Below are 57,671 nucleotides of genomic sequence, written 5' to 3' on the forward strand. Positions count from 1 at the left end.
GGCGCATTATTTTATATTTACTGTGTCTTTGCGAATACTCCGAGATCTATCCAAAGGTATGGGCACTTCTGGATTTTATGCCACTCGCAAGAAAGTATAAGAATGTGTTTAAAAGCGTGTAATTCTTAAGAAATCTTAAGATTTATATGCTTTTTATTATGGTATACTACTTTCTATGGAAAAAGAAATAGTTAAGGGATACATAGATCATTTTATATATAAGAACGAGGAAAACGGCTACGGCGTAGTGAACCTCATTGTAGATGAAGAGGAGGTCACCTGTACCGGAATCTTTAAGGATGCTGACGTGGGAGATACTCTCGAGATTGAGGGAACTTATGTCAACCATCCGGTATACGGTCAGCAGTTAAAGGTGAGCTCATACAAGATCACGGTGCCTGATGATGCGGTATCAATGCAGAGGTATCTTGGCTCGGGCGCCATAAGGGGAATCGGAGAGGCGCTGGCAGCCCGGATAGTTAAAAAGTTTGGTGCTGATACCTTCAGGATTATTGAGGATGAGCCTGAGCGATTAGCTGAAATAAAGGGAATAAGTGAAAAGAAAGCCATAGATATCGCCATGCAGATGGCAGAAAAAAGAGAAATGCGCGATGCCATGATCTTTTTGCAGAAATATGGTATCAGCAACAATATGGCAGTTAAGATATTCAATAACTACGGAACCAGAGTTTATGGAATCATTCAGCAGAATCCGTATCAGCTTGCTGATGACATAAGCGGAATCGGTTTTAAAACTGCTGATGAGATAGCCGCTAAAGTTGGCATTCGTGTGGATTCTGAGTACCGCATCAGAAGCGGCATTCTTTTCACACTTCTTCAGAGTTCACTTGATGGAAACACATATCTGCCTTTGGAGGAGCTTGTTTCCAAGACGGAAGAGTTACTTGTACAGACGCCGGATCAGATGATCGATTCTGACAGCATAAGAACGCAGATTCAGAATCTGATGATGGATAAAAAGCTCATAGCCAAAAACAATGACAATATTTTTTCTGCAAATTTTTATTATGAGGAGCAGGGCTCAGCTGTAATGCTTTCTGACCTGAACATTGCAGAGAATGTAACGCCTGCTGATGAAGAGCGATACAGACAGAGAATCCTTGATATAGAGAAAAGAAAGAACCTTCAGCTGGACGATCTTCAAAGAGAGGCCGTGCTAAAGAGTATTTCTAATGGAATTGTTATTATAACAGGTGGTCCCGGTACAGGTAAGACCACTACTATCAATACAATAATTGAGTATTATGCAAGCGAAGGTCTGGATATTCTCCTTGCTGCTCCTACAGGAAGAGCTGCCAAGAGAATGACAGAAGCAACTGGGTATGAAGCCAGGACGATTCACAGACTTCTGGAAGTATCAGGTCAGGTAGGCGATGACGACACCAAGTCAGGTGTGGTCAGATTTGAAAGGAACAGGGACAATCCCCTTGAGGCAGATGCCATCATTATAGACGAGATGTCTATGGTGGATATCCATCTCTTTTACGCCTTGTTGAAGGCACTTGTGCCAGGCGTGCATCTGATCCTTGTGGGAGACAGTTCACAGCTCCCAAGTGTAGGACCGGGACAGGTTCTTGCTGACCTTATATCCAGCGGAAGATTTCCTACTATCTATCTTCAAAAGATATTCAGGCAGGCTGAAGAGAGCGATATCGTTATGAACGCCCACAGGATCCACAATGGTGAGAAGCCTGTACTTGATAATAAGAGTAAGGATTTCTTTTTTCTGGAAAGAAATGACGCAAACGTAATATACAAGCACATGATCCAGCTTATCAGAGACAAGCTTCCGGGATATGTGGGAGCGCAGCCCTATGATATTCAGGTTCTGACACCAATGAAAAAGGGCCCCCTTGGTGCGATCCAGCTCAATCTTATCCTGCAGGAGTATCTCAACCCTCCGGATAAGTCTAAAAAAGAGCATGTCTATGGGGAGCTTACTTTGAGAGAAGGCGACAAGGTCATGCAGATAAAGAACAATTACCAGGCTCAGTGGGAGGTTGTTGGAAAGCATAATATTCCGGTGGATTCCGGGCTTGGAGTATTTAACGGTGATATGGGAATTGTCAGGGAAATAAACGAATATTCCCAGGATGTGGTGGTGGAATTTGATGAGCACAGGAGAGTCAGATATCCTTTTTCGGAACTGGATGAACTTGAGCTATCCTACGCGATTACTATCCATAAGTCTCAGGGAAGTGAGTATCCTGCTGTTATTATGCCCCTTTTAGGGGGACCTAGGATGCTGCTTAACAGGAACCTGCTTTACACTGCAGTGACAAGAGCCAGGAATACTGTGTGTATTTTGGGCAGCAGCCAGACAGTCCTCAACATGACAGCCAATGAGCAGCAGCTGAAAAGATATACCGGACTTAAAGATAGAATTAGAGAAGTATTTGATGCAGGTAATTGAAAATGTTCTGAATCTCATTTATCCAAGGCACTGTCCTATCTGTGACAATGTCCTTAGGTATAAAGAGTCTGAAGACCTCGTCCATGAGGAGTGTAAAAAGAAAATAAGATATATAGGAAGTCATGTCTGCGAGAAATGTGGAAAGCCTTTAAAGTTATCTGATCAATCAGAGTATTGCGCAGACTGTATGGGTGTCAAACATAGATTTAATCGGGGATTTTCAGTTTTTAGTTACCGAAGTATCTCCGGTTCGATCTACAGATTTAAGTATATGGGACGCAGGGAATATGCTGATTTTTATGCAAAAGAGACTGCGAGAAAACTTGGGAAAAAGCTAAATTGGCTTGGTGTTGATGCAATAATACCTGTTCCTATGCATAAAGATAAGCAGTATTTGAGAGGCTACAATCAGGCAGCGGAATATGCTTCAAAGCTTTCGAAGCTGACAGGCATCCCTATGTATGACGATGTGATTGTCAGGACCAGAGCCACCAGACCTATGAAGGAACTGGACCTTCGCGGGCGCCGCAATAATTTGAAAAAGGCTTTTAATATAATAAGAAATGATGTAAAATTTAAGTGTATACTCATTATCGATGACATCTATACAACTGGAAGTACCATTGATGAGATCGCCCATGAGTTTCAGATGGCAGGAGTTAAGGAAATATATTTTCTAACGCTGGCTATCGGGCAAACTACTTAAGATAAATGGAGGTCAGATTTATGAACTTACGGAATTGTTCAAGATGCGGAAAAATGTTTAACTACATTGGTGGACAGCCAATTTGTGAGCCTTGTAAAAAGGCAATCGAAGAGGATTTTCAGAAGGTTAAGGCATACATACAGGAAAATCCTGCTGCAGATCTAAAACAGATTGCTGAAGATAATGAAGTTACCACCAAACAGATTCAGCAGTGGATCCGTGAGGAAAGACTGATGTTCTCTGAGAGTTCACCGCTTAAGATGACTTGCGAGAAGTGCGGTGATCGTATTTTAACAGGAAGATTTTGTGCTAAATGTAAGGCAAGCATGGCAAATAACCTTAACGATACATTTGCTAAGCCTAAGCCAGCTATCCAGCAGCCGGTTAAACAAGATAAGAAAGCTGGAATGCGCTTCCTGGATACATAAGGAGCAAAAATGTTAAATGAAGACAAAGTCATTTTGATGACCAAAATGGCTGCATTTATGGATCGTGAAGGCAAAAAGAACGGAGCAATCAATTCCTATTTCAGGAGTGATTACATTGGCTTTAATATACTTAAGTCAGTGATCAGCGCAACAGTTGTCTTTGCTATTTTTGTTGGGGCTTATGCTCTTTACGATTTCGAAAATGTATTATCTAATCTTTACAATACAGATAATTTATTGGCTATTGGCAGGAGGTATCTTATATACTACCTCCTGCTTGTTGGCGTGTATTCTCTTGTTTCATATATTATTTATTCCTATCGTTATTCCAAGATGCGTAAGAATATGAGACAGTATTATGGGGATCTTAAAAAGCTAGCTAGAATGTACGAGAAGGAAAAGTGATATTATGACATCATTATTGGAATTAAAGCAGTATATCAAAAGATTTTATATCAAGAACGAAACATATCTTACATATGTCTGGAAGTTCTTACTTTCACTTATTTCAGTTGCAGTTATCAACAATAAGCTTGGGTATATGAGCTCTCTGAACAATATTGCGATTGTTCTGATGGCATCACTTTTGTGCGCTATTTTACCTGCAAACTTTATCATTGTTATCTCAGCAGCATTCATTGTGGGACACCTCTTTGCTCTGGCTCCTGAGTGTGCACTGGTTACAGTGATAATCTTTGTTCTTATGTTTTTGCTATATTTTAGATTTTCACCAAAAGATACTTTGGCAGTTGTACTTACTCCACTGTTCTATTTTATGGGACTTCCTTATGTGATGCCTCTTGCAATGGGACTTTTGGGAACACCTGCTTCAATGGTATCAGTTGGATTTGGAGTAGTAGTAGCTTTCCTTATTTCATATTTTTCTTCAAATGCCGCTGCTTTTGGAAGTGATGGCGTTGAGGAAGCAGCCAATGAATTCCAGTCAATAGTGTCTGGAATCGTTGGAAACAAGTCCATGATGGTTATGATAGTTGCATTTGCAATTACAATTGTTATCGTATATTTGATCCGCAGATCTTCTGTTGATAACTCTTGGAAGATTGCTATTTCAGCAGGTGCTATTTCACTTATTATCTGTATCCTTGTTGGTAATCTTATCTTTGATACAGATATTGCTTTGGCAGGAGTGATAATCGGAACTGTTGTATCCGCACTTCTTATGCTTGTAGTTGAGTTCTTCTCATTCAGTCTTGACTATAGCAGAACTGAGAAAGTGCAGTTTGAGGATGATGAGTATTACTACTATGTAAAGGCAGTACCTAAGGTTACAGTTTCTACACCTGAAAGAAGAGTAAAGAAAATAAACCGCGCCAGAGAACAGCGCAGATAATTTATAAAGGAACACCATGGAACAAATAGATTTTTTATTTGATTTCAACAGAACAAGTTTGCACATGCCAACTGTGAGATTCTCAGATATACTGGAGATTTTTATTATCGCGTTTCTGGTATATCATATTTTGGTGTGGGCAAAAAATACGAGACTATGGTCACTTTTAAAAGGTGTCATAGTCATTGTTGTGTTCATTTTGGTTGCAGCTCTTTTCAATATGTCCACCATTTTGTGGATTGTTGAAAGAATTTTCAGTATAGCTATTATCGCAATGGTTGTTATCCTGCAGCCGGAACTTCGTAAGGCTTTGGAAGAGCTGGGCAGGAAAAATTTCTTTTCCAATGTGTTATCACTTGGTGACCCAAAGACACAGGGAAGATTTTCAGACAGAACTTTGAATGAAATAGTCAGAGCCTGCGTGGAAATGGCTAAAGTAAGGACGGGTGCTCTGATAGTTATTGAGAATAACCATCCTTTAACTGAGTTTGAACGTACAGGAATTGAGGTTGACGGAATAGTAACCAGTCAGCTTCTCATCAATATTTTTGAGCACAACACTCCACTTCATGACGGAGCGGTTGTAATCAAGGGTGACAGGGTAACAGCTGCCACATGTTATTTGCCACTTTCTGACAACATGGGGATAGGTAAGGAACTTGGAACAAGACATCGTGCCGGTGTAGGTGTTTCTGAGGCAACAGATTCTCTTACGATCATTGTTTCTGAGGAAACAGGAAAAATCAGTATCGCTTATGAGGGCGAGCTGGAAAGAGCTGTTGACAGCGACAGATTAAGGGAACGCCTGAGAATACTTCAGGATAAACACACTGAAGAGGCACCAATCAAGCACCTTGCCAGAAAGGCAAAGGCGAAAAAATGAAAAAACTCACGTCTAATTGGGGGCTTAAGCTCGCTTCACTAATATTTGCTATAATCGTCTGGTTTTTGGTTACCAACATAAACGACCCTGTAACTTCGGTCAGATATACTAATATCCCGGTAACTCTTAAGAATACAAACCTTATTACGGATCAGGGTCAGGTTTACACAGTGCTTGATAACACAGATACCATCAGTGCTGTGACAATTTATGCCCCACGATCTATAATTGATTCACTCAGCCAGAATAATATTGTAGCTACAGCTGATATTCAGGATTTATCAAGCCTTAATACGGTCAGCATAAATGTCACTACCAACAAATATAGTGACAAGATTGAGAATATATCTACTAGTAATGATGTGGTCAAGCTCAGTGTAGAGCGCAAGGCTTCAAAGTCTCTTGCAATTACACCTACTACATCGGGAACTCTTTCTGACGGATATGTGATCGGTGACGTTTCAACAGGCCAGAACATGATAAGGATCAACGGACCTGAGTCAATAGTTCAGACTGTTGAGACAGCAGAGGTTGATGTGGATGTAACCGGATTTACATCAGATATTATCACCAACGCAGATATAATTCTTTATGACGCTGATGGCAATCAGGTAGATACATCACAGATCTCCATGAATGCCAAAACAGTTAATGTTAATGTGACTATTTACGGAACCAAGTATGTTCCGCTTAAATACACAATAAAGGGTGATCCGGCAAATGGCTATGCTCTGACAGGAAAGATAGATACCAATCCGGATCAGGTACTTATCGCTGGCAAAAACAGCGCAATTGCTTCTGTAAAAGAAATTGTGATAGATGATGAACAGCTTGATGTTACCGGACTTACGGGAAATCTTGCATGTACCATAAATGTTGAGGATTATCTTCCAAGCGGCGTAGTACTTGGCGATGAGGATTATAATGGAACTGCAGCAGTTGTAGTTCACATTGAAGCTGTTTCTGAAGAGACCTTCGACGTAGATATAAAGAATGTATCTATAGCAGGTGAAGTAGATGGATACAGCGCCGAAGTTGAAGATGGCGAATATGATACGGTTTCATTGACACTAACTGGACTTGTGTCTACGATCAAGGGTGTATCTGCTTCATCTTTAACAGGAACAGTAGATATTAACAGTTTTATACAAAATAGTGACAATGGGGAGCTTGCAGATGGAACCTACAGCGTTGATGTTGACTGGAACCTTCCGGATGGTGTAAAAGCCACCAATACTGTGAGCGTATACGTAAAAATAGAAAAGAAAGAATAAAGAGGTTTTAGAAATGGGAAGATTATTTGGAACAGACGGAGTCAGAGGAGTGGCTAACGATGAACTTACTCCACTTTTAGCTATGCAGCTTGGTCAGGCAGGAGCATATGTTTTATCAAAAGAAGTTAACCACAAACCCACTATCATGGTTGGCTGCGATACCAGATTATCAGGCGATATGCTTGCAAGTGCTCTTATGGCAGGTGCCTGCTCAGTAGGTGCTGATGTAGTTAATGTTGGTGTTATCCCAACTCCAGGTGTGGCTTATCTTACAAAGAAATACAGAGTAGATGCTGGAGTTGTAATTTCTGCTTCTCACAATCCAATGGAATTTAACGGCATCAAGTTTTTTGATGGAAATGGTTATAAACTTCCTGATGCGATGGAAGATGAGATCGAAGCTCTGATCAAAAACAATATGGAAGGCGTTAAGATGCCTACAGGAGCTGGTATTGGTAAGATCAAGAACCGTACAGATGCCAGAGAAGAATACATCAATCACAATCTCAATGCTGTAGACATCAACCTTCAGGGAATGAAAGTTGTTATGGACTGTGCAGAGGGCGCATCATTCTACACATCTGTAGAGGCTATAAGACAGCTTGGTGCAGAAGTAATAGTTATCCACAATAATCCTGACGGAACAAATATCAATGCTGGTTGTGGATCTACTCATATGGAAGAGCTTATGGGCAGAGTTGTTACTGAAAAGGCAAACATTGGCCTTGCTTTTGATGGCGATGCAGACAGATTCCTCGCAGTAGATGAAAACGGAAAGATGGTAGACGGAGATGAGATCATGGCTATCATCGGAAAATACATGAAAGACAACGGCAAGCTTGCTAAGAATACAATTGTTGCAACTGTCATGAGTAATCTTGGTTTCTTTAAGATGGGCGAAAGAGAAGGAATCCAGATCGATAAGACAAAAGTCGGTGACAGATATGTTCTTGAGCACATGAAAGAAATTGGAGCAAATCTCGGTGGAGAGCAGTCAGGACATATTATTTTCCTTGATGATAACACTACAGGAGATGGACTTCTTTCAGCTCTTCATTTGTTAGAGGTTATGGTCAATACCAAGAAACCATTATCAGAGCTTGCTAAAGTCATGGAAGTTATGCCTCAGGCTCTTGTAAATGCGCATGTTCCTACACATAAGAAAGATTCTTATATGGAATATCCAGAGATTGCTGGAGCAATCGCAGATCTTGAGAAACAGTTTGCCGGAGATGGAAGAGTTCTTATCAGACCATCAGGCACAGAACCACTTGTAAGAGTAATGATAGAAGGCAAAGATCAGAGTAAGATTGAGGAGGAAGCAAGGAATCTTGCGAAGTTGATCGAGGAGGTTATGCTATAATATGGTAAGTCAGAAGGTGGTTATTACGAACCCTACTGGATTACATTTGCGACCTGCAGGTAATCTATGTAAGGTGGCAATGAACTATAAATCGCACATAACTTTTAGCTATGGGGACAATACAGCTAATGCTAAGAGCGTTCTCAGCGTTCTGGGTGCCTGCATAAAATGTGGGGATGAGCTGACTTTCAAATGTGATGGCCCCGATGAAGAAGAAGCAATGGAAGCTCTTGTTAAGGCTATCGAGACAGGTCTTGGCGAATAGAATATATATGTGATAAACTATCACATGTTAAAAACATAGAGAGGAAAATAATTATTGTTATGAGAAAAGCAAAAGCAATTATAGCTGCAGGTTTAACAGCAGCTATGTTATTTGGATGCGGTTCTGCTGGTGATGAATCAGTTTCAGGACTTAGTGTAGAAAAACTTGATGATGTTCAGAAGACAGAAGAACCTGCAGCAGAGAGCACTGTTGAAGAGGCTGTAGACGAGGATGTTCCTCCTGCAGAGGGAATGGTAAGAAGTTACTTCACAAATGAGTGGGTTGACGAATCAGTAAACACAAACAGACCACTTGCTGTAATGTTTCCTATAAACAAAGAGGCTCAGCCACAGTATGGACTTAGCAATGTTGCTGTTTTCTATGAGATCATGGAAGAAGGCAGCATGAGCCGTCAGATGGGTGTCCTTGAAAACTGGGAAGGCCTTGAGAGAATTGGTAATATTCGAAGCATCCGTGATTATTTCGTATATGCTGCACTTGAGTACGATCCTATCATTGTTCACTATGGCGGACCTGAGCTCTATGTTAAGTCTATTTTAACAAGAGATGACGTTGATAACTTAAACGGTGTTGGCGGTGTAATGGGTTCAGATTATGGTGCATTCTTCAGAGTTCCTGAAGGAAGTACATCAGAACACACTGCATTTACAGATGGCGCTCATGTATCAGAGGCTATTGAGAAAGCTAAGTTTGACAAAGAGCACAGAGAAGAATTTGAAGGCGAGTCACACTTTACATTTACAGGCTATTCCAATCCTAATACTTTAGAGGATTATGGTGAATCAGCTGTTAAGGCAACTGAGATAGATATGTCAGGATGCTTCCCTGTAACAAAGTCAGCACTTACATATGATGAGTCAAAGGGTGTATATCTTAAGACTCTTTACGGAAATCCTCAGAAGGATGCCGTGACTGGTGAGCAGCTTGCATTTGCCAATATCATTATTCAGAGAACTTATCATGAAGTTCGTGATGATAATGGATACCTTGCATATCAGATGCATGATACAACTCGTGATGGATACTTTATCACAAAGGGTAAAATGATACATGTTACCTGGGAAAAGAATGGTGACTACGCACCAACTACTTACTATGATGAAGCTGGAAACGAAGTTGTTTTCAACACAGGTAAGACAATGATATTTGTAGTTCAGGAGAAGGGCGGTTCTTTCTCTAAGTTCTCAGTTAATGGCGTAACATACGCAGATTGATAGACCTGGCATTATAGCGGACGGCAGCAATGCCGTCCGATTTTGGGTTTTACTATGAAAGGAGTAACATGGAAAAGATTATCGTTACTGGTTGCAATGGACAGCTTGGCAGAGCAATCAATAAAGAACTTGCAAGTAAATATGAGCTTGTAAATACTGATGTTTTTCAGCAGGAAGGTATTACACCTTTAGATATAACAAATGTTGATCAGGTACTTAAACTTGCCAGGGAAGTGAAGCCTGTTGCTATTGTTAACTGTGCTGCGTATACAGCTGTTGATAAGCAGGAGAGCGACGTGGATCTTTCTTACAAGATCAATGCAATTGGCCCAAGAAACCTTGCAATTGCTGCAACTGAAACAGGAGCAAAGCTTGTTCATGTTTCTACAGATTATGTATTTGAAGGCAACGGAACAAAACCATATATTGAGTTTGATAAGCCCAATCCTGTAAGTGTTTATGGAAAAACAAAGCTTGCAGGTGAGGAGTTTGTAAAGCAGTTTGCAAAAGATTTCTTTATCTTAAGAACAGCATGGCTTTATGGTGATGGAAAGAATTTTGTTAAGACAATGCTCGCATTATCTGAAAATCACGACGAAGTAAGCGTAGTTAACGATCAGCTGGGTACTCCAACAAGTACTTATGAGCTTGCAAAGGCTATAGGATATCTTCTTCCTACTGAGAATTATGGAATTTTCCACGGAACATGCGAAGGCTCAACAAACTGGGCAGACTTCACTGAAGAAATCTTCAGACTTGCCGGAAAGAGTACAAAAGTTAACCATGTTACGACTAAAGAATATCAGGAGAAGAACCCGCAGTCTGCTCCAAGACCAGCCTACAGTATTCTTGAAAACTATATGCTGAAACTTACATCTGACTTTATGTTTGCAGACTGGCATGATGCCATTGAGAGATATATCCGTGAACTGGGTTGATTAGAATAGAGGTTTAAATGCAAATATTAAATGATATATTTAGCAACACGATACTCATGGCGTCTTTTTGGGGATGGCTTGTTGCTCAGGTCCTGAAAACCATAATATATGTTATTGTTAACAAGAACTTTAATCCTGAAAGACTTATGGGAGACGGCGGAATGCCCAGTTCTCATTCAGCTACGGTAATGGCTCTTGTGACATCAACTTTTTATCATTATGGAGCAGGAACCTTTGAGTTTGCAATTTCAGGAGTTTTAGCCCTGATCGTTATGCATGATGCTATGGGCGTAAGACGTCAGGCAGGAAAACAGGCAGTTGTCATCAATAATATGATGGACTGGTTTAAAGAGCTTGATAAAGATATTCCAACAGAGCAGAGGCTTAAAGAGTTTGTTGGACATACTCCGCTTCAGGTTTTGTTTGGCGCAATTCTTGGAATCATTGTTGGCGCAGTGGTTTCCTCAATAGGATAAATAAAACACAGGAGATAACTGATAATGATAACAGTTATACTTACTTGGATCTATGTTTTAGTTACCACATATCTTACAGGATTCTTTTTTCTAAATGCTATTACATCACTTGATTGTATGGCTTTTGTGAATTCAAAAGGTGTGTCAAAAAAGTATAAGATCAGATATCAGGAAAGTTATATAGTAGCCGGAATAGTTGTGGTTACTGTATTTGCTCAGTTTTTGAGTTTGTTTTGCGGCGTTGGTCTCATGGCTAACGCCTTCTTGGTTTTGTTTGATATTGCTGTAGCCTTTTACTACAGAAACAGATTATTTGAAGAATTCTATCTGATGAGACATGTTCTTTTAGCAAAAAGAGACTGGTTGTGGTATCTTCTTGTGTTTCTTCTTATGGCTTACGGAACATCTCATGGAATCATGCACTATGACTCTGACCTGTATCATGCGCAGGCTATCCACTGGATTGAGAGCGCCGGTATAGTAAAGGGCCTTGGTAATCTCCATTTGAGACTTGCTTATAACAGCGCATCCTTTGCCCTTTCTGCTTTTTATAGCTTTGCGTTTTTGGGCAAACAGTCATTACATACGATGGCCGGTTTTTTTGCATTGCTTTTAGCGTGGCAGTGTCTTGATATAAAGACTATTGTTAGAAGAAGACAGATAGTTATTTCTGATTTCCCAAGGATTGCAGCTATGTACTACCTGTTTACTATCTTTGATGAGATGGTAGCACCTGCATCTGACTATTTTCTCTCAACACTTGTTTTTTACATTATCATCTGCTGCACTGACATGTACGTGAGACATGAAAAGGCCTTTGTGCCATACATCTTGCTTGCAATGGTGGGAATATATGCAGTTACTGTAAAGCTTTCTGCGGCGCCGATGGTTCTTTTGTCAATTATTCCAATCTATAAATTGTTCCACAGTAGGACAGCGGATAAAATCAAAGCCTTCGGTTTTTCGGTGCTTCTTGCTTTGGTGATAACCATGCCTTTCTTTTGGAGAAATATAGTGATCTCAGGATGGCTTCTCTATCCTGTCACATTCCTAGATTTCTTTGGCTTTGCATGGGAGATACCCAAGGGAGTTGCGCAGTATGATTCAATGGAGATCAGGACTTTTGGCCGTGGATATAATGATGTGGAAGCTTTTATGAATGTGCCCTTTTCAGAATGGGTACCAAACTGGTTTGGACAACTTTCACTCTTCTATAAGGCAATGGTGATACTCTCAATAATATCAATTGTTATCTATGTATGTTGCGTTATATATTTTGTTTTTGTGGCAGTAGTATATAAAAAGAAACCTGGAAAGCTCATGGGGAACAAAGTATTTGATTTAAGTCATAGGAGCATGCTTAACTTTGCAGACTTTTTGACTCTTAGCGGAACACTTATCCTTTGTCTTGTTTTTTGGTTCTTTAGTGCGCCTCTTATCAGATATGGAATCGTATATGTTCTTGCGACTATTTCTATAGTATTTGGAAGAATGATAATAATGAGCCTTCATAGATCTGAGGGAGATGGTCATGGGATAAAAGAGATATCTTATAAAGCGCTTGTGGCACTTCTTGCTATATGGATTGTCTACAAGGGGATAAATATAGTTATTGAGGAAATTCCAAGATTTAATCCAAATTATCTTCTGGTTCAGCAGGATTATGGAACCTACGATGTTGATTCCTTTAAGCTTGGGGAAACCACGATCTACTATCCCGCAGAAGGGGATCGGGCAGGATATGCGCCATTTCCGGCTGCAACTCATGATCTTACCGGTGAAGTTGAACTCTTGGGAAATACTATAACTGATGGACTGAAAAGTGTAGGACAATAAAAAGGCAGACAGTGGAGAACCGTCCCCACTGTCTGCCTTTATTTTAATTAAACTCACAAGCAATATACGTTTGCCCGTTTGAATCGCTGTAGTAAGAAACTCCAACTGAAGTGAAACAGCTTCGAAGCACATTCTCCTTGTGCTTTGGCGACAAGAGCCATGCAAGCACGACGTTCTCAGCTTTGCGCTGGTTGTCATTTTCTGCGTGAGCGAGATTTTCGCCCCGGGTGTATCCAACTGTATACCAGGCTGATCCGCAGGGCCTGATATGCGAAAAGCTGCTGGCACATTCTTCTGCCCTTATTGTTGCGGCAGCTTCAAGGTCTTCACTGTATGTGAGCGTGGGCAATCCTGCAGCTTCTCTTGCTGCATTTATCTGAGATAGAATGTCATCTTTCGAAGAAGCTTTCGAGTTTATGGGAATTATCCACATTCCCATAAAAACTATGAGCAGTAATCCATATATAATTTTTTTCATATAGTATCCCCGTTTATAAGAACTGAAAAAACATCTTTCCTATAATTGGATGATACTTTAATTAATATACGAAAAACCGATTATAAACTGTATTTAAGAGCTTTTAACAGTTTTTTAAAGTGAACGTTTTCGAGTTTTATAAAATATTAATAAAACGTTTATCATATTTTTATTTTTGCGATTAAAAATCTATACCACAAGCTCTTTTATCACTTCCACTGGGATCTGTATTCCATAGGGCTTATCCCCTCTATCTGCTTAAAAATACGAGAAAAGTAGTACAGAGGTGATATACCGCACTGATTTCCGATTTCCTCAACAGAGTCTGAAGAAAATCGAAGGAGCTGTTTGGCGTGGGTTATCCTGACAGATAAGAGGTAGTTGATGATCGATGTTCCAAATTGCTCTTTGAATCCTCTGGAAAGAGCGTATTTGTTTATCAGAAACTTATCTGCAAGATTATCCAACGTGATCTTTTCCTGATAGTGACTATCAAGGTATTCCCTGAGCATAAAAAGGGTCTTGGAATTGCTGTTTTCCGGTACTATATCAGGATTCCAGCTAAAAGACATAATGAAGGTAAGAAGGGATGAAAGACCTTCGTTGATTCTTATGTCCCTGATGTAATCATCAGAGTAGGCAATTGTCTTTATGCTATCAAAAATTCTTTCAATCTCATCGGGATCATCTGGATGAAAAATGGGCTGGCCACCTCTTTCTACGTACTTTAAATAAATAGGGAGAACTACATTTCCATTGAAATGTATCCATTCAAGAGACCACAGATCCTCAGAAGTTCTGTGGGAGTAAGGCTTTTGGCAATCAATAAAGACGCAGTCGCCTTTTTTTATCTCGTACTCCCTGCCTTCATAATCCAAATATCCACTTCCTGATCTTATGTAAAAAAATAAAAATGAGGAAAGGTTCTGCCTCTTGCTGGTATGTTTTTTCTGAGCCTTTAGAGAACCTATCTCCTGGAGGTAAAAAAGGTTACTTTTTGCGAATTCTGAAGGGGTATAAAGGAGCCTGTCAGAAGATACGTATTCACCTTGAAATAATCTGTTTTTCATAATAAAATACTCCATGACAATGATAATTGTTAGTATAAACAACTAATCAAGATAATGCAAATAAAAATCAAGAAAGTGAATTTAAAAGGAGAAAGGCACGCAATATAATAGCATAGAAAAATGCAAATAATTGTTTTGAATTGAAAGGAAAACTTATGGCAAAAAAAGCTTTAATAACAGGTATAACAGGACAGGATGGTTCATATCTTGCAGAGTTTCTTTTGGAAAAAGGATATGACGTTCACGGTATAATCAGAAGATCATCTGTAGATTACAGAGAGAGAATTGCTCACCTTGAAGGTCAGCCTCATTTCCACCTTCACTACGGCGATCTTGGCGATTCAATGAGCATTCTTGGTGTTGTAGGAAAGGTTCGTCCTGATGAGATCTACAACCTTGCTGCACAGTCACACGTTCAGGTTTCTTTTGACTCACCTGAGTTCACTGCAGATGTAGACGCAACAGGTGTCCTCAGAGTATTAGAGGCTGTTCGTCAGTGCGGTCTTGCTGATACTTGCCGTATCTACCAGGCTTCAACTTCAGAACTTTACGGAAAGGTTGAGGAAGTTCCTCAGAATGAAAAGACTCCTTTCCATCCATATAGCCCATATGCTGTAGCTAAGCTCTACGGCTACTGGATCGTAAAAGAGTACAGAGAAGCTTACAACATGTTCTGCTGCTCAGGTATTCTTTTCAACCACGAGTCAGAGAGAAGAGGAGAGACTTTCGTAACACGTAAGATCACTCTTGCTGCATCAAGAATCGCACAGGGCAAACAGGACAAACTCTATCTTGGAAACCTTTCAAGTCTTCGTGACTGGGGATATGCTAAAGATTATGTAGAGTGTATGTGGCTTATCCTTCAGAATGACAAGCCTGAAGACTTCGTTATCGCAACAGGTGTTCAGCACTCAGTTAGAGAGTTTGCGCAGCTTGCATTCCACTATGCAGGTATCGAGCTTGAATTCAAGGGCGAAGGTGCAGATGAGAAGGGTTATGACAAGGCAACAGGTAAGGTTCTCGTAGAGGTTTCACCTGATTTCTACAGACCTACAGACGTTGTAAACCTTTGGGGCGATCCTACAAAGGCAAAAGAAAAACTTCACTGGAATCCACAGTCAACATCTTTCGAAGACCTTGTAAGAATCATGGTTGAGCATGATATGGCCAAGGTTGCTGTTGAGAGAGCCAATGAGCATGTTGAATTTAACCTTGCAGAGTTCCTTGAAAAAGGTATTGATAAATAATTAAAAGAAGGTAAAAAACAATGATGGATTTTGATGCAAAGATTTATGTGGCCGGCCATAGAGGAATGGTTGGATCAGCTATTGTCAGAGAACTTAACAGACAGGGATATTTTAATATTATCACCAGAACTCACAAAGAACTTGATCTTACAAGACAGGATGCGGTTGAAAAGTTCTTTGCAGAAGAGAAGCCTGAGTATGTTTTCCTTGCAGCTGCAAAGGTTGGCGGAATCATGGGTAACTCAGAGGCTCTTGCGGATTTCATGTATGAGAACATGATCCTTGAGATGAATGTTATCCACTCAGCATGGAAGAACAATTGTAAAAAGGTTGAGTTCCTTGGATCATCATGTATTTATCCAAGAATGGCTCCACAGCCTATGAAAGAGGACTGCCTTCTTACATCAGCTCTTGAGAAGACCAATGAGGCATATGCTCTTGCAAAGATCTCTGGACTTAAGTACTGCGAGTATCTGAACAAGCAGTACGGAACTGATTATATTTCAGTTATGCCTACAAACCTCTACGGACCAAATGACAACTATCATCCGACTCACTCACATGTGCTTCCTGCACTTATTCGCCGTTTCCATGAGGCAAAAGAGCAGAATCTTCCTTATGTTACATGTTGGGGAGACGGAAGCCCATTAAGAGAGTTCCTTTATGTAGACGATCTTGCAAACCTCTGCGTATTCCTTATGAATAACTACAGTGGTGATGAGACTGTTAATGCCGGAACGGGAAAAGAGCTGACAATCAAGCAGCTTACTGAGAAAGTAGCCAAGATCATTGGTTACACAGGAGAGATAAGATGGGATCCTTCAAAGCCAAACGGCACACCAAGAAAGCTTCTTGATGTATCAAAGGCCAAGAACCTTGGATGGACCTATAAGACAGAGCTTGATGATGGTATCAGGCTTGCTTACGAGGATTTCCTTAACAATCCTATGCGCGCAGAGAGATAATAAATATTCAGATTTTCAAACCCGCCTTATTGGCGGGTTTTTTAGTCCAATAAAGGCCACAGGTTGAAAGACCATAGCTTTAAGTGTAAAATACTGAATAGAATTGCGCTTATTATGCGCTGAGAATTTATTTATAAGGTGGAAGTAAGAATGGGACTGTTAAGTGTTATAGTACCTTGCTATAACGAAGAGGAGAACATTGTAGATTTCTACAATGAGGTACTGAAGAACGAAGCTTATTTCAAAGGCCATGATGTTGACTTTGAATTTATCTATGTTAATGACGGATCAAAAGACAAGACAGTTGAAATGGTAAAAGAACTTGCAGCTAAGGATAAGAGAGTGCACCTTATTAACTTTTCAAGAAACTTTGGAAAAGAACCGGCTATGTATGCAGGACTTGAAAAATCAAAGGGCGACTATGTTGCCATCATGGACTGTGATCTTCAGGATCCACCGGCTCTTTTGCCACAGATGTACGAGGCTATTGTCAATGAGGGGTATGACAGCGTAGCCACCAGAAGAGTAGACAGAAAGGGCGAGCCGCCTATCAGATCATTCTTTGCAAGGATGTTCTACAAACTTATCAACAAGGTTTCAAAAACCGAGATCGTTGACGGAGCAAGAGATTACAGGCTCATGACCAGACAGTTTGTAGATGCCATCCTTTCTATGAAGGAATATAACAGATTCTCCAAAGGTATCTTTGGATGGGTTGGATTTAAGAATAAGTGGATAGAGTTTGAAAATATTGAGCGTATGAAGGGCGAAACAAAATGGTCCTTTTGGAAACTTTTTGTTTATGCACTTGATGGAATTGTGGCATTCTCAACAGTTCCACTTGCATTTGCATCACTTATAGGAGTTTTGTTCTGCCTTTTGGCTTTCTTCTTTATCATATTCACTATAATAAGAAAGTCACTCTATGGAGATCCAACAAGTGGATGGCCATCACTTGTTTGTATCATTTTGCTAGTAAGCGGTGTTCAGCTTTTCTGTATAGGGATAGTGGGACAGTACCTTTCAAAGACATACCTTGAAGTCAAAAAGCGTCCGCTTTATATAGTAAAAGAGGAAATTTGATGGTCAGTATTGTAGTTCCTGTTTATAACGCAAAAAAATATATAAAAGACTGTATAGACATGGTATGCGCCCAGACCTATAAGGATTGGGAACTGATACTGGTGGATGATGCGTCAAAAGATGGAAGTGCTGATTATATCGAAGAACTGATTTCTTCCATGGGCAAAAGAATCCGTCTCATCAGAAAAGAAAAAAATGAAGGCGCAGCAGCAGCAAGAAACACTGGTATCGACGCTTCAGCGGGAAGATACATTGCTTTCCTTGACGCCGACGATGTCTGGAAACCAGAGAAGCTGGAAAAAGAGATTGCATTCATGGAAGAAACCGGCGCAGCCTTTGCTTTCCATTCATACGAGTTTGGAGATGAGAATGCAAAGCCTACCGGCAAAGTAGTAAAGGTTCCAAGGGAGCTGACCTTTAGAAAGGCCCTTTCCAGAACAATCATTTTTACAACAACAGTTATGTTTGATACAGAAAAAATAGATATGGAGATAATCCATATGCCACAGGTTCCAAGTGAAGATACTGCTACCTGGTGGAGAATATTAAAGAGCGGTATTACCGCTTACGGCCTTAATGAGAACCTGGCGATTTACAGAAGGCCTTCCAAATCTCTTTCATCAAATAAGCTTGTTGCAATTGAGAGAATTTGGTTTTTGTACAGAAATATTGCTAATTTATCAGTCTTAGAATCATTATTTTATTTTGGAGGATGGGCGGTCAGAGCTACACTTAGAAGACTCTTCTGATCGCAAAAGGGGAATTTATGAAACATGTGGAATCAGTGAAGAGAATCCTTGTTTTGTTTTTGGGATTTATCGGATTAAGTATGCAGACTGCTGTGTACGCATGGTTTTGGTTTAGCACATATTATCCTATAGTTTCTTCTACTCGTATCAGTGTCGACGGATACAATTTAGGTAGTGGATTAAAACTGTATTTTCGTGGACATCTGTTGATCCTGGCAATATATTTTGTATTGCTGTTATTCTTCTCAAATACATACGGCGGTCTTAAGATTGGTTATCTTAAGCCAATGGATGTGTTCTTTTCACAGATCTTCGCGCTGTTTATGGTGAATTTCATCTCATATTTCCAGATTGCCCTTTTGAGAAACTGGCTGGTAAGAGTTGTCCCAATGGTTGAGATATTTGTAATCCAGCTCATTATTTCTTTTGCCTGGGCCTATATCACCAATGCCATATATATGGCCATATTCCCGCCAAGAGAGCTTCTTCTTATAAGCGGAGAGTACTCAGTTGATGATATTGTGACCAAGTTCAACTCCAGAAAAGATAAGTACCACATCAAAAAGAAAATGAATATTGATGAAGGTATCGACAAAATATATGCAGAGTGCCTGGGTGACTACGACGGAGTGATCATATGGGATGTGCCGAGTAAGTTCAGAAACGGTCTTGTAAAGTACTGCTATGGCAATAACATACGCATATATGTAATGCCAAAGATAACAGATGTTCTCTTAAAAGGTTCATCACAGCTTCATTTGTTTGATACACCTGTGCTGCTCCTTAGAGAATATGCCATAAAGATTGAGCAGAGAGCTATAAAGAGATTTTTTGACATTATCATTTCTCTTGTTCTCATAATACTGACATCGCCAATAATGCTGATCACAGCTATCATCATAAAGGCTTACGATGGTGGCCCAGTGCTCTATAAGCAGGTTCGCTGCACAGTTAATAGAAAAGAGTTCAGGATCATGAAGTTCAGGAGCATGAAAGTGGATGCAGAAAAAGACGGAGTTGCCCGCCTTGCTGCCAAGAACGACTCAAGAATAACTCCAATTGGTAAGTTTATCCGCTCCTGCAGAATTGATGAACTTCCTCAGCTCTTTAACATCCTCAAGGGAGAGATGTCCTTCATCGGACCAAGACCTGAGAGACCTGAGATCATCGAGCAGTATCTTAAGGAGATGCCTGAGTTTGCGTTCAGAATGAAGGTAAAAGCCGGACTTGCCGGATATGCGCAGGTTTATGGTAAATACAACACCACTCCTTATGATAAATTAAAGCTCGATCTTACTTATATTGAGAACTATTCAGTATGGCTTGATATCAAGCTGATGCTGCTTACAGTTAAGATTCTTTTCACCCCGGATTCTACTGAGGGTGTTGAATCAGGACAGACTACTGCACAGAAGAACTCTTGACATAAACATGCTTTTACAGAGGTGACAACATGGGAAGAAGCGATTATAGACATATGGATGAAACTCTTGATCTCAGGAGTTTTTACTTAAGGCTCATTAAGAAAATATGGATCATTCCCCTTGCTGCGATTATAGGAGCTATAGTTGCAGGCTGCATATACACGCTTGTTACCGTGACCTTTGGCCCTGAAAAGACCTATAGCACTGAGTCAAAGCTCTATATAAAATTTGCTTATGATGAAAATGCAAAGAGCCAGGTTGATTCCTATAACGCTTATACCTGGAGACTTTTGATGACTACTGATGACATCCTTGATGAAGTTATGAATAATCTAGGGAAGGCAGGAATTTCAGAAGATGAGATAAGCAGGCAGGATGTGGCAGAGTCTATTGCTGCCGAGATTCCTTCAGATGTACGACTCCTTCTTGTGACAGTACAAAACAATAATAAAGACCACGCGGACCTTATTACAGATGCCACAGATAAATCCCTTGAAAGCTATGGCGAAACCAATGACGCCTTCACATCAATTAAGCTCCTTAGTAAGTCAGAGGCTGCTCTTGTAACATATAGCGATAAGACCTTCACGGCAGCAGCTTTTGGGGCAGTGGCATGTTTGGCTTTGACCATATTTGTGCTTTTGCTTGTAGATGCGCTTGATGATGCGGTCTATGTTCCTGAAGATATAGAGAAAAGATTTGACGTTCCTGTGCTTGGAGTTGCAGGAAAGAATGAATTTTTTAGAAATGAACTTCAGGCTGCCTTTGAAAAAAATGTGGCAGGCGCTGAAAAGGTGATATTCATATCAACTGACAGCGTAATGGACCTTTCAGTTTCGGAAAAAGATCTTTTGACTGTTAAAGAGTCACTTGGAAGCAGGTTCAGTGCTCAGACTGAGAACATCACAGCCATGGAGACACCTGGTAAGGTTCTTGAAAACTACAGGAAGATCGGAACCTGCGACGGAGTGATCCTTGGAATCCCTGCAGGGAAAAGATGCGGCACTATGAATGACCACATAGTGGCTCAGCTCCAAAAACATGAGTGCCCTATATTGGGAGTTATCCTTGTCAGAGCAGATGAGAAGTTTTTGAAAAAATACTACAGACTATAAATAGAGGTAAGATGCATGCCAGAGAGGCTACAAATACTGGTTTCAGCTGTAAATAAAAATATAGACAGCCTTCTTGAGGATATGAACATTTCCTCAGATGCTGTGATCGTAAATCAGATAATAGGTGAAAAAGCGCCTGACACTGAGAAAAAAAGAGAGTTTAAAGGCATAGACATCCTGGTCCTTCAAAGAAATGAGAAGGGTGTTGGTCTTTCCAGAAATACAGCTCTTGAGCATTCTGACCACGAGATCATCCAGTTTGCCGATGATGACATAACCTATGATGATGGCTATGTGCAAAAAGTCCTTGATGAATTTGATGCTCATCCTGAGGCAGACGTTCTTCTTTTTAATATAAAGGCTCAGGAAGGCAGGGAAACCTACTGGAATGAGGATTTTGCAAGAGTTAACTGGAAAAACTATGGAAGATATCCCTCTTATGCAGTATTTGCCAGGAGAGATAAGATAATAGATAAAAATGTGAGATTTTCCCTGCTTTTTGGCGGTGGAGCTCCATACATGAACGGCGAGGACAGCCTTTTTTTACATGACTGCTTAAAGGCTGGGCTTCATCTCTACAGGACTACAGTGGTTGTGGGACATGAAAGACCAAATGAGTCCACCTGGTTTAAGGGCTACAACGACAAGTTCTTTTTTGACAGAGGAGTCTTATACCATTTCCTTTACGGGAAAATGGCAAAGATTCTGGGTTTTAGATATTTGTTTAAAAATAGAAATATCATGTGCAATGAAAAGGGTCTTTTTAAGAGTGTAAAGATATTGTGGGACGGAGTAGACCACGGCAAAACACTAGAGAAGGTATAAATGGCGATATATCTGACACTGACAGCAGTAGTTGTCCTTTTGGCACTACTTCTTAGGCAGACGAAACTTAATATCGGAAGTGGCGTAGTGACAAGGCAGGGAGCAGTAAACGTAATAGTTTTGCTCTTTATCTTTTCTGCGCTGTTTTGGGTTTCTGCCCTGAGAGTAAACGTTGGCAATGACTATGCCAAGTATGTAGAGTTCATGCATCTGGTTTTCAGCCACGCCTATGTTCCCACAGAGCCCGGATTTAATGCACTTACCTATGCAATTTATTACCTGTGCGGTTTTGAAAATTATATTCTGGTTTTTGCTGTTTTTACATTCTTTACAGTTTTATTTTTTATGACTGCCATGTGGCAGCAGAGCGAGTGGTTTTCCTTCAGCTTTATGATGTTCATGCTGCTTGGTTACTACTTCCAGTCCATAAGTACAGTCAGATACTATCTGGCCCTTGGAATGGCCCTGTATTCAGTGAAGTTCGTTCTGAAAAAAGACTGGCCAAGATTTATTTTGATGGTCTTGATCGGAGCACTTTTCCACAAATCCGTGTTGGTGATCCTGGTCTTATATCCCCTTGCTTCTATCAAGTGGAGAAGGTGGATGTATGGGCTTTTTGGACTTATGTGCATATCCTGCCTCTTTTTGCAGGATCTTTATCTGAAAATAGTGATATTCTTATATCCCTCTTACAAGGATACGGAATATCTTTCAGGCGGAACAAGCCCTGTTAGCATATTAAGGTGTTTTTTAATACTGGTAATATCCCTGTGGCTGTTTAAAGATGTGGTAAAAACAGACAAGCGCTATATGTTCTATTTCCACTGCAACATCATGGCCCTTGCCCTTTACGTATTTGGATCTTTTTTACCTATTATTTCTAGAATAGGATATTACTTGACAGTGACACATATACTGTTTGTACCGGCTCTTTTGCTTCATATCAGGGATGACAGGAAAAAGAAACTTCTGACGGTTTTGACAGTTCTTTTCTGCATCGGGTATTTTGCCCTTTATATGAGGGGAGCTTCAGCGGATGGAGTCAGGATCCTTCCCTATAAGACGATCCTTTTCGATGAGATGCCTCTAACATTGTCAGAGAGGGGCTACTAAGGAGTAACATATGAAAAAACCTTTTTTTACTATAATTGTAGTTTCATATAATCCCGGAAAAAGAATAATCGACACCATTGAGAGTATCAAAAAGCAGACCTATGACAGCTACAGGGTCCTTGTCAAAGACGGAATGTCAACTGATGGCTCTATAGATATGCTAAGGGAAAAGTACAGGTTCTCTGCTGATGGCAAAGATGCAGAAGGAAAAATGACTCTTGTTGAGAGCTGCGACAACGGTATCTACCATGCTATGAATATTGCAGTTTCATATCTTGAGGAAAAGATAATTGATGCCAGGGGCAAAGACCTGGATGAACAGACAGATGAAGTGAGGATCTTAAGGGCAGGAGAAGCTCCTTCCTATATCTATTTCTTGAATTGCGGCGACGAGTTCAGAGATGAAAATGTTTTACAAAACGTACATGATTTTATTGTGAGTAGGCAGGAAAAAGAGGGAACAACACTTCCTACTATTTTTTATGGAGACATTTTTGACCAGACAACAGGAAACAGGATTCCTTCCAATCCGCATATTGACGACTATGCCTGCTACAGAAATGTTCCTTCACATCAGGCCTGCTTTTATGATGAGAGGCTGATGTTTGGCAATCATTTTGACCTTAAATACAAAGTCAGAGCAGATTATGAGCAGTTTTTGAGATGCTTTTACAGAGAAAAAGCGGTGACTGACTACATGGGTATTACGATAGCAAACTATGAGGGCGGCGGATATTCAGCTCAGAATAAAAAGATATCTGAAGAAGAGAGAAAAGAAATCATAAAGCACTATCTTACAGGCTCTCAGATCAGAAAATACGACTTCCTCAGAGTTGTGACCCTGGCAAGATTCAGGACCTTCCTTGATTCCAACAAGGTGACATCTAAGGGCTACAACCTTGTAAAGAATGCCATCTACAATGTAAGAGGTAAAAGAGAGGATAAAAAGAATTGAGAGTACTGTGGCTTTGCAACATCATGCTTCCGGTATATGCCAGGGCAAAAGATCTCTCTTTTTCCGTTAGAGAGGGATGGCTGTCAGGGTGCCTTGAAAGGCTCCAAAAAGCTGATGATAATAAAATAACACTGGCTATTTGCTTTCCAAAAGAGTCTGATATAGTTCAGGATAAAGAGGAAATTGAAGGCATCACATTTTATGGATTTGATGAGGATCTTACTCACCCTGAAAACTATGATGAGTCTCTTGAAGGAAGATTCCATGACATATTAGAAGATTTCAAACCTGATATTGTCCATATATTTGGCACGGAATTTCCACATACACTTGCCATGCTCAAGGTTATGGATGATCCAAAAAAAGCGCTTGTGGGAATCCAGGGGCTTTGCTGTGAAATAGAAAAAGATTATATGGCGCAGATTCCTGAAAAGGTTCAAAGATCAGCAACTTTCAGGGACAGGCTAAAAAAAGATTCCCTCCTTGATCAGGTTGAAAAGTATAAGCTAAGAGCAGACCATGAGAAACAGGCGATTTTGCTGACAGGGAATATCACAGGCAGAACTGCTTTTGACAAAAGCGTTACATCGAAGATCAATCCAAATGCCAGATATTTTGCCATGAATGAGACCATGAGGCCTTGTTTTTACGATGGCAAATGGGATGAAAAAAATGTGGAGCCCCACAGCATCTTTTTATCTCAGGGAGATTATCCCCTTAAGGGCTTTCACTTTGTACTTCAGGCTATGCCAAAGATTTTGGAAAAATATCCGGATGCCCATCTTTACGTTGCCGGCAACAACATAATTGGCAAGGGAAAGAGTAAGTACCCATATTTTTTGAGGGCAAGTGCCTACGGCAAATACATTAAATCCCTTATTTCCGCAGGAAAGCTGAAAAATAAGGTGACTATGGTGGGACTATTATCCGACCTTGAGATGAAAGAAAGATACTTAAAGAGCAGTCTCTTTATCTGTCCGTCAATTCTGGAAAATTCTCCAAATTCAGTGGGAGAGGCTATGCTTTTGGGAGTTCCTGTTGTAGCATCAATGGCCGGTGGAATCCCAAGCCTTATAGATTCAGGCAAGGACGGTATCCTTTTTGAGAGAGGAAATGTGGACGAACTTGCAAAGGCTATACTTCAGATGTGGGATGAACCTGTCATTTCTTCTGTTTATGGAGAAAATGCAGCCAAAAAGGCAAGGATCACTCATGATCCTGATGCCAATTATAAGAGGCTTCTTGAGATATACGATGAGATCAGCAGTAAATAAGGGGAAAACATGGTAATTACTTTTGTGTCCAACTACATAAATCACCATCAGATCCCGTTTTGCAATGCTATGGAGAAGGTGGCCCAAAAAGGCTCTTTTACCTTTATCCAGACAAGTCCCATGGAAGAAGAGCGAATAGAAATGGGATGGGCTGTTGACCCAAAAGCTTATCCTTATGTTGAGCTTTTTTACGAAGACCGGGAAAAGTGTGAAAAACTAATTTCTGACAGCGACGTTGTGATCTTTGGATGGTCCAACGAACTTATTGAGAATCTTGAAAAAAAGAGACTCTCATCAGGGAAGCTCTCCTTCAGGCTCAGTGAGAGAATTTACAGGGAAGGCCAGTGGAAGGCAGTAAGTCCCAGAGGCCTTGTAAAAAAGTACCATCAGCACTTTATTTACAGGAATAAGCCGGTATATCTTTTGTGTGCCGGAGCCTATGTGGCATCGGATTTTGATCTTATTCACTGTTATCCACATAAAAAGCTAAAATGGGGATATTTCCCTGAAATCAGCAGCATAAATGTGGATAAAGAGCCTTTATCTGGCAGAAAAGTTAAGATCTGCTGGGCGGGACGACTTATCAAATTAAAGCATCCCGAATTTGCTGTAAAGGTTGCAGGACTACTTAAGGAAAAGGGATATGATTTTTCTCTTGATATAGTGGGGGATGGCAACCAGAAACAATCTCTTGAAAAGCTTGCAGCAGATATGGGACTTTCGGATTTTGTGAATTTTGTGGGACAAAAGAGCCCTGCAGAAGTTTTAGATTACATGAAAGCTTCTGATGTATTTCTTTTTACAAGTAACTATCTCGAGGGCTGGGGAGCAGTTGTAAACGAGGCCATGGGCTGTGGCTGCGCGGTAGTTGCTTCAAGGGAAGCGGGCGCTGTTCCATTTTTGATAAAGAATGGCTATAATGGATATTCTTATGTTAATGGAAGTTTTGAAGATTTGTCCGGGAAGGTTCTGAGCCTGTTTGAAAATATGGAAAACATAGAGGAATTTGGTGGAAAAGCAAGAGAAACTATAGAAAATTTGTGGAATGCCGAGAATGCAGCAAAGGAATTTGTGAGATTTTGCAGTGAATTCCTTGAAGGAAAAGAGCCTATTCTGGCTGTAGACGGCCCCATAAGCGAAGCTATTAATATAAGACCTGCAGGATTTATTAGGACCATGCAGGAAGATAATCACTTAGAATAATGAGGAAATTATGAGATCTATCGACAAGTTTTTTGAAACAGAAATAACTATTTTTGGAGTGACCATCACGCTTTTTGATCTGTTCTTTTTTACGATCATTGCGTGCCTTGGACTGTACTTCAGACTATCACTTTACGACATTGCGTCAGGTGACTACACTCTTGCCTTTGCGGATTGGATGAGAGAATGCCATGAAGCCGGCGGTTTTGCATATCTTGGTATAAAGCCCGGTGTAAGTGATGCAAGTACCTTTGATTACAACTGCATGTTCCAGTATATCATTGTGATCCTTCATTACATTGGCGGCGGAATCGACGATATGTACCTGGTAAAAACAGTTTCTGTCATATTTGATTATGTTGCAGCTATTACTATAATGCGCATTGCATATAACGTTACAGCCGGAAGCGTCAGAAAGTCTCTTATGGCTTTTGCGGCAGTTATGTTCCTTCCCTCAGTTGTCTTAAACAGCGCAGCCTGGGCTCAGAATGATTCTATCTTTACATCATTCATTCTTTTATCTCTTCTAAATGTTATTAAGGGAAAAGACAACAGAGCATTTATATATCTTGCGTTATCTTATAGCTTCAAGCAGCAGGCCATTTTCTTTATGCCATTTATCATAATCATGTGGCTTAAGAACAGAATTAAGATCAGATACATCTTATGGGTTCCTGTAGTTCATGTTGCAGCTATGATCCCATGTGCCATCGCCGGAAGAAGCTGGGCTGACCTCCTTGGAATTTATGGAAAACAGGTAACAATGTTTTCAAGACTTTCAATGAACTATCCAAGCATCTACACCATTATCGCATCAGACCTTTCAAAGGATGTGAGGAAGATCATCATTTCAGCCGGAACAATGGCCACAGTGATCATAATGGGCATAATAGCTTATTATTCATATAAAAAGAAATTTGAAGTTACCACGAGATTTATGATAACTCTTGTTATATTTACAGCGGAGGTTTGCTGTTTCTGCCTTCCTGCAATGCACGAGAGATATGGATATCTTCCTGAGATATTAACTGTCGTATATGCACTCTTTAGCTACAAGAGAATGCCAATATGCGCAGCACTTCAGGTTATAACTATGATCACATATTCAAGATTTTTATTTGGCTCAACAGTTCTTTCACTGTGGCCACTTACCTGCGCAATGCTTGTGATCATCCTGATCATTGGTTATGACCTTTACCTTCAGATGAATGTTCCTGAAAAGAGCACGGAGATTGTAAATGGCTAGTTTAAATAAGTCGCTGACTGTAATCATACCTGCATATAATGTGGAAAACCTTCTTGAGAAGTGCGTGGAATCTGTGGCAATGCAGGATTATCCCAAAGAACTTCTTGAGGTGATCGTTGTAGATGACGGATCTACGGATGGGACGCTTTTAGTTGCAGAGAAACTCGCAAAAAAGTATTCAACTGTCAAAGTTATCCCCAAAGAAAACGGCGGATCAAGCAGTGCCAGAAATGTTGGCATTGAAGTTGCTACAGGCGAGTATATTGGCTTTGTTGACAGCGATGATTTTGTTGATAAACGTATGTATTCCACTCTGGTGCAGGCTGCGGAGCGAAATGATGCGGATATGGTGCAGATATCAAGGGATGAGATAGCGGAAGATGGAACTAAACTCCCCGATGTTGTAACACCTCCTGTTTCAGAAGAAATAATAAAGCCTCAAGAGCAGATGAAAAGGCTTCTTATGCACGTGGGAGATGCCTCTTTTTGCACTAAGATAACCAGGAAAAAGATCTTTGATCAGGGATTTAGATTTCCTGAAGGCGAACTCAATGAAGATTTTTATCTGATGATACATGTTATGAAGTATGTTAATAAGCTTGTTACCCTACCTGAGCAGTATTATCACGTGTTCTACAGACTTGGCAGTAACTCCAGGAAAAACAAGGAAGATAAGGACTATTTTCCATCAGTATTTACCGACATTGTGAGAAATGCAGACGTTGCGCTTGAACTGGTAAAAAAGGACTACCCGGAGCTTACAAAGGTTGCCGAGAGATTTGGCTTTGTTCAGAGGCTTGATTATCTTTTGCACATACCAGTTTCAAAGATGACAAAAGAAAATGCGTTTTATATGGATGTTGTTAATAATATCAGGGGTAATTTGGGCAAGATGGTGTCTAATCCACTATTGACCAAAAAACAGAAAATATATCTTTGCATTTTGGCGCCTGCCCCAAGATTTGTTCGAAAGGCACATGCTATGGTAAGAGGGCTATGAGTAATATTAAAAGAGCTTCAATCTACATAATAATGTTCATATCTCTTTTAGTCAGTGTCTTCTATGGCTTTCAGAAACAGGGCTACCACGAGGATGAGTACTATACCTATTACTCATCCAACAGAAGCCTTGGCCTTTATGAGCCTGACAGACAGTGGCAGGACAGACAGACGATCCTTGATGAATTTGTGGTAAAAGATGGAGAGGGCTTTAACTATGGACTTGTGAAGCTCGTTCAGTCCTGGGATGTACATCCGCCTGTTTATTACATGATATTTCATACTCTCTGCTCTTTTGTGCCCGGGACATTTACCAAGTGGACAGGAATAATCACTAATTTAATAGCTTTTGTTATTTCATTTCTTGCATTGTCAGCGCTGATGAACAGACTCGGTGTTCCTTATTATGTAAAGATCATGACTCTTGTATTTTGGGGAATAAATCCGGCTACCATTTCAAGCAATATGCTCATCAGAATGTATGCCTGGCTCACAGCAGCAGTTTTTCTCTGCGCTTACACCCATGTGAGAGTTATGCAGGAATATGACAGATATAAGAACAGGGTAAAAGACTTTATCGTAAAGCTAATGCTCCCTGTAATGGCCGTTTCCTATGTAGGATTTCTTATCCAGTACTTCTACATTTTCTTCTTTGTGAGTATTGGATTTAGCCTTGCGGTATGGATGTTCTTTTACAAAAAGGATGTCTATAACACACTGATCTACGTAGTGTCCTGCGCGGTATCGCTGGGACTTGCTGTGCTTACTTATCCCGCCAGCGTCCATCACATGTTTGGAGGCTACAGGGGAAGCGATGCGGCAGGAAGCCTTTTTGATATAAAGAACTCACTTGTAAGACTTTCATTTTTCATTGGACTTCTTAATGACTATGTCTTTGCAGGTGGACTTATAATAGCAGCTCTTTTGCTGGTAATGGCCATTATGGCCCTGATGATAAAGAATAAAAAGCACAAAAAGATAAAGCAGGAAGCAGTTCTTTTGACGATTGGAACCCTTGGGTATTTTGTGCTCACAGCAAAATCAGCTCTTTTGGTTGGAAGTGCTTCAAACAGATACGAGATGCCGATATATGGTCTTATTATCCTTCTTCTTTTTTGGGATATTTACTATGTATTTGATGCTGCAGAGAGCAAGACCTACCTCTATGCCTTTACTGCAGCTATGGCGGCATTTCTTTTAAAGGGCCTTATCTATGATGGGAATGTGCTGTTTCTATATAAAGAAGATGTAGCTAAGATAGAGTATGCGAAGGATAACAAAGATTCAGTAGCGGTTGTTATGTATAACCCCGCCACGGCCTATAATGTGTGGCGATTAACCGATGAACTTTTAGAGTATGACAAGGTGTTCTATATGAATGAAGAAAACCTTGAACCACTAACTGACACAAGTGTCATAGGCGCAGAAAAGATAATTCTTTATGTAGCTGACGAAGACTGTCAGGAGCAGGCCATAGAGAATCTTACAAATGCCTGTCACAATATAGAAACAAAGACCTACATAAGTGGTGAAGATATGTGGACCACCTATGAACTTAGATAATTATTTATAGAATTACCAATAAAAGGTGAACAGCAAACTATATTGCGTCCGCTATGATATACTGTAATGTAAAGTGAGGATACGTATGAGAGCAGCAGTTATTGGCGCCAGCTCGGAGTCAATTTATACAATTGGAAAAGCAAAAGAAATGGGCATTGAAGTGGTTGCCCTTGACGGAGATCCTAGTGCTCCGGGACTTAAGGCAGCTGATAAGTCCTTTGTCGTAGACATAAGAGATGTGGAAAAAGTCCTGGAAGTACTTGATGAAAACAGGCCGGATGTGATCTTACCGGTGCCCATCGGAAGGTACCTTACAACTACAGGAGCTGTCAATGATCACTACGGACTTTGCGGTGTTTCAGAGCATGCAGCAAAGCTTTGCACTGATAAATATGAGTTTCACAGAATCTTAAGTGAGAGAGGGCTCAGAAATGCGGAGTTGTATCTCATTCCTGCAGGGTGTGAGTACAGCGACCCGGATGAGCTCAATGAGCAGTACCCGGTGGTGGTTAAGCCCAGATTTGGCTCAGGAAGCAGAGGGGTTCAGATCTACAACACGAAAGAAGACCTGGTAAAGGGCTTTTTACTGGAAATGCCATATGATGAGGATTACTGCATTGAAAGCTGTATAGAAGGCCCTGAATATGGAGTTGATGGCGTATTCACTGACGGGATCTTTCATCTGATCCTTCTTAGAGGTAAAAGAAATACACTTCCTCCTTACAGGGAATGTGTGGGCTACTATTCTGTAATCGAAGATGAGGACAACAAAGCCTTTTTTGAAAAGGTAAAAGACCTTATGCAGAAGACAGGAGAGGCCCTGGGCTTTAAGAATAACCTTATCCACGCTGATATCATCAAAGACGAAAATGGAAAGCCATTTATCATTGAGACATCAGCAAGACCATCGGGCCATAATCTTCACAATCTCTTTACCCCAATGGCAAGCGGAGTGGACGAGGTTGTAGAGTTCATAAAGTATGCCCTTCCTGATCTTGGAAGAAGATATGTTTTTGAACCCAATGTTAAAAAACATATGATCATCAGATATTTTGATTTTGAAAATGTCAGAGTAAATAAAGTGCCGGAGGAGAGGCTCCTTAAGGAGAAATATCCTCTGAAGGCATGGAATTGCAATATAGAAAAGGGCATGACCCTTGGAAAAGTGACAAATGGGGCTTCAATTATGGGAAGAGGCTTCTTTGTACTTGAAGGTTCATCAAAAGAGGAACTTGACCGTTTGTGTGATGAGATAAAGAGCGAGTTTGAAGTGGAGGAAATAGGGTGACTAGCGTTGCAATTATTACAGCCAGGGGCGGAAGCAAAAGAATCCCCGGAAAGAACATAAAGGAATTTTGTGGAAAACCCATAATTGCATATTCAATATCTGCTGCTATTGAAAGCGGAGCATTTGATGAAGTAATGGTCTCAACTGATGATGAGGCCATAGCTGAAGTTGCCAAAAAGGCAGGAGCAAAGGTTCCATTTATGAGGTCCAATGAGACTTCAGGCGATTTTGCAACAACAGATGAAGTTATCGCTGAAGTCCTAGGTGCCTATAAAGAAAGAGGCAAGGAGTTTGACAGATTCTGCTGCATTTACCCAACAGCTCCTTTTATTACGGCCCAGAGGCTCTCAGAAGCCATGAAGTGCCTTGATACCCACGAATCAGTTACACCTGTTACACAGTTTTCCTATCCTCCACAGAGAGGCTTTGTTATAGAAAACGAGAGGCTGGTGAGGAAATATCCTGAGTTCGCGACAACCAGATCTCAGGACCTTGAAAAGCTCTATCACGACAGCGGCCAGTTCTATGCTTGCAGAACAGATGCCTTTTTCAGGGATAACACAACAGACGTTGATGATATGGTCCCTGTTATCTTGAGCGAAGATGAAGTTCAGGATATAGATACCTTTGAGGACTGGAGAATTGCCGAGGAGAAGTTTAAAGCTCTCAGGGCAAAAAAGGAAAGAGCAGCTAGCGATGAGCATAGGCTCTTTGATGACGCCTCATTAAAAACACCTTATTATAGGATTGATGAAAGTGCTCTTGATGCGGATATCAATATGCTGAAAACCGCACTGCAGAGCAGCTGGAACAATTACATCTGTTCTTATTCAGTAAAGACTAACTCCCTTCCATGGCTCCTTGCCCACTTTAGGGATAACGGCTTTTTTGCTGAGGTCGTTTCAAAGGAAGAGTACGAATTATCCAGAATAATAGGCTTTAGAGCCTCTGATATTATCTATAACGGACCTATTAAGGACAAGGATACCTTTAGGGAAGTTCTTTTAAATGGTGGTCTTGTAAATATGGACTCAAGCTATGAGCCAGAATGGTTAAAAGAGCTGGCAGAGTCCCACCCTGATAAGACTTTTAACGTAGGTGTCAGGGTAAATTATGACATAGCAAAGCTTATTCCTGATGAAGTCCTGGCAGATGAAGAGGGAAGCAGGTTTGGCTATTGCTATGAAAACGGAGAGCTTGAAAAGGTAATAAACAAGATCAAAGCTCTTTCAAACGTAAGAGTCGCAGGACTCCACCTTCATTCATCAACAAAATCAAGGTCTACTGAGGCTTATAAAGCTCTGGCCAAAGTCGCTGTCTTTGTGGCAAAAGAGTATGACCTTTCACTTGACTATGTGGATATGGGAGGCGGCTACTACGGCGGAGTAGAAGGAAAGCCTGACTTTAGAGATTATGTACCTGAAATAGCAGGAGTTCTTTCAGAGTATTTTGATGTAAATAAGACAAAACTTGTTATGGAACCCGGTGTATCGATGGTTTCATCAAGCTTTAATTTTGTGACAAGTGTTATTGATACAAAGGACGTAAGAGAGCACAGATACGTAATAATTGACGGAAGCAGAGTCAATATGAATCCTCAGGTTACCAGAAGATGGTATCCACACAGGCTTGAGTATAAGGGAAAAGAGACTGACAGAGCCCTCATCCCATCACAGATGGTCTGCGGTTCTACCTGCATGGAATATGACAGAATGTTCCCAGTTGAAAATGCTGGTGAGTTAAAGGCAGGAGACAGAGTAGTGTTTACAAATGCTGGCGGTTATACAGTCTGCCTTACACCACTTTTTATACACTATTTTCCTGCGGTATATGTAAAAAAGAGTGATGGTTCTTTTTACGAAGCAAGAAGTCCATGGACTAACGAGGAATTCATGATGAGGAACCATTTCCAGGAGGGAATCTAAATGCCCAGATTTGAATTAAATCAGAGGATAAAGCTTGCTGATCACTACATTGGCAAGGACGACCCTGTGTATATCGTTGCTGAGATGTCAGCAAACCATAATAATGATTTCAACAGAGCAATTGAGATAATACATGCGGCAAAAGAGGCAGGAGCAGATGCAGTAAAGCTTCAGACCTACACAGCCGACACAATGACAATTGACAGTGACAAGAGCTATTTCCAGATAGATGGCGGAACCCTTTGGGATGGAAAGACACTTTACAAGCTCTATCAGGAAGCCTATACACCATGGGAGTGGCAGCCAAGGCTTATGGAAGAAGCCAACAAGCTTGGTATGGACTGTTTTTCAACTCCTTTTGATAAGACTTCCCTTGATTTTGTGGAAGCGATGAACATGCCTGCCATTAAGATCGCATCCTATGAGATCACGGATATTCCCCTCATAAGGCTCTGCGCAGCCAAAAAGAAGCCTATGATCCTGGCAACAGGCGTGGCAAGGATGGACGACATCAGACTTGCGATTGAGGCCTGCCTTCAGGAAGGCAATAAGGACATCATTTTACTTAAGTGTGTTTCAGCTTATCCAACGCCTTACGAGGACGTTAACCTCAATATGATCCAGGGGCTTTCTGATGAATATGGCTGTATCATGGGCCTTTCTGACCATACAATGGGAGGAACCGTTCCTACAGCAGCAGTAGCTCTTGGAGCCAGAATGGTTGAGAAACACTTGACACTTAGAAGAGCAGATGGCGGAGCAGACAGCGCTTTTTCAATGGAGCCTGAAGAGTTCGCCGATATGGTAAAGAGCATCAGAATAGTCGAAAAAGCCCTTGGAAGCAGGGATTATAAACTCACTCCATTCCAGGAAAAGGAAAGAGAAGGAGCGAGATCTCTTTTCATAGTTGAGGATATCAAAAAGGGAGAGGCACTTACCCCTGAAAACATAAGGTCCATAAGACCTCAGCAGGGAAATGGCCTTCCTCCTGTAGAGTATGATAATGTAATAGGTAAGATAGCTTCAAAAGATTTGTTTAGAGGTGAACCACTTCACAAAGAAGATTTTTGCTGATATGGAGGCATAATGGGAAGCAAAAAGATCTGGATCAAAACAAATGCAAATGAAACAATCGCCCTTGGCCACATGCGAAGATGCATGACTATTGCAAAAGAGCTTACTGACCTTGGCGCAGACGTTTTTTTTATTCTGTCTGATGAAGAGAGCCATGATATTTTGACCTCTTTGTCCCAAAAGGATGGAGTAAGCTATGAGGCAAGAGTCCTGAATACAATCTTTGCTAATCCCATGGAGGATTTCAAGGTTTTAGAGGATATGCTTGTTTCAGAAAATCCGGATTTCTTTTTAATGGACTCCTATTATCTTGAAAAAGAGTTTTTTGATAAGTTAAACAAGATAATTAAAAAACATTCGTTATCCACAAAAACCGGATATATAGATGATCTCTACAAGTTTGATTATCCGGTTGATATGGTAATAAATTATGATCTTGAGATTCCGGATGGATTTTACAGCGCAAAAAAGCAGCTTCTTGGAGTTAAGTATTCGCCCCTTAGAAGTCAGTTTGCAAAGAGCGACTACGAAGTAAGGGAGCATGCAAGAAAGGCTTTCCTTTCATCTGGTGGGACCGACCCATATCATGTGATAGGAAATATTCTTGAAGAGATATATTCTGAGAACAGCCCATGCAGAAAGGTGCTTGCTTACAACGATTTTGGATGCCTTGTCATTGTGGGAGACCTTTTTGATGAGGATTATAAAAAGCAATTAAGAGACTTTGCTGCAGCAAATCCGTCAGTTACCCTGTATGAAGGCGTTTCAGATATGGCTGATATCATGAAGCAGGCAGATCTTGCAATTTCCGCAGGAGGAACCACGCTTTATGAACTCTGTGCAATCGGCGTTCCGACTGTGGTCTTTAGCATGGCAGACAATCAGATGGAATTTGTAAAGGCCTTTGATAAGGCCGGAGCAGTAAGGTATGCAGGAGATGCCAGAAGTGACCACAGGCTGGTTCAGAAAATAGCTACCTGGGGCACAGCATCTGTTGATAATAAAGGCTTTAGGAAAAGAATGAGCGATAAAGCTAGAAATCTTATAGATGGCAAGGGGGCATCAAGAATTGCCCGGGAGATTTTGGAGTTGTTATGAAACTTAGTATTATAGTGCCTGTTTACAATATGGCCGGAGACGGAAAACTGGATTTTTGCTTAAAAAGTCTGGTGAATCAGACAATTTCAGATTATGAGATCATAGCGGTTGATGACTGCTCTACAGACAATTCCTATGAGATATTGCAGCAGTTCCAAAGAGATTATCCAGGCAGATTCATAGCTGTTCATTCACCTGTTAACCTTCACCAGGGCGGAGCCAAGAACATTGGCCTTGCCAGGGCAAAGGGAGAGTGGCTTGGCTTTATTGATGCGGATGACTGGATTGTTCCTGATTATTACGAGAGACTTATAAAAAGAGCCGAGGAAACAGGGGCAGACATGGTTGGATGTGACTACTGTCTCACAGATGAACACAGCTTTAAAGTTGGGAAGATAGTCCACAGCAACAATGATACGCAAACAGGCCTTATGGATAAACAGCGCTATAAAAACCTTCTTCTTGAAACCGGAAGCCTTGTAGTAAAGGTTTATAAAAGAAACCTTATAGTTGGAGATTATGAGCCGGGAACCAAGGACAAGCTTCAGGTGTTCCCTGAAAATATTTTTTATGAAGACAACGCCGTAAGTAATACCTGGATGCTCAGGTCCAAGCACTTTGAGTACATACCAGAGCCAATGTATTTTTACTACCAGCATCAGGCATCAACTGTCCACAGTATTTCTAAAAAGAATCTTGAAGACAGAATGAGCGCCGGAAGGCAGATAATACAGGAAGCCAGGGATAATGGCTATTTTGAGGACTATAAGCCAGAGATAGAATTTCAGTATACAGTGTTATTTTATGTTAATACATTATTCTCAGCTATGCCAAAACAGTCCAGGCTAAAAGGGTGTTACTCTTTTACCAGAGCAATTGCAAAAGAAATGAAGGAAACATTTCCGAATTTTCAAGATAATCCATACTATATAGAAAAAATCCACCCTGAGGAGAAAAAGCTTATAGCTTATCAAATGAAATCACAGCTGTTTTTTTATCTATACTACAGACTGCTTTGGTTCTACAGGAAATTAAGAAGCGGAAAAAAAGAATTGAAATGAAAGACAGAATATATGTATGCCACACCTTTTATCATGTGTATGTGGCTTGTTTAAAGGAATTTCAGATTGCAGACGGTGGAAAGGCCACTTTGGTGCTATCCAAGATGTCCAATAATTTCGGCAAAATGGTGGAGAGAGCTAAAAAGAGCCCCATATTTGACGAAGTTTACGAATACGATGAAAAGCTTGATACTTTTTTTCCTGAGCTTGCGCCTCTTAAGGAAAACTCCGGTAACATCGCAATAAATATGCTTAAAAGGATAAAGTTCTGCAGAAGGTTTGGCCAGCTCCAGGAGCAGTATGTACCTGTGGACTTTAAGGATTATAAGGAAATCTATGTTTTCTGTGATTCCGATCCTATAGGGTATTACCTGAATTATAAAAAGATAAGGTACCATGCCCTTGAGGATGGTCTTGACTGCATAAGATACTATGACACTGCAAGGTACGATAACAGAGGCCACTTTAAGTTTAAGGCCTTTATGGCATCCCTTGGACTTATCCACATTCAAAATGGCTATGGAAGATTTTGCATCGATATGGAAGTAAATGATATATCCGTGCTTAAATACCCATGCCCTAAGTATGTGGAACTTCCAAGAAAGACCTTAACTGACAGGTTAACTCAACAAGAAAAGAACCTTATGCTGGAGCTTTTTGTGGATAACCCAAAAGAAATTCAGGAAAAAGTGGAAGGAAAGGGAAAAACTCTCCTTGTTTTATCGGAACCTTTATGTGACCTTGACACGAGGGCTAAAATATTTAAGGATATTATTCGTGATTATGGAACAATAAATGGTCAAAAAGCAAGCGTTATTATAAAACAACATCCAAGAGATCTGTTGGATTACAAGAAGGAATTTCCTGATGCTTGCCTTCTTGATGGTTCTTTTCCAATGGAAATGTTAAACTTCATTGAGAACGTTAGATTTGACAGACTTGTCTCTGTATACACAGTTGTTGATTCCATTCAATTTGTGGATGAGAAGATTTATCTTGGAGATGACTTCATGGACAAATATGAAGCTCCTGAGATACACAGACAGAATGAGGCTATAACAGATTAAAATCAGAAGGGTTTATTTTTATGCGTAAGATTTACAAAAAGGTTATGAAGCTCCTTGATGCCAGACAAAAGAGGCAGATGGTGGGCATAGTTATAATGATGCTTATAGGTGGTGTTCTTGAATCCATGGGAATAGCTCTTATAGCTCCTGTTATGCAGGTGGTTGTTGACCCTGAGCAGATCCAGAAGAGCAAGGCGCTCTCATTTATTTATAACCTGTTTGGTTTCACATCTCCAACACAGCTGGCAGCTCTTATTATGGTAATGCTCATTCTTGTGTTTATAGTTAAGAACGTTTTCCTTTACTTCATGAATGTTGTGCAGCTCAGATTTGTATATACCAATCAGTTTGCCACATCAAGGCGCATGATGATCAACTTCATGCAAAGACCTTATGAGTACTATTTAAATGCTGACACAAGTGTCATTCAGAGAAACATAACCTCTGATGTTAATAACATGTATGGCCTTATCCTCAGCAGCCTTCAGCTTATCAGTGAGATAATCGTATTCATCTGTCTCGTAGCTATCCTTATCAGCCAGGATGCAGAGATGACAATTACGATCGCAGCACTTCTTGTGGTTGTATTACTTGTCATCAAATATTTTATCAAACCTGTTATGACCAAGGCAGGACAGGAGAATCAGGATTACTACAGCGGACTTTATAAGTGGATCGATGAATCTGTTACAGGTATAAAAGAGATCAAGATTGCCAATAAAGAAAACTATTTCATTAACGGATATGCAGACTGTGGAGCAGGCTATGTAAATGCTGTTCAGAAGTATAACCTTTATAATTCAACACCAAGGCTTTTGATAGAGACTATTGCTATTGCAGGAATGGTTGGATATATGCTTGTTGTTATGGCAAGAGGAACAAGTCTCACACAGCTCCTTCCACAGCTTACAGTCCTTGCAGCTGCTGCAGCAAGACTTCTTCCAAGCGCTAACAGAATTAACAACTACCTGACTTCAATTGCTTATTTTGAGCCTTTCCTTATGAATGTAAGTGACAATCTTCAGATGGAGATCCATGATGGCTCAATTTCATATAACAGTGACGATTACAGGAAAAAGAAAGAAGTTGAAAAGCTCCCTGTGCTTAAGAGCATCAACCTCGATAAGATATCCTATAGATACCCTGGAACTGACAAGCTAATTCTTGACAATGCCGACATGGAGATACCTGTTGGAAAGTCAGTTGGTATCGTTGGAACATCAGGCGCCGGAAAGACAACTATCGTTGATGTTATGCTTGGACTTTTAAAGCCTGTTAGTGGCCACATCTATGCCGATGGCGTTGACGTAATGGAGCATTATCCACAGTGGCTTAAAAACATTGGATACATTCCTCAGACAATCTTTATGATCGATTCAACTATCAGAAAAAATGTAGCTTTTGGCTACGCTGATGACGAAATTGATGACAACAAGGTATGGCAGGCTCTTAAAGAGGCATCACTTGACGAATTCGTAAGAAGCCTTCCTGAGGGTCTCAATACCAAGATAGGAGAGCGAGGAATCAGACTTTCAGGTGGACAGAGACAGAGAATCGGCATTGCCAGAGCTCTTTTTGAGGACCCTGAGGTACTTGTTCTTGATGAGGCAACATCTGCCCTTGATAATGAAACAGAGGCAGCAATCATGGATTCAATCAACCGCCTCCATGGCAGAAAGACTCTTGTTATCATTGCGCATAGGCTTCAGACTATTGAAAAATGTGATATGGTTTACAGCATAAATGACGGAAAGGCCGTGATCAAATGACAAAAAGAAATGCCAGCTTTGAACTGTTGCGAATAATAGCAATGGTTATGATATTGGTTCTGCATTATAACGCTCACTGTGATACACTTCTTCATCTAGGAGAGAATGTTACAGGAGTTCAGGCATATGCCACTATCTTAGAGGCATTTAGCATCATGGGACTTAATACCTATGTTTTTATAAGTGGTTATTTCATTTCCGGATCAAAGGTCAAAGTTAGCCGTATCCTTCAGCTTATTTGTCAGGTATACTTTTATACCATACTCATTTCTGTTGCTATGATGATCGCAGGAACATATGTGGTTCATCCGGCTGACAATATTTACAAGGTAGCTCAGTATATTTTCCCAATATCTTCTGAGCACTACTGGTTTGTAACAGCTTATGTAATCATGTATGTTTTGGCACCTGTACTTAATGCAGGTATACACAACCTTTCAAGAAGGCAGATGAAGGCAGTTATCATAGGACTTTTAATATGGTTCTGTATTATAAAGAGCTTTGTTCCTGTAATGTTTGTCACAGATCATTATGGCTACGATTTTGGATGGCTTATAGTTATTTATCTTATTGCGGCATATATCAGAAAGTATGACGTCAGAGTCTTTTACAATGCCAGAAACAGCATGATAGTTTTTTTGGCATCGGCTTTTATGATCGCAGCAATGAGCTTTGCTCTTCATCATATTAACCTGATGACAGGCGGACTTATCTATTATTCAGAGGTGCCGTTCCATCATAATTTCTTTTTTACTTTGACAGGTTCACTTGGATTATTCTCTTTCTTTAGATATTACAGGGTAAAAGAGAATAAGATTGCGGATATTATCAGATTTATCGCGCCATTTACATTTGGCGTTTATCTTTTGCATATGCATGTTGAGATGAAAGACAGATGGGTTGAGTGGATAGAGCATCTTATTGGTGAAGTTCCAACTTACAGCGTTCCTCTCTATGCCCTTCACATGGCAGCTTCAATCGTGATCATATTTGCGGCAGGTATTTTTGTTGACTGGGTTCGCAAGATGATATTTGAATACGTTGGCAGAGTCTTGCATGATACTTGGCTCTTTAACAAAATAAGACAGTTGGATCAGGACTTATGTTAAAAAATATCAGAAGCTATTTTTATAATTTAAAAAAGTATCAATTACCGCTGGAAAGATATTTCTTTCCGGTGGTTCTGCTATTATACCCTTTAATTGGTGTCAATCAGGGACTTGATATATCTGACACCATGTATTCCCTTACCAATTATGAATATATAGAGACTCTAAATCCTATGTGGCTATTTTCCACATATTTAAGTAATGTATTCGGTGCAGTGATAATGCACTTCCCCGGTGCAGATACAATGCTTGGATTTAGCATATATTGCAGCTTTGTTACCAGTGTGATTGCTTTGGTTTCATACTATTTTCTAAAGAGCTTTATGCCTGGATGGATGATCTTTATCGGCGAGTTTATCGCAGAGAGTATCTGTTTTAGCCCGAGAGTTATTCTTTATAACTATCTGACATATCTTTTCTTTACTTTGGGGACGGTTTTTCTTTTGCTTGGAATATTTGCCTGGAAAAGGCAAAACCTTTACCTATTTATTGCAGGTGTTTGCCTTGGACTTAATGTCATGGTCAGGTTCCCCAATATTGTTGAGACTTCACTTATTCTTGTTCTGTGGTTTTATGGATATATAACCAGGGACAAAGTGCAGGAGATACTTAAAAAGACCGGTGTTTGCATACTCGGATTTCTAGCAGGATTTGCAGTGCCTTTTATATTTACAGTTGTAAAATACGGCGCAGCTTCTTATGTTTCAGGTATCATGGGATTGTTTGGCATGACAGAAGGTGCATCTGACTACTCATCAGGTGGAATGATAGGCCTTATTCTTGAAGCTTATAAGACAACGCTTTCTAACATGGCAATAATGGTGCCTTGTGTTGCGGCTGGAATCATCATGTTTCTGCTTGTCCCTGAGAAATATGTAATGATAAAAAAGATTCTTTTTATTGGCGGTATTCTGATTCTGACAAAGTACTATTTTGCGACCGGGGTCTTCACTAGAAATTACTATTACTATGACTCAATGTTCCAGGCAGCCATGATGTTTATCATATCTGGCATTGTTTTGTCTGTTATAGGCAGCCTTGGGATCTTAAATGGAAGCAGACAGGAGCAGACCCTTGCCTTTACTGCACTTATGCTTATACTTGTAACCCCTATTGGCAGTAATAATTACACATTCCCAATTCTTAACAACTTATTCATTATCGGGCCAATAGTTCTTTGGCTCTTTAGGAGAATGATGCAAAGAGCAGGTGAAGCACATTATAACTTTGCCTGGGAAGCAATGTTTACCTTTGTTCTCATAGTTCTTTTTATACAGGGAGCTCTTTTCCATTTGGGATATTCCTTTATGGATGGCGCCGACGGAACAAAGCGCGAAAGCCTGGTAAGCATTGAAAAAGCTAAGAATATGGTTACTACGCAGTATAACGCTGATACTTTGGAGGAACTGTCTGTTGTCCTTAATGAAAATGACCTCCAAAATACCAAGGTTATTCTTTTTGGCGGAATTCCGGGAGTTTCCTATCTTTTTGACATGTATCCTGCAATCGATACAACATGGCCTGATCTCGATAGTTACAGCGTTGATAATTTTGACAAGCAGCTGATGGATTTATCAGTTTCAGCTGAACCTACACCTACGATAATCATAGGAAAAGACATGGCTGAGTATGCCAACATAGGAATGAAGTATGATATTTTATTGGACTATATTGTAAATCACGATTATAATAAAGTCTTCGAGGGCGATCGTTTTATTGTATTCGCCGAAAATAGATAATAGGAGTAGTGTTATGAATAAACTTTTGGCACAGATAGCTAAGTTTGGTGTTGTAGGTGTTATTGCCTTCATCATCGACTATGTTATTTACAGAATATTTAATGTAGTGTTTGAATCTACAGGTTTTAGCAATGTATTTCCACAGTATTACCTGCTCTCAGCACTTCTTGGTTTTACAGTATCAGTTATAGCCAACTATATCCTCAGTTTTAAGTTTGTATTCGAGAGAAAAGAGGATATGAGCAGGAAGAAAGAGTTTGTTATTTTCCTTGTTCTTAGTATCATCGGTCTTGGGATCAACGAGATATGTCTTTTCATTGGATTCGATGTGATCTACCTGAACTGGCCATGGCTTCAGAGCTTTATGAGTGCAGGTTTTGCTAAGGACGTTTTCTTTAAGTTTGGTGCAACAGGCGTAGTTATGGTATATAATTTCATATCAAGAAAGATATTCCTTGAGAAGAAGTAATTTGCTTTCGAAGAAAGGCTAGAATCATGAGAATCAATTTTAATGTTCCGCCATTTACAGGAAAAGAGTTTGACTATATTAAAGAGTGTGTAGAAGCTCAGAAAATTTGCGGAGATGGTAAGTATACAGCTCTTGATAATGAATGGATAGAAAAGAAGACCGGAGTATCTAAGGCGCTTCTTACTACATCCTGTACACATGCAACAGAAATGGCTGCTATTCTTGCAGGAATAAAAGAGGGCGATGAAGTTATCATGCCTTCATTTACTTTTGTTTCAACTGCTAATGCATTTGCTCTTAGAGGAGCCAAGATAGTATTTGTGGACATCAGACCTGATACCATGAATATTGATGAGACCAAGATCGAAGCAGCCATCACAGAAAAAACAAGAGCGATCGTACCTGTTCATTATGCAGGTGTAGGCTGTGAAATGGATACTATCATGGACATAGCAAAGCGCCATAACCTCCTTGTTATTGAGGATGCAGCCCAGGGCGTAATGTCTACATACAAGGGTAAGGCACTTGGAGCTATCGGTGACTTTGGTAACTACAGTTTCCATGAAACTAAAAACTATAGCATGGGTGAAGGTGGAGCACTCCTCTTAAAAGATGAAACCTATGTTGATGATGCGATCATTATCAGAGAAAAAGGTACTAATCGTACACTTTACAAACTTGGTAAGGTTGATAAATACAGCTGGATCGAGCTTGGATCTTCATATCTTCCAAGTGATATGAACGCAGCATATCTCTATGCTCAGCTTCAGCTTGCAGATGAGATAAATAATAACAGATTAAGATCATGGAACAGGTATTATGATGCTTTCAGAGATATGGCTGAAAAGGGACTTATCGAGCTTCCTTATGTGCCTTCTGAGTGTGTTCACAATGCTCACATGTTCTATATCAAGTGTAAGGACTTTGAAGAGAGACAGGGCCTTATCGATTACCTTAAATCCAATGATATTCTACCTGCTTCTCACTATATTCCGCTCCACTCTTCCAAGGCAGGACTCCGCTTCAGTGAGTTCAGGGGAGAGGATAAATACACTACCAAAGAGAGCGAGAGACTCCTTCGTCTTCCTATGTATTACAATCTTAAGGATGAAGACCTTGACGAAGTTGTTATGAGGGTAAAGGAGTACTATAGATTTACTTAAATTTGGAGTCAGACTATGGGGAATACATCAAAAAGCTTAAATATAAAAGGGAGTGCAGCAGCTGCTTTCCTTGTTATGCTCTTTAATGCTATTGGTGGCGACTACTTTTTTGACTTAAACGATGATGTCCTTATGAAGGATATACTCTCCGGCGCTTATACAGGTGTGCCGGAGGGACACAATATACAGATGCTGTATCCGATAAGCGCCTTTATTTCTGTACTTTACAGAGTATCAGGCGCTCTTGACTGGTACGGCATCTTTTTATGTTTGCTCCAGGCTCTTTGCGTATTTATCATTACTTACAAAGTGCTTGAATTTGCAGAAGATTATAAGCTTTGGCTATTGTCTCTTGTTTCAATCATATTTATGATGCTGGGGGTAGTAGGGGCACACTTCTTGTTTGTTCAGTATACTTTCACTTGCGGCTTTTTATCGGCAACAGCTGTTATCTTAATTTTCTCTCACAGGGAAAAAGACAAAAATCTGTATTTGGCAGCTGTACTCATAGCAGTAGCATATTTACTTCGCTCGGAGATGCTTCTTTTGACACTTCCTGTTGTAATGGTGGGAATGCTGATAAAATGGGCACTTACAAGAAAAGAGTTCTTAAATTACTTGAAACTCCTTGTTTCTATCATACTTATAATTGTCGTAAGTCAGGGCATCCACAAAATAGCCTATTCATCTGCTGACTGGAAGGATTTTACAGATCTTTTCAACGCCAGGACTGAGCTCTATGATTTTCAGTATATTCCTGATTACGCTGAGAATAAGGAGTTCTATGATAGCATTGGTCTTTCCGAGAGCGAGCAGCAGTTACTTGTAAACTACAATTTTGGACTTGATGATGAGATAAATGCAGATACTCTTTGGGCTGTTGCTGAGTATGCAGATAAGCTTAAGACTGATGAGATCCCGCTCCCTGCGCAGCTTCGTCAGGCAGCAGGCAAGTATTTATACAGACTAAGGCAGATTTCTTTTCAAAAGAGCTTTGAATATCCAATGACAGATTTTCCGTGGAATATTGCAGCGTTCATTTTGTACCTTGGAGTCCTGTTAATGTATCTTTTCCCTAAAAATACGAGGGAAAATAAAACCGCGCTTTTGGCAGTTGCTTTGATGGCTCTTTTATTTGCGTGCAGGACAACACTTTGGCTTTATATAATCGTACGAGGAAGAGACCCTATAAGGATCACACACCCGCTTTATCTTATGGAGATTGTAGTTCTTTTGGAAATGCTGTATTTAAGGGCGCCAAAGAGCCTTAAGATAGCCATGGTAACACTAACTGTGCTTGCGCTTGTTTCCTTTGCGTCAATTCCTAATCAGATATTTGTTTTAAAATCTGAGATGGCTTCCAGAGAAAAAATGCGTCAGCATTATGATGCGCTCTATGACTATTTTGCAGACAACAAGGATAACTTTTATTTTATAGATGTTTACACAAGTGTTTCCTGTGGCGAAGATATGGTGGAAGGAGAGACATTCTTTTCAGAAAAAATGTTTAAGAATGTGGATAACTCCTATGCCAATCATGATCTTATGGGAGGCTGGGCTTCAAAGAGCCCACTTACAGCCAAAAAATTCAGAGCCTTTGGCTTTGATTCCATGCAGGATGCGATACTTCTTGATAATGTATACATAGTTCAGAATAAGTCTGAGGATATAAAATGGCTATCTGACTATTACATTGAGAAAGGCTATGATATTCAGATCATAAATGTGGACACAGTTGCTGACGCTTTTGGAGTCTACAAGGTCAGACTGGCTGAATAATGTATCAAAAATGTTTTTATTGGAGAAAAGAGATGTTGATTGCCGGGGAAAAGGTGACTCTGCGCCTTATGACAAGAGAAGATACTGACCTTATCGTTAAGTGGCGAAACAACCCCAGAGTCAGGGACAATTTTGTTTACCGTGAGACATTTACTAATGAGATCCACGAGAACTGGATAAAGACAAAGGTTGAGACAGGAGAAGTTGTTCAGCTTATAATATGTGAGAAGAACAATAATGCCCGTCCTGTTGGAAGTGTCTACTTTAGGGATATTGATAATGAGGCACACAGCGCGGAGTATGGTATATTTATTGGAGAGGATGATGCCATTGGAAAGGGCTATGGCAATGAGACTGCTGTCCTGGCGACCAGATATGCAAGGCAGGAGCTGGGACTTACAAAGCTTATCCTCAGAGTATTTACCTACAATGAGGCAGCGATTAAGAGCTACGAGCATGCGGGCTTTGTTAAGGTAAAAGATCTCCCACTGGTTGAATGCAGTGATGGGGAGAAAAGTGATATGATACTTATGGAGCAAAAAATATGAAAAAGAAAACAGTAAGTTTTGTGATTCCGTGTTACAGATCAGAGCTGACTCTGGAATCCGTTATAAATGAAATAGATGAGACTATGGCAGGGATGGATTATGACTATGAGATCATCCTTGTTAATGATGGTTCTCCTGACAATACCTGGGGCAAGATCCAGGAAATAGCAGCTAAAAGAGCTGATGGGAAGGTCCTGGGCATTAATTTTGCCAAGAATTTCGGGCAACATGCAGCCCTTATGGCGGGCCTTAATAATACCAAGGGCGACTATGTTATCTGTCTCGACGACGACGGGCAGACTCCTGCTAATGAGGTCGGAAAGCTTCTTGCGGCTCTTGAGGGAGATGCAGATGCAGTTTATGCAAGATATGGCCACAAGCAGCACAATCTTTTCAGAAATTTTGGAACTGCCATGAACGAATGGATGGCAAGCGTGATGCTTGGTAAGCCAAGAGATCTTTTTGTATCAAGCTACTTTGGTGTGAGAAGATTTGTGGTTGAAGAGATGGTAAAATACGAAAGCTCTTACCCTTATGTAATTGGTCTTGTACTAAGAAGCACCAAGAATATAGTAAACGTAGATGTTAATCACAGAAAAAGAGAAGTTGGAACAAGTGGATATACTTTTGCAAAGCTTCTTGGATTGTGGATAAACGGCTTTACTGCATTCAGCATAAAGCCTCTTAGAATAGCAACTCTTTCAGGCAGCATATTTGCATGCCTGGGATTTATGTACGGAATATACACGATAATAAAGAAATTTGTAAATCCTAACGTGCCGGTGGGATTTTCAGCTATGATGAGCGCAATCATATTCATAGGCGGAATGGTTATGCTCATGCTTGGAATGGTTGGAGAGTATTTGGGAAGAGTATATATATCTCAGAATAAAAATCCACAGTATGTCATAAGAGAAACAACTTCCCAAAAAGAGGAATAAACAGATCAGTTTTGGGGGCGTTTAAGTGTATTTGGACAAAAGAATGGGGAACAAAAACATAAATAAGATTAATTACAGAGCCTGGCTTATGTCAGGCTTATTTGGCATATTGACAGGATTTTTTCTTGTGATAGGTTATCAGCTTGAAACTCTTGATAAGGTGGATATTTCTGACAAGAATGCGATGCTTACCATGGTCTGTCTTATGATGGTTATTGCAATAGACACCAGATATGTATGGCGAAACTACGAACAGGCCCACAGCGGTCAAAAACTCTTTGGCCTCTTTCCTCTTAAGAGTGCATCACCACTTGATACTTCAGATAAAAAGATATTTCTTTCAAAGGAACATTTATTCACATGGGGAATCTTAGCAGCCCTCGGATCGGTGGTTTTACTGGCTGAATTTCCCGGATTTTTTGTCTATGATGCTCAGGAAGAATTAAATGAAGTTCTTACCAGGACTTTTACTACACACCATCCGCTCCTTCACGTTCTGCTACTTGGTGGTACAATTGCACTTTTTCACAAAATCACCGGTTCCTGGAACCTTGGCATATGTGCATATATCTTTTTGCAGATGCTTGTTATTACCTGCATCTTGGCTTATGTCATCGCCTATATGCAAAAAAGAGGCATCGGGAAAAGAAGCATCATTTTGTGGACTATCTATTATGGCGCTTTTCCAACGATTGTGATGTATACCCTCTGTTCAAGCAAGGACGGACTCTTTTCGGCCATGCTCCTTCTTTTGACAGCCTTTTTAGTGCAGCTTTTGGACAATACAGAGGCGTTTTTGAAAAATAGAAATAAATGCGCCGCCTTTATAGCGGCGGCTGTTCTGATGCCATGTTTTAGGCATAATGGTTTCTATGCTTATCTGGTATTTGTGCCGTTTTTGTTGTTTTGTTTTAGAAAAAAGCTTTCAAAGGCCATTATTATCATAACAGTAACGCCTGTTATCCTGTATCTTGTAGTAAATACGGTGCTTTCAGTCACACTTACAACAAGCACACCACATCATCAGGAAATGCTTACAGTTCCGATCATGCAGATGGCAAGGGTTTATACCTATGACAAGGAGAGTCTTTCAAAAGAAGATATTGAGATACTTGAATCCTTCGTTCCTGAAGAGAACCTGTGTAAATACACACCAAGAGTCTCTGACCTTGTAAAGGTAGGCTTTAACAATGAGCTTTACGAGCAAAACAATGCAGCGTTCTGGAAACTGTACTTCAAACTTTTTAAGACACATCCTATGACCTATGTGAATGCCTGGTTTCTGACTTCCTACGGATATTGGTATCCACCGGCCAACATAAATGTCTATAAAGGTACCACAGTTTTTACATTTACCTATGATGAAAGCTCCTACTTTGGCTACGAAGTAGAACTTCCCGGAGAACGACACAGCCTAATTCCGATGATCGACAAGTTCTACAGGTACATATCAATCGGTTCCTTCCATACAGACCACAAAGTCCCCGCACTGCTGTTTTCACCGGGACTGTTGATAATTATTTATTTGTACGTAATCGCTTACAGACTTTATAAAAAAGATTACAAGAATATACTGCCTTTCCTGCCTATACTGATGGTTTGGCTTACTGTGATCCTTGGCCCCACATATCTGGTGCGTTATGTGGTAATACTGTGGTTTGCTTTGCCTTTGCTGCTTGACACAGGAAGTACGCAGATTTGATAAGCCAGGGCCTATATGTTATTATTAAATGATGGTGTTTTGTGCCATTTTTTGAGAAAAGGCTTGATTATATATGAGAAAAGTTATAGATAAAAAAACAGCATGCAGAGTGGTAGTACTCTTATTGGCTCTTTTAGCCGTGCTTAGCATATTCCCGTTTAGAATTTGGACAAAAGTCGACAGCTTCTCTGCAGGAGGAGAGATTGTTGATCAGTCCGGGATGATCAACATTGAATCCAGACTGTCCCAGAAATTTGTTACCCAGTATGAACGACTGAGCTCAATTGATGTTTATGTGACTTCAATGAATAAAGGCAGATATTTGGGTGTGACTTTAATGGACAAGTACTACGGGGAACTGTTTTATGCCTATGTAGATACTTCCAAATATCAGCTTCCTGGTTATGTGACAATTCCTATCGAGTATGATGTTGAAGTAGGAGAAGAGTATTACTTATCTCTCACAGGATGCAGGTCAAACTTTAATCTGGCCTTTGAGACAGTGCCTGATACATCTGCATATGTAGGCAGCTTGTATTTTAATGGACAGGAGATTCCTGCCCGTCATTTAGCTGCTACCTACAATTACAGACTTCCGATTTCAAAGTCACTTTCAGTAGAACTTATAGCAGGAATCGCAGGTTTGGCGATTATACTGTATGTTTTGACAGGTTTATATTTCAGAAAAAAACCTGAAAAGAATTCGCTTGTTACAGTAAGACAGGCACTAAAGACAGTGGCCAATCCGCTTATTGTGCTGGTATTTGGCGCACTTATGATAATGGTATTTCCTTTAAGACTCTTTGATATGAGAGCTGTGGATATCATTTTTTATGAGATAGGTCTTCTGATCAGCGCGGGAATTGCTTTTTATGCTGTTAATCACAAAAGCATTAAGCAAAGTGTTGGTGTATCATTCTGGGATGAAATAGATCCTAAGAGCAAAGTGGTCTATATACTTATGATGTTTTCAATGGCAATGGCCATCTGGTATGCCTGCGATTATATGAATGATCTCTATGATATTTACCACACTTTATCAGAGAGAAGGATGCTCATATGGCTCCTTGTTATGATCATTCTTACACTCAGCTTCAAAGAGCTCATTAATATATGTAATATTGTATGGCTCGTCGGATCAGTTATATATGGAGTTCATTACTATCAGGTCAACGCACTTGCGGATACTGAAAAAGAATATGATCTTCACAATATGATCCTTAAATATGGAATTATTATTGTGATCCTTGGAGGCATACTTGTACTTAACTTACTAAGGCTCATAGCAGGATATATTAAAAAGAAAATTTCCGGTGGAGACAAAAATGGGGCCAAAGGTTTCAGACTTTCTCCATATGGAATTCTTGTGTTGGTATTTCTTGCTTCAATCGTCATTATGCGAAATACCAGATGGTGGGGAGTAGCACTGGCAGTAACTTTTACCTGCCTGTACATAAGATTGTCAGTCTGGAAAAACAGGAAAGACTTTATAAAAATCGTATCTGGCGGACTTATGATGAACTTTGCGATTTCACTTGTATTTAGCCTGTTGCATCGCTATTTTGCGGGTTTTGTAAGTGGTCGCTTTGGATTCCTTTTCCACACAGTCACAGTAACTGCTGAATATTTCACTTTCCTGGGAGCTGTGGCAGCAGTTCTTTTGACAGCGAAAATAGTAGCACTTCCTGATGGAATAGGTATTAAGCAGGTGATAAAATCTGCCTGGAAAGAAATAGTGCTCTTTGGATGGATAGCGTCTTATGCTGTATTTACAGTATCAAGAACAGCTTATCTTGCTATGGGAGTGTGTATTTTACTGGTGCTTGTAGTAACAGCAATCAGATATAAGGGTGAGTTTTTCAGGATGCTTCTGGTCATGATAGTGTCAGTTATTGTATGCTTCCCTGCTGCTTTTACGCTTCAGAGAATTGTACCTGCTATGGTTGCAAGACCTGTGGTATATGCAATTGACGACACTGATCAGTTTATTAGAGGCGGAGCGGCCTGGAACAGTCCGAACTTCATGTGCGTTGAGAGATTTGCCAATCTTTTTGCGGGTAAGATTCTTGGAATTTCGGTTGGCGACTATAGTTATCCTATAGACATTAACAACTTTGATCCTGAAACCGGTGATCCATATTTTGATTTTTATGGCAACGAATATGAGGGCAGTGATGAGCAGCAGCAAAAGTATGGCTTTGTAACTGACTATGACAGAGACGGGCTTTTGGCCAGTGCTGCTATGACCAGGGCTGAACTTGCAATACTGATGCTCACAGAGGAAGTCAATGAGTATGTTGATTCCTCTAACATAATTGATGTACTTTCAAACGGCCGTATCACTATATTCAAGTCCTATCTAAAAGAGCTGAATCTTAAGGGACATGACGAAATGGGAGCTGAGCTTCCAAATGGAGAAATAGCTGTACATGCTCACAACACCTATATACAGGTTGCTTATGACCATGGCATTATTGTAGGCATACTGTTTATTTTGTTTGTGATCTGCGGTATTATTACCGGAGTTTCATATTACAAAAAAGAGAAGAAAGAACCTTTGGCCCTTATGCCATTTGCAGTTTTACTCGGATTTGCAGTTGCAGGTATTAGTGAATGGGTATTTATGTTCAGCAATCCTATGACACTTGCTCTGATGCTTTCAATTGCGCCACTACTATTTGAAAAAAAGGCAAAATAAAATGAGTAAAGAAAAAGAACCATTTAACTATCAAAAACTTTATAGACGAACAGGTCTGATAATATACGATATCATAAGCATTATAGCGGCCAGTTATATTGCAATTCTTATCAGATATGAGTTTAGGATCGGAACGATTCCAGATCATTTCCTTGATCCTGTAACAACGTTCCTTCCACTTAATATCCTGATAACTCTGGTAATGTTCTATTTCTTTAAGCTGTATGATAGCTTGTGGGCTTATGCAGGAGAAAGAGAAATGCAGAACCTGGTCATGGCCTGTGTCCTTTCAGGTGTGATCAATGCTATAGGACTTCAGTTCTTTAAGTCAACGAATCAGCCGGTTCCACAGAGTTATTACTTTTTGTACACGTTCCTGCTTATAACACTTATCTTCTCAAGCAGGTTCTCATACAGATTTTTGAGGAGCCAGAAGCACAGGGCAGAGAACAAGCACAACTCCAAGTCAGTTATGATAATTGGTGCAGGAGAGGCTGCCAACATCATTATCAAAGAGATCATTACAAGTAACTATTCCACAATGTCCATCAAGTGCATCATCGATGATGACACTGCGAAGTGGGGTAAATATATTCAGGGAATCAGAGTAGTTGGCGGAAGAGACAGGATCGTTGAATGCGCAGATCTCTATGACATCGACGAGATCATCGTTGCAATGCCTTCAATCTCAAGACAGGAACTCAGGAAAATCCTTGATATCTGTAAGAACACTGACTGTAAGCTTCGTTCACTTCCTGGAATGTACCAGCTTGTTAATGGCGAAGTAAATGTATCAAGACTTCGTGACGTAGAGGTAGAGGACCTTCTTGGTAGAGATCCTATCGCAGTTGACCTTGATTCTATCGCGGGCTATGTTAGTGGCAAGACTGTCATGGTCACAGGTGGTGGCGGATCCATCGGATCTGAGCTTTGTAGACAGATAGCACAGCATTCACCCAAGAGACTTATTATTGTTGATATTTATGAGAATAATGCCTACGACATTCAGCAGGAGCTTAAGACCAAGTGCCCGGATCTGGATCTTGTAGTTCTCATTGCATCAGTTAGAAATACATTAAGGATTAATACTATATTTGAGCAGTACAAGCCGGATATTGTATATCATGCAGCTGCTCACAAGCATGTTCCGCTTATGGAGGACAGCCCTGGAGAAGCTATTAAGAACAATGTATTTGGTACCTGGAAAACAGCCATGGCAGCAGCCATGAACGGCACCAAAAAGTTCGTTCTCATTTCGACAGACAAGGCTGTTAACCCGACAAATGTCATGGGAGCCAGCAAAAGAATCTGTGAGATGATAGTTCAGACCTTTAACAAGCACTATGACACAGAGTTTGTTGCAGTAAGATTTGGTAATGTACTTGGTTCAAACGGTTCAGTTATCCCGCTGTTCAAAAAACAGATTTTGGCAGGAGGCCCTGTTACAGTAACAGACCCTAACATTATCAGATACTTTATGACAATATCTGAAGCTGTTTCACTTGTCCTTCAGGCAGGAGCTTTCGCAAAGGGCGGTGAGATATTTGTTCTTGATATGGGAGAACCTGTGAGGATCCTTGATCTTGCAGAGAATCTGATCAAACTTTCCGGTTATAAGGTTGGAGAAGATATCAAGATTGAATTTACAGGACTTCGTCCGGGAGAAAAACTCTACGAAGAGATGCTTATGGACGAGGAAGGGCTTCAGGATACAGCTAATAAGATGATCCACATTGGAAAGCCAATCGAACTTGATGAAATGAAGTTCTTTTCAGAGCTTGAAAGGCTCCACAAAGCCGCAAGAGCAGAGTCTCCGGATATTAAGCTGCTTGTTCGTGAGATTGTTACAACATATCATCCGACAGATAATGAAGATGACAAGACCGCAGAGCACATGGAAGCTTTGAAGAAAGCAGCAGAAAAGATCAATGAAGAGTAAAGCATTTGCTGAGGTTAGATATCATGGAAATAAAAAGATTTGAGAAAAAAATATATCTTTCATCTCCTACAATGCATGGAGATGAGCTTAAGTACATGCAGGAAGCTTATGAAACCAACTGGATGTCAACTGTTGGAGCCAATATCAATGAGACTGAGAGACTTGTATCAGAAAAGATCGGCTGCAAGGACGCTGTAGCTCTTTCCTGCGGAACAGCAGCTCTTCATCTTGCAATTAAGCTTGCAGGAGAAAGACTTTATGGACAGCCAAAGGTTGGACATGGAAGCCTCGAGGGCAGAAAAGTATTTTGTTCAGATATGACATTTGACGCAACAGTAAATCCTGTTGCTTACGAAGGTGGCGAGGCAGTATATATCGATACTGAAAGAGATACCTGGAACATGGATCCGGTGGCTCTTAAGAAAGCTTTTGAGATTTATCCTGAAGTAAAACTTGTAGTAATTGCGCACCTTTATGGCACTCCGGGCAAAGTAGATGAGATCAGAAAGATCTGCGATGCTCATGGTGCTCTTATAGTTGAGGATGCCGCAGAGTCTTTTGGTGCAACATATAAGGGACAGCAGACAGGACTTTTTGGCGATTACAGTGTTATCTCTTTTAACGGGAACAAGATAATCACAGGATCAGCAGGCGGAATGTTCCTGACAAATAATGTAGATGATGCCCACAAGGTTCGTAAGTGGTCAACTCAGTCTAGAGAAGACGCAGCGTGGTATCAGCATGAGGAGCTTGGATTTAACTACCGCATGAGCAATGTAATTGCAGGCGTAGTAAGAGGCCAGATGCCATACCTTGAAGAGCACATCGCGCAAAAGAAAGCCATCTACGAGAGATACAAAGAGGGTTTCAAGGATCTTCCTGTTACAATGAATCCATTTGACGCCGAGAACAGTGAGCCTAATTTCTGGCTCTCATGTATTCTTATCAATGAAGATGCAATGTGCAAGCAGGTTCGAGGAGAAAAAGATGTTCTCTATGTTTCAGAACCTGGAAAGAGCTGCCCTACAGAAATTCTTGAAGCAATCGCAGCTATTAATGCTGAAGGCCGCCCTATCTGGAAGCCAATGCATATGCAGCCTATCTACCGCATGAATGGCTTTGTGACTGCAACAGGAAACGGGCGAGCAAGAAGTAATGCCTACATCAAGGAGACAGGCTTTGAGGATGTTGGAAGCGACATCTTTGACAGAGGACTTTGCCTTCCAAGCGACAACAAGATGACCCCTGAGCAGCAGGATGTGATCATCGAAGTTGTTAAGAGATGTTTTGAGTAGAGCACTTGCCGAGGTATTTTATGTACAAAAATTGTATAAAAAGATTACTTGATATCCTGCTTTCTCTTCTGATACTGGTGCTTTTTTGCTGGTTATACCTTATTTTGGCAGTACTTGTAAGGGTTAACCTTGGAAGCCCGGTACTTTTTAAACAGGCCCGCCCTGGCAAGGATGAAAAGATTTTCAATATGTATAAGTTCAGGACCATGACAGACAAAAAAGATTCAGAGGGTAACCTTCTTCCTGATGAGCAGAGAATCACCAAGTTTGGAACCTTCCTTAGGAAAACAAGCCTGGATGAGCTTCCTGAGTTCTTTAATATCTTAAAGGGAGATATGAGTTTTATAGGCCCAAGACCACTGCTGGTTAAGTATCTGCCTTACTATAACGAGAGAGAAAGACTCAGACACAGTGTAAGACCGGGACTTACAGGTTATGCACAGGCTCATGGCAGAAACGCGATATCTTGGGAAAAGAAATTTGAATACGATATCTACTATGTGGAGCATCTTTCATTTGCCACAGATATCAAGGTTATCATTGATACAGTGAAAACAGTTCTGTCTCATGACGGAGTAGTTCTTAATGCGCTTCCTGATTTTGATGATTACAGAAAGCAGCAGATAAAAGAGTGAGTCAAAACATGGATATGACACCGACCTATAAACTTAATAGTGCTGAGTTTCCTTCTCTGTATGTCAAAAGAGAAGACATGATCCCTTATTCTTTTGGTGGAAATAAGGCGAGGAAGGCCATTGACTTTTTTCAGGATATAGATAAGGGCGACTATGACTATGTAGTAACTTATGGAAGCAGTCATTCGAACCACTGCAGAGTTGTGGCAAATATGGCCGCAGAGCGAGGTAAGAAGTGTGTTATCATCGGACCTTCCGAGGTCAGTGATGTGACTTACAACAGCCGAATGATGGAGCTGTTTGGTGCAGAGATAATAACAGTTCCGGTTGATAAGGTCAGCGGGACAATTGATGACAAACTCGATGAATTAAAGGCTGCAGGCCATAAGCCATATTTTATTATGGGCGGAGGCCACGGCAATATCGGCACCTACGCTTATGTAAAATGTTATCAGGAAATAAAAGAGTTTGAGCGTGCAAATGGTATTTCTTTTGACTATATCTTCTTTGCTTCGGGCACAGGCACCACACATGCAGGCCTTGTATGCGGACAGCTCAAAAATGAGGACGACAAAAAGATCATAGGCATTAGTATAGCCAGAAAAAATCCTCGTGGAAGAGACGTTGTAATTGACAGTATTAGGGAATTTCTTAAAGAAGAACCAGGTACATACCTTGGAAAAGAAATTACTGAACAGGATATTCAGGATAAGACCATTTTCCTGGATGATTATACAGGTGACGGATACGGCGAAGGAAATGCTGAGATCCAGAATGTGATTCAAAAATCACTTGTTATGTATGGAATGCCGCTTGATAGCACATATACAGGCAAAGCATTCCTTGGAATGGAAAAATACATCAGGCATTATGATATAGCAGATAAAAATATCCTGTTTATACATACAGGCGGAACACCGTTGTTTTTTGATGATCTTGATAAAATACGGAGGTAGAGCATGAGTACCAATATTCTTGTTTTAAGTGCAGGCACCAGAAATAAGGTAGTACAGGCTTTCAAAAAGGAGCTTGCTAACAATGGTAAGGTCTTTGCAACAGACTGTTCAAACCTTGGCCCTGCTATATATGAAGCAGATGAAGCAATCCTTGTTCCAAGAATCAAGGATCCCTTCTATATTGATGAGATTCTTGGAATCTGCAAAAGAAATAACATAGATGGGGTGTTTAGTCTTATAGATCCTGAGCTTTCTCTTATAGCAGAAAACGCAGACAGATTTACTGAAGCAGGCATTACACCTATTGTATCTTCATATGAGCTTTGCGAGACGAGCCTTGATAAATATCGCATGTACGAGATGCTTGTTAAGCTGGGGATCCCTACAGCAAAATGTTATCTTTCAATAGAGGATTTTGAGACAGCGAAGGCAGCTGGCGAAGTAGACTTCCCTGTTTTTGTAAAGCCCAGAAACGGTAGCGCTTCAATAAATATCAATGCTGTAGAATCCAAAGAGATGCTTGTAGCTCTTTTCCACGACTTTGATGATCTTATTATTCAGGAGTACATGAGGGGCCAGGAGTACGGTGCTGATGTATACATTGACCTTATTTCCGGCAAGTGCACAGATATTTTCCTCAAGGAAAAGATCAAGATGAGAGCCGGCGAGACAGATAAATCCGTTTCAGTTAAAGATGAGAGACTCTTTAAGCAGATAGTTTCTTTTGTTGAGACTGTTGGCTACAGAGGAATGATTGACATCGACCTTTTCTATGACAATGCAACAGATGTCTGGTATCTGTCAGAAGTAAATCCTCGTTTTGGCGGTGGATACCCACATGCCTATGCATGCGGAGTCAACTTCCCAAGATGCATCATCAACAACTTAAAGGGTAAAGAAAATCCCGTTAACATCGGT

General features: G+C 40.4%; 50 protein-coding genes (1 of these 50 running past the window's edge). 48 read left to right on the forward strand and 2 right to left on the reverse strand.

Going from position 1 to position 57,671, the window contains the following annotated elements:
• Positions 1–175 precede the first annotated feature (175 nt).
• The 13 genes from recD2 (at position 176) to G585_RS0102145 (ending at position 13,189) form a co-directional block, all read left to right on the forward strand.
• Positions 176–2,434, forward strand: coding sequence for an SF1B family DNA helicase RecD2 (recD2, locus tag G585_RS0102085; RefSeq protein ID WP_022772627.1), 2,259 nt, complete (start codon positions 176–178; stop codon positions 2,432–2,434).
• On the forward strand, positions 2,421–3,140 hold the full coding sequence (locus tag G585_RS0102090) for a ComF family protein (RefSeq protein WP_022772628.1): 720 nt from the start codon (positions 2,421–2,423) through the stop codon (positions 3,138–3,140). Before recD2 ends, G585_RS0102090 begins: the two co-directional genes overlap by 14 nt.
• Positions 3,141–3,160: 20 nt before the next feature.
• Positions 3,161–3,568: a flagellar protein gene (locus tag G585_RS0102095; protein WP_022772629.1), complete on the forward strand. Its 408-nt coding sequence runs from the start codon at positions 3,161–3,163 to the stop codon at positions 3,566–3,568.
• 9 nt (positions 3,569–3,577) lie between these two features.
• Complete coding sequence (locus tag G585_RS0102100; RefSeq protein ID WP_022772631.1) at positions 3,578–3,973, forward strand: hypothetical protein; 396 nt, start codon at positions 3,578–3,580, stop codon at positions 3,971–3,973.
• Positions 3,974–3,977: 4 nt separating this feature from the next.
• Entirely contained in the window at positions 3,978–4,919 is a 942-nt protein-coding gene (locus G585_RS0102105; protein ID WP_022772632.1) for a hypothetical protein, read from the forward strand.
• Between the two features lie 16 nt (positions 4,920–4,935).
• Positions 4,936–5,802 carry a diadenylate cyclase CdaA gene (gene cdaA, locus G585_RS16785; protein WP_022772634.1) on the forward strand — a complete coding sequence of 289 codons (867 nt, stop codon included), beginning with the start codon at positions 4,936–4,938 and terminating at the stop codon, positions 5,800–5,802.
• Positions 5,799–7,076 carry a CdaR family protein gene (locus G585_RS0102115; RefSeq protein WP_022772635.1) on the forward strand — a complete coding sequence of 426 codons (1,278 nt, stop codon included), beginning with the start codon at positions 5,799–5,801 and terminating at the stop codon, positions 7,074–7,076. Before cdaA ends, G585_RS0102115 begins: the two co-directional genes overlap by 4 nt.
• Before the next feature lie 13 nt (positions 7,077–7,089).
• Positions 7,090–8,439 carry a phosphoglucosamine mutase gene (glmM, locus tag G585_RS0102120; RefSeq protein ID WP_022772636.1) on the forward strand — a complete coding sequence of 450 codons (1,350 nt, stop codon included), beginning with the start codon at positions 7,090–7,092 and terminating at the stop codon, positions 8,437–8,439.
• A 1-nt stretch (position 8,440) separates the two neighbouring features.
• Positions 8,441–8,704: an HPr family phosphocarrier protein gene (locus G585_RS0102125; protein WP_022772638.1), complete on the forward strand. Its 264-nt coding sequence runs from the start codon at positions 8,441–8,443 to the stop codon at positions 8,702–8,704.
• Positions 8,705–8,763: 59 nt separating this feature from the next.
• Positions 8,764–9,939: a DUF3048 domain-containing protein gene (locus G585_RS16790; protein WP_022772639.1), complete on the forward strand. Its 1,176-nt coding sequence runs from the start codon at positions 8,764–8,766 to the stop codon at positions 9,937–9,939.
• A gap of 68 nt (positions 9,940–10,007) precedes the next feature.
• The gene (gene rfbD / locus G585_RS0102135; RefSeq protein ID WP_022772640.1) at positions 10,008–10,877 is read left to right on the forward strand and encodes a dTDP-4-dehydrorhamnose reductase; all 870 of its coding nucleotides are present in this window, start codon (positions 10,008–10,010) and stop codon (positions 10,875–10,877) included.
• 17 nt (positions 10,878–10,894) lie between these two features.
• On the forward strand, positions 10,895–11,353 hold the full coding sequence (locus G585_RS0102140; RefSeq protein WP_022772642.1) for a divergent PAP2 family protein: 459 nt from the start codon (positions 10,895–10,897) through the stop codon (positions 11,351–11,353).
• A 24-nt stretch (positions 11,354–11,377) separates the two neighbouring features.
• On the forward strand, positions 11,378–13,189 hold the full coding sequence (locus G585_RS0102145; RefSeq protein WP_022772643.1) for an LIC_10190 family membrane protein: 1,812 nt from the start codon (positions 11,378–11,380) through the stop codon (positions 13,187–13,189).
• 43 nt (positions 13,190–13,232) lie between these two features.
• Here the strand turns inward: G585_RS0102145 and G585_RS16795 are convergent, their stop codons facing one another.
• Together G585_RS16795 and G585_RS0102155 are read right to left on the reverse strand one after the other, a co-directional pair.
• Positions 13,233–13,667, reverse strand: a complete 435-nt coding sequence (locus tag G585_RS16795) for a CAP domain-containing protein (RefSeq protein WP_022772645.1) — start codon at positions 13,665–13,667, stop codon at positions 13,233–13,235.
• A 209-nt stretch (positions 13,668–13,876) separates the two neighbouring features.
• Positions 13,877–14,737, reverse strand: coding sequence for an AraC family transcriptional regulator (locus tag G585_RS0102155; protein WP_022772646.1), 861 nt, complete (start codon positions 14,735–14,737; stop codon positions 13,877–13,879).
• Positions 14,738–14,892: 155 nt separating this feature from the next.
• Here G585_RS0102155 and gmd point away from each other — a divergent pair, with 155 nt between their 5' ends.
• From gmd to G585_RS0102330, 35 genes are all read left to right on the forward strand, one after another.
• Positions 14,893–15,984 carry a GDP-mannose 4,6-dehydratase gene (gene gmd, locus G585_RS16800; protein WP_022772648.1) on the forward strand — a complete coding sequence of 364 codons (1,092 nt, stop codon included), beginning with the start codon at positions 14,893–14,895 and terminating at the stop codon, positions 15,982–15,984.
• 23 nt (positions 15,985–16,007) lie between these two features.
• Positions 16,008–16,949: a GDP-L-fucose synthase family protein gene (locus tag G585_RS0102165; protein WP_334290924.1), complete on the forward strand. Its 942-nt coding sequence runs from the start codon at positions 16,008–16,010 to the stop codon at positions 16,947–16,949.
• 150 nt (positions 16,950–17,099) lie between these two features.
• Positions 17,100–18,032 carry a glycosyltransferase family 2 protein gene (locus G585_RS0102170; RefSeq protein ID WP_022772651.1) on the forward strand — a complete coding sequence of 311 codons (933 nt, stop codon included), beginning with the start codon at positions 17,100–17,102 and terminating at the stop codon, positions 18,030–18,032.
• Entirely contained in the window at positions 18,032–18,781 is a 750-nt protein-coding gene (locus tag G585_RS0102175; RefSeq protein WP_022772652.1) for a glycosyltransferase family 2 protein, read from the forward strand. Before G585_RS0102170 ends, G585_RS0102175 begins: the two co-directional genes overlap by 1 nt.
• A 17-nt stretch (positions 18,782–18,798) precedes the next feature.
• Complete coding sequence (locus tag G585_RS0102180) at positions 18,799–20,205, forward strand: exopolysaccharide biosynthesis polyprenyl glycosylphosphotransferase (RefSeq protein ID WP_022772653.1); 1,407 nt, start codon at positions 18,799–18,801, stop codon at positions 20,203–20,205.
• A gap of 29 nt (positions 20,206–20,234) precedes the next feature.
• Positions 20,235–21,320: a YveK family protein gene (locus G585_RS0102185; protein ID WP_022772655.1), complete on the forward strand. Its 1,086-nt coding sequence runs from the start codon at positions 20,235–20,237 to the stop codon at positions 21,318–21,320.
• Positions 21,321–21,335: 15 nt separating this feature from the next.
• Positions 21,336–22,145, forward strand: coding sequence for a glycosyltransferase family A protein (locus G585_RS0102190; protein WP_022772656.1), 810 nt, complete (start codon positions 21,336–21,338; stop codon positions 22,143–22,145).
• The gene (locus tag G585_RS0102195) at positions 22,146–23,258 is read left to right on the forward strand and encodes an EpsG family protein (RefSeq protein WP_022772658.1); all 1,113 of its coding nucleotides are present in this window, start codon (positions 22,146–22,148) and stop codon (positions 23,256–23,258) included. It begins immediately after the preceding gene.
• A 10-nt stretch (positions 23,259–23,268) separates the two neighbouring features.
• The gene (locus G585_RS0102200; RefSeq protein ID WP_022772659.1) at positions 23,269–24,213 is read left to right on the forward strand and encodes a glycosyltransferase; all 945 of its coding nucleotides are present in this window, start codon (positions 23,269–23,271) and stop codon (positions 24,211–24,213) included.
• On the forward strand, positions 24,210–25,487 hold the full coding sequence (locus tag G585_RS0102205; RefSeq protein WP_022772661.1) for a glycosyltransferase family 4 protein: 1,278 nt from the start codon (positions 24,210–24,212) through the stop codon (positions 25,485–25,487). Before G585_RS0102200 ends, G585_RS0102205 begins: the two co-directional genes overlap by 4 nt.
• Positions 25,488–25,496: 9 nt before the next feature.
• Positions 25,497–26,690: a glycosyltransferase family 4 protein gene (locus tag G585_RS0102210; protein WP_022772662.1), complete on the forward strand. Its 1,194-nt coding sequence runs from the start codon at positions 25,497–25,499 to the stop codon at positions 26,688–26,690.
• 10 nt (positions 26,691–26,700) lie between these two features.
• Positions 26,701–27,936, forward strand: coding sequence for a hypothetical protein (locus tag G585_RS0102215; RefSeq protein WP_022772663.1), 1,236 nt, complete (start codon positions 26,701–26,703; stop codon positions 27,934–27,936).
• A complete protein-coding gene (locus G585_RS0102220) occupies positions 27,929–28,936 on the forward strand; it encodes a glycosyltransferase family 2 protein (RefSeq protein ID WP_022772665.1) in 1,008 nt (335 codons plus the stop codon). The genes G585_RS0102215 and G585_RS0102220 overlap by 8 nt, the downstream gene beginning before the upstream one ends.
• Positions 28,933–30,498 (forward strand): hypothetical protein, encoded by a 1,566-nt coding sequence (locus G585_RS0102225; protein WP_022772666.1) that lies wholly within the window; start codon positions 28,933–28,935, stop codon positions 30,496–30,498. The genes G585_RS0102220 and G585_RS0102225 overlap by 4 nt, the downstream gene beginning before the upstream one ends.
• A gap of 85 nt (positions 30,499–30,583) precedes the next feature.
• Positions 30,584–31,786 carry an ATP-grasp domain-containing protein gene (locus G585_RS18660; protein ID WP_022772668.1) on the forward strand — a complete coding sequence of 401 codons (1,203 nt, stop codon included), beginning with the start codon at positions 30,584–30,586 and terminating at the stop codon, positions 31,784–31,786.
• Positions 31,783–33,711, forward strand: a complete 1,929-nt coding sequence (pseF, locus tag G585_RS20040) for a pseudaminic acid cytidylyltransferase (protein WP_051142950.1) — start codon at positions 31,783–31,785, stop codon at positions 33,709–33,711. Before G585_RS18660 ends, pseF begins: the two co-directional genes overlap by 4 nt.
• On the forward strand, positions 33,712–34,785 hold the full coding sequence (pseI, locus tag G585_RS0102240; RefSeq protein WP_022772669.1) for a pseudaminic acid synthase: 1,074 nt from the start codon (positions 33,712–33,714) through the stop codon (positions 34,783–34,785).
• 12 nt (positions 34,786–34,797) lie between these two features.
• The gene (locus tag G585_RS0102245; protein WP_022772670.1) at positions 34,798–35,883 is read left to right on the forward strand and encodes a PseG/SpsG family protein; all 1,086 of its coding nucleotides are present in this window, start codon (positions 34,798–34,800) and stop codon (positions 35,881–35,883) included.
• Positions 35,880–36,944: a glycosyltransferase family 2 protein gene (locus tag G585_RS0102250; protein WP_022772672.1), complete on the forward strand. Its 1,065-nt coding sequence runs from the start codon at positions 35,880–35,882 to the stop codon at positions 36,942–36,944. The genes G585_RS0102245 and G585_RS0102250 overlap by 4 nt, the downstream gene beginning before the upstream one ends.
• Positions 36,941–38,011 (forward strand): glycosyltransferase family 52, encoded by a 1,071-nt coding sequence (locus tag G585_RS0102255; protein ID WP_022772673.1) that lies wholly within the window; start codon positions 36,941–36,943, stop codon positions 38,009–38,011. The genes G585_RS0102250 and G585_RS0102255 overlap by 4 nt, the downstream gene beginning before the upstream one ends.
• A gap of 20 nt (positions 38,012–38,031) precedes the next feature.
• A complete protein-coding gene (locus tag G585_RS0102260) occupies positions 38,032–39,780 on the forward strand; it encodes an ABC transporter ATP-binding protein (protein ID WP_022772675.1) in 1,749 nt (582 codons plus the stop codon).
• Positions 39,777–40,889 carry an acyltransferase gene (locus G585_RS0102265; RefSeq protein ID WP_022772676.1) on the forward strand — a complete coding sequence of 371 codons (1,113 nt, stop codon included), beginning with the start codon at positions 39,777–39,779 and terminating at the stop codon, positions 40,887–40,889. The genes G585_RS0102260 and G585_RS0102265 overlap by 4 nt, the downstream gene beginning before the upstream one ends.
• Positions 40,883–42,628 (forward strand): hypothetical protein, encoded by a 1,746-nt coding sequence (locus G585_RS0102270; RefSeq protein WP_022772677.1) that lies wholly within the window; start codon positions 40,883–40,885, stop codon positions 42,626–42,628. Before G585_RS0102265 ends, G585_RS0102270 begins: the two co-directional genes overlap by 7 nt.
• Before the next feature lie 13 nt (positions 42,629–42,641).
• Complete coding sequence (locus G585_RS0102275) at positions 42,642–43,097, forward strand: GtrA family protein (RefSeq protein WP_022772679.1); 456 nt, start codon at positions 42,642–42,644, stop codon at positions 43,095–43,097.
• A gap of 26 nt (positions 43,098–43,123) precedes the next feature.
• Entirely contained in the window at positions 43,124–44,260 is a 1,137-nt protein-coding gene (rffA, locus tag G585_RS0102280; RefSeq protein ID WP_022772680.1) for a dTDP-4-amino-4,6-dideoxygalactose transaminase, read from the forward strand.
• A 15-nt stretch (positions 44,261–44,275) separates the two neighbouring features.
• Entirely contained in the window at positions 44,276–46,039 is a 1,764-nt protein-coding gene (locus G585_RS0102285; RefSeq protein ID WP_022772682.1) for a hypothetical protein, read from the forward strand.
• Between the two features lie 32 nt (positions 46,040–46,071).
• Positions 46,072–46,587: a GNAT family N-acetyltransferase gene (locus G585_RS16815; RefSeq protein ID WP_022772683.1), complete on the forward strand. Its 516-nt coding sequence runs from the start codon at positions 46,072–46,074 to the stop codon at positions 46,585–46,587.
• Entirely contained in the window at positions 46,584–47,528 is a 945-nt protein-coding gene (locus tag G585_RS0102295; protein ID WP_022772684.1) for a glycosyltransferase family 2 protein, read from the forward strand. Before G585_RS16815 ends, G585_RS0102295 begins: the two co-directional genes overlap by 4 nt.
• Positions 47,529–47,571: 43 nt before the next feature.
• Positions 47,572–49,230, forward strand: a complete 1,659-nt coding sequence (locus G585_RS0102300; RefSeq protein ID WP_155827712.1) for a DUF6020 family protein — start codon at positions 47,572–47,574, stop codon at positions 49,228–49,230.
• A gap of 73 nt (positions 49,231–49,303) precedes the next feature.
• Complete coding sequence (locus G585_RS0102305; protein WP_022772687.1) at positions 49,304–51,928, forward strand: O-antigen ligase family protein; 2,625 nt, start codon at positions 49,304–49,306, stop codon at positions 51,926–51,928.
• A gap of 1 nt (position 51,929) precedes the next feature.
• The gene (locus G585_RS16820; RefSeq protein WP_022772688.1) at positions 51,930–53,867 is read left to right on the forward strand and encodes a polysaccharide biosynthesis protein; all 1,938 of its coding nucleotides are present in this window, start codon (positions 51,930–51,932) and stop codon (positions 53,865–53,867) included.
• Positions 53,868–53,890: 23 nt separating this feature from the next.
• Positions 53,891–55,162 (forward strand): DegT/DnrJ/EryC1/StrS family aminotransferase, encoded by a 1,272-nt coding sequence (locus G585_RS0102315; RefSeq protein WP_022772690.1) that lies wholly within the window; start codon positions 53,891–53,893, stop codon positions 55,160–55,162.
• 20 nt (positions 55,163–55,182) lie between these two features.
• Positions 55,183–55,797 carry a sugar transferase gene (locus G585_RS0102320; RefSeq protein ID WP_022772691.1) on the forward strand — a complete coding sequence of 205 codons (615 nt, stop codon included), beginning with the start codon at positions 55,183–55,185 and terminating at the stop codon, positions 55,795–55,797.
• A gap of 8 nt (positions 55,798–55,805) precedes the next feature.
• Positions 55,806–56,753, forward strand: a complete 948-nt coding sequence (locus G585_RS0102325; protein ID WP_022772692.1) for a 1-aminocyclopropane-1-carboxylate deaminase/D-cysteine desulfhydrase — start codon at positions 55,806–55,808, stop codon at positions 56,751–56,753.
• Positions 56,754–56,756: 3 nt separating this feature from the next.
• Positions 56,757–57,671, forward strand: the 5' portion of a protein-coding gene (locus tag G585_RS0102330) for an ATP-grasp domain-containing protein (protein ID WP_022772694.1). It continues 75 nt past the right edge of the window; the window shows 915 of its 990 coding nt (coding positions 1–915); the start codon lies at positions 56,757–56,759; its stop codon lies off the right edge, out of view.

Origin of the sequence: Butyrivibrio sp. AE2015 (assembly GCF_000420825.1) — a bacterium.
GTDB lineage: Bacteria > Bacillota > Clostridia > Lachnospirales > Lachnospiraceae > Butyrivibrio.

Coding starts and splice junctions, on each gene's coding strand:
- recD2 (WP_022772627.1), top strand. CDS start 176: ATGGAAAAAGAAATAGTTAAGGGATACATAGATCATTTTATATATAAG.
- G585_RS0102090 (WP_022772628.1), top strand. CDS start 2,421: ATGCAGGTAATTGAAAATGTTCTGAATCTCATTTATCCAAGGCACTGT.
- G585_RS0102095 (WP_022772629.1), top strand. CDS start 3,161: ATGAACTTACGGAATTGTTCAAGATGCGGAAAAATGTTTAACTACATT.
- G585_RS0102100 (WP_022772631.1), top strand. CDS start 3,578: ATGTTAAATGAAGACAAAGTCATTTTGATGACCAAAATGGCTGCATTT.
- G585_RS0102105 (WP_022772632.1), top strand. CDS start 3,978: ATGACATCATTATTGGAATTAAAGCAGTATATCAAAAGATTTTATATC.
- cdaA (WP_022772634.1), top strand. CDS start 4,936: ATGGAACAAATAGATTTTTTATTTGATTTCAACAGAACAAGTTTGCAC.
- G585_RS0102115 (WP_022772635.1), top strand. CDS start 5,799: ATGAAAAAACTCACGTCTAATTGGGGGCTTAAGCTCGCTTCACTAATA.
- glmM (WP_022772636.1), top strand. CDS start 7,090: ATGGGAAGATTATTTGGAACAGACGGAGTCAGAGGAGTGGCTAACGAT.
- G585_RS0102125 (WP_022772638.1), top strand. CDS start 8,441: ATGGTAAGTCAGAAGGTGGTTATTACGAACCCTACTGGATTACATTTG.
- G585_RS16790 (WP_022772639.1), top strand. CDS start 8,764: ATGAGAAAAGCAAAAGCAATTATAGCTGCAGGTTTAACAGCAGCTATG.
- rfbD (WP_022772640.1), top strand. CDS start 10,008: ATGGAAAAGATTATCGTTACTGGTTGCAATGGACAGCTTGGCAGAGCA.
- G585_RS0102140 (WP_022772642.1), top strand. CDS start 10,895: ATGCAAATATTAAATGATATATTTAGCAACACGATACTCATGGCGTCT.
- G585_RS0102145 (WP_022772643.1), top strand. CDS start 11,378: ATGATAACAGTTATACTTACTTGGATCTATGTTTTAGTTACCACATAT.
- G585_RS16795 (WP_022772645.1), bottom strand. CDS start 13,667: ATGAAAAAAATTATATATGGATTACTGCTCATAGTTTTTATGGGAATG.
- G585_RS0102155 (WP_022772646.1), bottom strand. CDS start 14,737: ATGAAAAACAGATTATTTCAAGGTGAATACGTATCTTCTGACAGGCTC.
- gmd (WP_022772648.1), top strand. CDS start 14,893: ATGGCAAAAAAAGCTTTAATAACAGGTATAACAGGACAGGATGGTTCA.
- G585_RS0102165 (WP_334290924.1), top strand. CDS start 16,008: ATGGATTTTGATGCAAAGATTTATGTGGCCGGCCATAGAGGAATGGTT.
- G585_RS0102170 (WP_022772651.1), top strand. CDS start 17,100: ATGGGACTGTTAAGTGTTATAGTACCTTGCTATAACGAAGAGGAGAAC.
- G585_RS0102175 (WP_022772652.1), top strand. CDS start 18,032: ATGGTCAGTATTGTAGTTCCTGTTTATAACGCAAAAAAATATATAAAA.
- G585_RS0102180 (WP_022772653.1), top strand. CDS start 18,799: ATGAAACATGTGGAATCAGTGAAGAGAATCCTTGTTTTGTTTTTGGGA.
- G585_RS0102185 (WP_022772655.1), top strand. CDS start 20,235: ATGGGAAGAAGCGATTATAGACATATGGATGAAACTCTTGATCTCAGG.
- G585_RS0102190 (WP_022772656.1), top strand. CDS start 21,336: ATGCCAGAGAGGCTACAAATACTGGTTTCAGCTGTAAATAAAAATATA.
- G585_RS0102195 (WP_022772658.1), top strand. CDS start 22,146: ATGGCGATATATCTGACACTGACAGCAGTAGTTGTCCTTTTGGCACTA.
- G585_RS0102200 (WP_022772659.1), top strand. CDS start 23,269: ATGAAAAAACCTTTTTTTACTATAATTGTAGTTTCATATAATCCCGGA.
- G585_RS0102210 (WP_022772662.1), top strand. CDS start 25,497: ATGGTAATTACTTTTGTGTCCAACTACATAAATCACCATCAGATCCCG.
- G585_RS0102215 (WP_022772663.1), top strand. CDS start 26,701: ATGAGATCTATCGACAAGTTTTTTGAAACAGAAATAACTATTTTTGGA.
- G585_RS0102220 (WP_022772665.1), top strand. CDS start 27,929: ATGGCTAGTTTAAATAAGTCGCTGACTGTAATCATACCTGCATATAAT.
- G585_RS0102225 (WP_022772666.1), top strand. CDS start 28,933: ATGAGTAATATTAAAAGAGCTTCAATCTACATAATAATGTTCATATCT.
- G585_RS18660 (WP_022772668.1), top strand. CDS start 30,584: ATGAGAGCAGCAGTTATTGGCGCCAGCTCGGAGTCAATTTATACAATT.
- pseI (WP_022772669.1), top strand. CDS start 33,712: ATGCCCAGATTTGAATTAAATCAGAGGATAAAGCTTGCTGATCACTAC.
- G585_RS0102245 (WP_022772670.1), top strand. CDS start 34,798: ATGGGAAGCAAAAAGATCTGGATCAAAACAAATGCAAATGAAACAATC.
- G585_RS0102250 (WP_022772672.1), top strand. CDS start 35,880: ATGAAACTTAGTATTATAGTGCCTGTTTACAATATGGCCGGAGACGGA.
- G585_RS0102255 (WP_022772673.1), top strand. CDS start 36,941: ATGAAAGACAGAATATATGTATGCCACACCTTTTATCATGTGTATGTG.
- G585_RS0102260 (WP_022772675.1), top strand. CDS start 38,032: ATGCGTAAGATTTACAAAAAGGTTATGAAGCTCCTTGATGCCAGACAA.
- G585_RS0102265 (WP_022772676.1), top strand. CDS start 39,777: ATGACAAAAAGAAATGCCAGCTTTGAACTGTTGCGAATAATAGCAATG.
- G585_RS0102270 (WP_022772677.1), top strand. CDS start 40,883: ATGTTAAAAAATATCAGAAGCTATTTTTATAATTTAAAAAAGTATCAA.
- G585_RS0102275 (WP_022772679.1), top strand. CDS start 42,642: ATGAATAAACTTTTGGCACAGATAGCTAAGTTTGGTGTTGTAGGTGTT.
- rffA (WP_022772680.1), top strand. CDS start 43,124: ATGAGAATCAATTTTAATGTTCCGCCATTTACAGGAAAAGAGTTTGAC.
- G585_RS0102285 (WP_022772682.1), top strand. CDS start 44,276: ATGGGGAATACATCAAAAAGCTTAAATATAAAAGGGAGTGCAGCAGCT.
- G585_RS16815 (WP_022772683.1), top strand. CDS start 46,072: ATGTTGATTGCCGGGGAAAAGGTGACTCTGCGCCTTATGACAAGAGAA.
- G585_RS0102295 (WP_022772684.1), top strand. CDS start 46,584: ATGAAAAAGAAAACAGTAAGTTTTGTGATTCCGTGTTACAGATCAGAG.
- G585_RS0102300 (WP_155827712.1), top strand. CDS start 47,572: ATGGGGAACAAAAACATAAATAAGATTAATTACAGAGCCTGGCTTATG.
- G585_RS0102305 (WP_022772687.1), top strand. CDS start 49,304: ATGAGAAAAGTTATAGATAAAAAAACAGCATGCAGAGTGGTAGTACTC.
- G585_RS16820 (WP_022772688.1), top strand. CDS start 51,930: ATGAGTAAAGAAAAAGAACCATTTAACTATCAAAAACTTTATAGACGA.
- G585_RS0102315 (WP_022772690.1), top strand. CDS start 53,891: ATGGAAATAAAAAGATTTGAGAAAAAAATATATCTTTCATCTCCTACA.
- G585_RS0102320 (WP_022772691.1), top strand. CDS start 55,183: ATGTACAAAAATTGTATAAAAAGATTACTTGATATCCTGCTTTCTCTT.
- G585_RS0102325 (WP_022772692.1), top strand. CDS start 55,806: ATGGATATGACACCGACCTATAAACTTAATAGTGCTGAGTTTCCTTCT.